Source organism: Vreelandella zhaodongensis (assembly GCF_013415115.1).
Taxonomy (GTDB): Bacteria; Pseudomonadota; Gammaproteobacteria; order Pseudomonadales; family Halomonadaceae; genus Vreelandella; species Vreelandella zhaodongensis.
Window position 1 is genome coordinate 230,687 of record NZ_JACCDD010000007.1, and the last position, 57,671, is coordinate 288,357.

The following is a 57,671-nucleotide window of genomic DNA, read 5'->3' on the forward strand; positions in this document are numbered from 1 at the left end:
GGTTGGACTATTTAAACCTTGAACGCAGCGCTGACACACTCTCAGGCGGTGAAGCCCAGCGTATTCGCCTCGCCAGCCAAATCGGCGCTGGGCTAGTGGGGGTCATGTATATTCTTGACGAGCCCTCTATCGGCCTTCACCAGCGGGATAATGACCGGCTGCTGAAAACCTTGGAGCGCCTGCGGGATTTAGGCAATACGGTCATCGTCGTCGAACATGACGAAGACGCAATTCGCGCGGCGGACCATGTTCTGGATATCGGCCCAGGTGCAGGGGTCCATGGCGGTGAAATCGTCGCTCAGGGCACGCCCCAGGACGTGATGGATAACCCCAATTCGCTGACCGGCCAATACTTATCGGGAACACGGGAAATCGCCGTCCCTCCCTATCGAATTCCAGGGAACCCTGAAAAACAGCTGGTGTTGCGAGGAGCCACCGGCAACAATCTGCAAGACGTCACACTGACGCTGCCGCTGGGGCTGTTTATCGCGGTCACAGGTGTGTCAGGTTCAGGGAAATCAACGCTGATTAACGGCACCCTGATGCCCATCGCCGCCCGTGAGTTAAATCGCGCCACCACGCTCACTCCGGCACCTTATCAACACATAGAAGGCCTTGACCTGCTCGATAAAGTGATCGATATCGACCAGAGCCCCATTGGCCGTACGCCGCGCTCCAACCCCGCCACCTATACCGGCATCTTCACACCGATTCGTGAGTTATTCGCCGGCACTCAGGAAGCGCGTTCGCGGGGCTACAAACCCGGCCGCTTCAGTTTTAACGTTAAAGGGGGACGCTGCGAAGCGTGCCAGGGCGAAGGCATGATCAAGGTAGAGATGCACTTCCTGCCGGATATTTATGTGCCCTGCGATGTGTGTAAAGGCAAGCGCTACAACCGCGAAACACTCGATATCCACTATAAAGGCAAAACGATCCACGAAGTGCTGGCCATGACCGTAGAGGACGCACTGGAATTCTTCAGCCCAGTACCCGCCATTGCCCGTCGTTTGCAAACCCTGCTGGACGTGGGCCTCTCCTATATTCGCCTGGGCCAGAGTGCCACCACGCTTTCAGGTGGAGAGGCGCAACGGGTCAAACTGGCCCGCGAGCTGGCCAAGCGTGATACCGGAAAAACGCTTTATATCCTGGATGAGCCCACCACTGGCCTACATTTTGAAGATATCCGTCAGCTACTCACAGTACTGCACCGCCTGCGTGACCACGGTAATACCATTGTGGTGATTGAGCACAACCTGGATGTCATCAAAACCGCTGACTGGATTATCGATCTCGGCCCGGAAGGTGGCTCTGGCGGCGGGCAGATTATTGCCGAAGGCACTCCTGAACACATTACCAAGCAGAGCGTGTCCCATACCGGTCACTTCCTGGCACCATTGTTAAAACGCGGTAATCGTGCCAAAAGAACCGCCTAGAGCCACTCCCAGGGTGGGGTTTACCCACCCTGGGAAATAGCTGCGATACGCCTCCCCCACCCAAGGACGGCAAGAAAGAAGAAAAGACCAAGCAACATAGGTCGGCTCTGTTTATATTGATTAACGTTTATATTAATCAACAACGCGGCCTGTTAATCGTTGCTAACCTTTTAGGAGAAGGAAGCTGTGGATCAGGATAAAAGCTGCATTATTAGCCACTTCAGTCACTACTGCTCGCTAACCGAAGAAGAAAAAGCGCTATTAAACGAGTTGGAAGAGAGCCCTACTGATATCAAAGCAGGGGCACTACTGTGGGCAGTTGACGCACCCGCGAATGAGTTTTGCACCTTGCGCAGTGGCTGGGCTTACTCCTACCGACATCTAGAAAACGGCGACCGGCAAATTCTGGAAGTGTTTTTGCCTGGCGATATTATCGGTTTGCGGGAGTTTGCATTCTCCAAGCGGTTGGAAAACGTACGCATGATTACAGACGGCGTGGTCTGCCATTTCCCCCATAAGCGCATGCTAGAGCTGTTTCGCCAGTCACTGACACTTACCTCGGTGATGTTTGCTATTGGCAGTCGCCAACAAGCCCTGTTAACCGAACGGCTGGTTAACTTAGCGCGGCGTAGCGCTAGACAAAAAATGTCCCATTTTCTTCATGAGATGTACTTACGCTTACGCCAAACCAACCATGACATCAGCGGCCAGTTCCGCCTGCCACTTTCTCAAGAACAGTTAGCCGATATTCTAGGCTTAAGCCCTGTTCATGTGAGCCGAACCTTTAGTGCATTGAGTGAAGATGGCTTAGTCTTCCGTGATCGCCATCACGTCACTATTCCCGATTTAAAGGCTTTAGCCACTGAAGGTGAATTCGACGACTGCTACCTAACCGATAACGTTAGGCCGCTGCTTATTAGCGCCTGAGCCTTAGCGTCTGAATCAACGGCAGGTTTTTTGCTCTTAAAACTTTTTGTTCTCAAAACAAGCAACGCCGCGTGGCTCTCTAGACCACGCGGCGTTGTTCGTTAGCGTTTTAGTGGGTTTATCTGGCTTAGCCGCACTTAGACCAGCCGCAGCCTGCATAGCAGGTGGGGCAGCCATCCATCATGATGAGCTCACCGCGACATTCAGGACAGTTGCCCACGGTTGCCGGGCCACTGCCTTCAGGCTTTTTTGCGGTGTTTTCTTGCTCAGTGGCTCCGCCAATCGGCTCAACAGCGCCAGCCACTGGGCTAGTGTCTGGCTCGTCGACCGGTGGTTGCCAAGCATGGCCATGCTGCATGCGGTGCGCATAGCGCTCTACCAGCATTTCTACCGGTACTTGGTTGCCATCCTGGTCCAAGAAACCACGCCGATAGAGAATTTGCTGGATCGACCAGGCTATCGCCGCCACTTCAGAATCGTGGAACATTGGCTTGTTCCAGCGATTCATACCACAGCGCACTAACCCTTTATCCCAAGCGACTTTGCGCAGGTCAGCCACCGCTTGGGTGACATAGCCCCCACGCGCTGCCAGGGAAAGGCTACGCATGGTAGCCGTAATCCACTGATGCTCGCTGGAGAGCTGTCCTGACGGAAAAAAGAACTCAACCGGTCGCTCAATAACCACACGCCGACCACCGACTACGCCTTCCACGGGCATAAAAGAGACCAGCAGATAGACTTTTTTGCGACCTTCCGCACCAACGTATGAGATCTTTTCGGATACCGCTTCTAGCGTTCCTTCTGGGCGTGAGGGAATCCTGACCGTCAGCGGGTCTTCTTCCGGAAGTTCAGGGGCAGGCGCTGCCTGCTCCTGTTGCTTGATACGGTAACCAACGATTTTTGAGGTAATTTCTACAGCCATGGTGTTCTCCACTTAGCAAAAGGTGTCGGGCGATGTTCTTAGCAAGGCGTAGCCCGCCCTTACCATTTGCCGTAGGTGCCCTCTTTTAAGGCATCAAACAGGTTGGCGGCGTTATGCTCTTCACCGTCGTAAACCACCGTTTCATCGCCGGTCAGCTCTAAGGTTTCGCCATTTTCCAGCTCAAACACGTAGGTGGTGTTTTTCAAATCATCTTCACGTACCAGTACGCCCTGGAACGCCTCTGGATTGAAGCGGAACGTGGTGCAGCCTTTCAGGCGGCTCTCATAGGCTTGTAGGTAAAGATCCTGAAATTTCTCGAACGGGAACTCCGTCGGCACGTTGACTGTTTTGGAGATTGCCGAGTCGATCCACTGCTGCGCGGCAGCCTGCACGGCCACATGCTGTTCAGGCGTCACCGAGTCTGCGGTAATAAAGTAGTCGGGCAAATCGCTTTCCACCGCATCGGCGGCAATAAAGTGACGATAAGCGGCTAACTCGAACGAGACAACCTCAACTTGCTCTTTGGTTTTCTTGCCCGATTGAATGATATTGCGGAAATAACGATGCGAGAACGATGGTTCAATGCCGTTAGACGCATTATTACCCATCGACAGCGAAATCGTACCGGTGGGCGCAATAGAGCTATGGTGGGTGAAGCGTGCGCCATGCTCTGCCAGTTGTGTGACCAGCTCAGGGTCTAACTCGGCAACTTTCGCCATGTACTGGCTGTAGCGGGCATGCAGAATACGTCCAGGCACTTTATCGCCCACTTCATAGCCATCGGCGGCTAGCTGGGGGCGCTCGCGCATCATCTTAGGCGTAATCGTGTGCTCTTGCTCAAGCACAGGCGCCATGCCTTTCTCTTTAGACAGTTCTAGCGCTTGCTTCCAGCCTTCCAGGGCGAGGTGACGGCTTACCTCCTCGGTGAAGGCCAGCGACGCTTGGGAGCCATAGGGAATTTTAAGCATGGTCAGCGTTGAACCCAGTCCCAAAAAGCCCATGCCATGGCGGCGCTTGGCTTCAATCTCACGCTGCTGCTGAGGTAGTGGCAGGCCAGCAATTTCCACGACGTTATCCAACATACGTGTGAAGATTGCCACAACCTTGCGATAGCGTTCCCAATCAAAGCGCGGCTTATCGCTGAACGGCTCGATGACAAACTGAGTCAGGTTGACCGATCCCAGCAGACAGGCACCTTCAGGCGGCAGCGGCTGCTCACCACACGGGTTGGTCGCGCGGATATCTTCGCAGAACCAGTTATTGTTCATGCGATTGACCTGATCAATCAGAATAAACCCAGGTTCGGCGTAGTCGTAAGTCGAGGACATAATAGTGTCCCACAGCTCACGGGCTTTAATCACTTCAACCACACGGCAGGCTACGCGACCTTCGTTATCTACCGTATAGCCCTCTTCCATGACAGGCCAGTCGCGGTAAATCAAATCGCCCGCTTTTACATCGTCTTTTTCACCAGGGTGCAATGGAAACGCCAGCGGCCAATCAGCGTTATGCTTCACTGCTTCCATAAATTCATCGGTAATCAACAGGCTAAGGTTGAACTGGCGAAGACGACCGGCCTCCCGCTTAGCTTGGATAAACTCGCGAACATCCGGATGGCCAACATCGAAGGTGCCCATCTGGGCGCCTCGACGGCCACCGGCAGATGCTACGGTAAAGCACATCTTGTCGTAGATATCCATAAACGCCAGCGGCCCATTGGTGCCCGCGCCAGCACCAAACACAAACGCGCCCTTATGGCGCAGCGTCGAAAAATCGTAGCCAATACCCGCACCCGATTTCAGCGTCATGCCAGCATCAACGACTGAGTCGAGAATATCGCGCATAGAGTCGCGGATAGTGCGGGACACTGTGCAGTTAATCAGACTAACCGCAGGCTTATACGCTTCAGCACCCGCGTTGGAAAGGATTCGTCCAGCGGGGATAGCGCCGTTTTCCATGGCCCAGCGGAATTTAGGCAGCCATTCCTTCGCTTTGTCGCCTTCGACCGCCGCCAGCGCTCGCGCGACACGTTCAAAGGTAGCACCCACATCCTGATCAACAGGTTGGCTATGGCGATCTTTTAACCGATATTTAGCATCCCAGATATCTTTTGAAGGAACCTGTAGTGGGACGTCATTCGAGGTCTGCATAGCCTTTGTTGCGGTGCTCATGTCGCGAAACTCCTTCACAACGGGGTGAATATAGCGCTCAAAACGCTGCGATTATACGTCCTGCGGATATGAAGTATAGACTTGACTTCACACTATATGCGGCCTTTTTATTGTTAAAGACTACTACATATAGGAAAATCAGCGCGTTACCCTTTTGCTTATCTTCAACAAGCGATAGGCTATTAATTTTCTTGCGCGGTGTCTTTTATGCCTAACGTAAAGCGTTTATCTTTAGCGGCCTTCAGTGCCGCACTGTTCAGCACTGCGTTGCCTGGCCTGGCGGCCACGTTCAATGTTGATGCGACACAGCCCCATGACCACTGGCAGTCGATGACGCTGTCGCTGGGGGATGAACGGCATTTTCGCGCCGTGGAAACCCACAGTTATTCCGATGCCACGCTAAGCCTTAACGCGACTCAGGGTGTTTGCGACTTGCCCTGGCTGGAAATGCGAGTAACGCTAAGAGAACAGCAAGGCGAAAGTCGCGCGGTTAACTTAGTCCCCACCAGGATTCGGGTAGATGACACGCCTATTATCGACACCATGGCCGAATTCATTACCGAGCGTGGCGATGACGGGTTTTATGCACACTTCTATCTGAACGACCTGCCGACGTTAATGGATCAAATGAGCCAGGGTGAGCAGCTGTTTCTCGGTTTTGACCAACAGGATAATGACCCTTGGTATATGACCTTTAGTCTTGCAGGTGCAGATGAGGCAATCGCGCGCATGCAACGCTTGTGCCTCGCAGAGTCATAAAGCGCTGTATCGCTTCACGGTGCGCTTTTCGCGGCGATTTCAACGCGATTTCGCCCGTTACGCTTAGCTTGATACATCGCCGTGTCCGCCCGCGCTATGAGGGTTTTACAGCTGTCACCGTGTTGCCATACGGCCACGCCGATGCTGACGGTCATCGGCTGATCCAGACCATTAACATAAAGTGTGGCCACTAGGCTGCGTAAGCGCTCAGCAAGCCCCTCTGCGGCTTCCATGTTGGAGTGAGTTGCCAACACCACAAACTCTTCACCGCCCCAGCGCCCTAAGTGATCACAGCCACGCAGCGAGTTCTCCACTAAGCGCGCTAGAGAGACCAATACGTCATCGCCCACACTGTGACCGAGGGTGTCATTAATTTGTTTAAAGTGGTCGACATCAAAGAGTAACAGCGCGAAAGCAGCTCCGTATCGCTGCGCTGCCACCAGCTGTGCATCGATGGCCTGCTCGATACGATAACGGTTCCACACCTGGGTAAGCGGGTCGAAATGCGCCAGCTGTTCTAACCGCTGATTGGCGTCTGCCAGCGCTTTACGCTCGCGCTCAAGGTGCATATTAAGCGTGCTGATTTCGTAAGCAGAAATCGCCAGCGTTAAATCTTCCCCTAAGTCCATCGCCGCTAAACGCTCAACTCGCTGCCATGCTTCACTCTTGCCGGTAACTTCCTCACACCACGCGGCAGAAGGCGATAACATCAAGGGGTGTAGGGGTGATGAAGACGGCTGCATCGCCCAGTAGAGCGTTTCTACTTGCTCAGGGCGAAAAAATATCAGCCAACTGCGCTGAGTCGGACTCGTCGGCAGCGGGATTGCCAGCACACCACTGTGCTCTAACATGCCCAAAGAAGAGGTTAACGGCTCTTTGGTGGTCTCCTGGGTACACCATGGTCCGCTATGGATATGTGCCTTTTCAATCCGTGTGACGAACTGGCTGATCGCCTCTGGCTTAGGCGTATTGCCTGATTGGTACACGCTTCCTTTCACCCACAGCGCAACGCCATGGGCGCGAAAGAGCGATTGCCATGTATCGGCATGTTGAGTAAACAGCTGGTAGGGGTTCTGTGGTTTTAAGCGATTATTGCTTGAAAGCACAAGACTGTCTTGCACACGTTGCAAGTAGCGTGCTTCTTGGCGGGCTCTCAGCAGCAACAGCCTCTGTGTCGCCATTTGCACCAAGGTTCGCACCGCATCACGCACGGGTGGCGTCACAGGATGAGCTGTCGCCGAGTGGCAGTATAATAGCCCCCAGAGACCGGCATCTCCCTGCATGGCTACGCTTAACGCACCACGCACACCAAGGCGCTGCAAATACAGCTGCCTTTCAGGGGCCGGCGCGCGCAAAAAGCAGGCGCTCACATCGACTGCCACATCCCTTGGCTGTAAGTCCTCACAAGTTGCCGCAACATCTTGGATAAGCCGCACCGGATGGCGTTCGTAGGCACGCCGCAGCGCAATCGGAAAGTCCTTGGCGGGAAAGCGCTGCCCTAGCAAGGCGGGTAAGCGACCTAATGGCAACTCACCGCTCGGCTTAACACTGCTAGCAGAGAGCGATTCGGCTACGATCAAGCCATGCCAATCACTATCGAAATGGCAAACAGACACGCGGTCATGGCCGGTTAACTCTTGTACTGCCATCACAAGATAATCAAGCAACTCTTCTTGATGAGTCGCTTCCGCTAAACGCATCAGGCGCTCGTTTACCGTGCCGAGCAGACGCTGCTTACCTAAGGTGTTGAGTGGCTCTATCTCAACCAGCACATGTGCGCCTGCTCGGTAGGCATGTAGCTGAAAGCGATTGGAGCGGGTTGGGCATTTAAAGGTGAGCGGGCCCGGCAGCCGCTGCTGCCCCTGCAGCTCGTAGCGTACGCGCTGGCTTAAGCGCTTCCCCAGAACGCTAGATAGCATTGGGAAGCGCCCCTCCTCGGGGGCGCTCACGCCCAGCATTACCGCGACATTGCTACTGATCGCTTGTATGCGTCGACTGTCTGCATCGAGTACCAGTAATGCACCGAACGACTGTAGTAGCGAGTGATGCTTCGACACAGAGTTAGCCTCAAGAAAGCTTTTTACCCCTCAGCCTGTTGCCTTAACAACAGTTCAACGCGCCGGTTGGCGGCTCGCCCTTCCGACGTTGCGTTACTTTCCATGGGTTGGGTATCGGCATAACCGACTGCCCGCATGCGTGAAATAGCCACTCCTTGGCGCTCAAGGTAGCGGACAACAGCAATGGCACGTCCTACCGAAAGCTCCCAATTCGACGGGAACCTTGATGTGGCAATCGGGAGACTATCCGTATGCCCTTCTACCGAAATCTGACCATCAAAGGTATCTAGCACAGCAAAAAGGCTTTCTAACACATCTTGCCCCTGGGGCGTTAGTACGGCATCACCACTGGGGAACAGCAGGCTATCATCTATACGCAGCGTAACACCATCTTGCCCTTGAGAGACGCTTACCCCGGGGATATTGAGATCAGCCATCCGTGGCTGCAGCCCGCTATGCTGGGGATGAATACCTGTCGCCAAGCTGGCCAGCGGAAGCGAGGTAATCGAACTTGCCGAGCGCATTCGGTCACTGTCAAACGCCTCCCCGCCCCCGGGAGGCGTCAATGCCAATAGCAACACAAACAGCGTGATTAACAGCGTTAACACATCCAGGTAGCTCGTCAGCCAGCTTTCATCCCCTTCTACCGACGCTGCGGGCAGCTCCAGCGCATGCCGTGAATCCCGATCGAGCATAGCGCTATCCTTTTGCCGCTGGGCTAGCCGTGGAACGCGGTTTTACAGCGGTATCGCGAATTTCATCATGATAGTTAACAATAAAGGAGTTGAGCGTTTCTTCAATAAATGAAGGCAGACGACGCTTGGTGATTAATGAGATACCTTCCAGCACCATGTTCATGGTGATGAGCCGCTCTTCTGTACGCCGCTCTAGCTTGACTGCGATAGGCTTAAACACCAGGTTGGCGAGTAGAATACCGTAGAACGTTGTCAGCAGAGCGACTGCCATCCGCGGGCCAATGACATCTAGATCACCGGCATCCATTACCTCTAGCATATTGACCAGACCTACTAGCGTGCCGATCATGCCGAACGCTGGTGCGTAGGTAGCCATGGTACGAAAGATCTGCGCCTCAGCATGCTCCCGCGCTTTTAGTCGTGCAATGCGCCAGCGCAACATGTCGAAAATTTCGTCTTCTTTCGTATTAGCAATCACCAGTTGAATCCCCGTGCGCAAAAAGGGATTACGGGTGTGCTCTAGCGCCTTTTCAACCGCCCTGACATCGCCCTTAAACCACAGCCGTGACATCGAAACAAGCTCGTTAATATCATCCCGCACATAGGTATTTTCGCGCCGAAACACCAGGCCCACCAAGCGCACCACGCGGAGTACTTCTTTAAGCGGGTAGCTAATGAAGGTGGCGGCCAAAGTACCAGTCACCACAATGGCGAGCCCTGGTAAATTGAGAAAGCTTTCTGGCGACTCTGCAGTAAAGAACAGCACGCTTACCAGCAACAGCATGCTGGCAAAAATACCGATCAACGTAGATGGGTTCATCAACGGCTCCTCGCCGGTTATGGGTGGTTAATAGTGGCGTTAGGTGGCGTCATATAGGCGGGCACGAAGCCTGCTGATCGCTTGACTGTGCAGCTGAGACACACGGGATTCCGTCACCCCAAGCACCGCCCCCACCTCTTTAAGGTTCATTTCTTCTTGGTAATACAGCGCCATCAGCAATTTTTCTCGCTCAGGCAACGCTTCGATCGCGTCAATCAGCGATTGTCGCTGCTGCTGGTCTAATAGTTGATCAAAAGGCAGGTTGTTAGCGTCTGCCTTAGCAGGCTCACCCCCATCCGCGACGAGCTCTTCAAACGGTAACAGCTGGCCGCTGTTTGTATCGTTAAGCAATTGCTGATACTCATTGAGCGGCATATCTAAATCCCGCGCAATCTCGCTCTCCTCCGGGGCCCGCCCCAACCGCTGCTCAAGGCGACGCACCGCGTCATCTACGGCTCTAGCGGAGCGGCGCACGCTGCGAGGTAACCAATCACGCGTGCGCAGTTCATCCATCATAGCGCCGCGAATACGCTGGCTTGCGAAGGTAGCAAACGTTGCGCCTTGTGACGCATCGAAACGCCCAAGCGCTTCTAGCAAGCCCACCATACCGGCCTGGATAAGGTCATCTAACTCAATACTCGCGGGCAGTCTTACCTGCAGCGTTAAGGCCTGACGCCTCACCAGTGGCATGTATTGAGTTAACAGCTCGCTCTGTTTGATCCTGCCTTGTGCTGTATACATCCTTACGCCTCGCGGCTAAATGCTCTTCACTGGTAGTTCACAATCACTTGTAGCTCCTGCACCCGCACCGGGCGCTGGCCCGATGCTAGTGCGAAACGAAAGTGCATCGGACCATCAATTTGCTTACCGGCCAATGCTGACGTGGCGCCACGCATTGTGGGTAAGGGAACACACTGTTCAGAGTGGCATAACCAGGCATTCATTGGCACACCAACTGGGACTTGGTAGCGCCAATAGATACGACCTATTGTGGCATCTCCCACATCGGCCATTGCCGGTGGAACAATAGGCTGGCTAGAGCTCGCTCGATCACTCATGGCCACTAACACACTGGGTAGCTGAGTGCTCCAGCTGCCAACGGCCGCATGAGCGGCACCCATTAAGGTACTCAACGCGAAAATCAGAACGCTTTTATTCAATGTCGTTAGGATGAAAGCACCTGCGGTTAGCCTTACTGGCTCCCCGTGGCCTTTAAGCGGACGCTCGTGCAAGCGGTGCTTGTTGACGCGATTCCACCTCGCATAAAAAGCATAAAAGAGTAGGCGCATTGTTATCCCTAGACCCTGTTAAAACGCGATTACGTTAATGCCAGGCTGGTATTAACGCGCAAGCAGCAAAAGCTCTATTTCCAGATAACGGGCTGCCGCCTCTTGCAAGTTCTCGAGCAGCCCCCGACGCGGCAAGTGCGGCTCATGCAGCGCTAGCAACTGCTGCGGACCGCCGTTCTCTCGGAGATGTCGCAACGCGCGGTACATGGGCCCAAATGCTTCAGCATCGCTATTAATCCATAGCGCCCATCGCGAATAGCGATGTTTAAGCTGAGCAAGGTTGTCTGCATTAACATTCACAATGTGAATATCCCAATCATCCGGGTCGCCAGCCCAGCGACGGCCTAATACCGACCACTGGGCTAACCGCCCTTTTACTTTAGCTACTTGCTGCTCACCGCTGTTAGGCAGACCTATCACCATCAGCGGTCTTTGAGGCACAACAGTGGAATGCTCTTCCACCGCAGCAGGCATCACCTGAGCAACGGTGTCATCCGTAAGAGCATTGTCTTCTGCTGTCGCTTGGCGCTGCTGGCGCTGCAAATCTGCCCATTTACGAAGGCCAGCGGCTTGATCCTGGGCGCTCATGTCAGCCCCTCTCGGCTCACACTGCTTAATTGGCGAATAGCGTCACGCGCCATAAACGCGTGGACAAGGGCATCTAACATGGCGGTGTCACGTCGCTTACGCGTCGTGCCCAATAACCGTAGCAAGTCGGTACGCAGCGCTACGGCTGTCTCATCATTCGCCACATCCAAGTGCCCGGCAGCCGCTGCCACACCGCTCGCCATTAATAGACGCACTTCCGTGCTTACCTCGCCACCGTCTGCTTCTTTCAACTGCTGCCACGCGCGCTTGGTTAAGCTGGATAAACCTTCGCTTTGTAGCTGAATAACCAAAAGCGAAAGCACGTCTGCGCCTAATCGAGCAGGCGTTAACCAGTAGCGGCGAGCAATGCATTTACCATTTTCAGGGTCACGGATCTCCCCAACCCATGCCAATAGAAGATTGCCAGCGGCATCTTCCACCTGCTTATGGGTGTTCCAAAGCTGCAGCGATTGGCCACGAAAACGTACGCCAACGTGTTGCGTCAGCGAGCTATCAGTGAACAGTTGGCGTAAGGCATAACGCTCGGCTTGCCAGTGTACCCGCTGACCGGCAGACACAAGTGTGACCCAGGTCAGGTGTTGGGCTTCTAACCACGCTAACGTGGCTGGGTCTGGCAATGCAGGCAATAAGTGAACCACTGCACCTAACGTGACGCCTTGGGCTGACATGCGCGATTGCCAGCCCGCGGGCTGGCGATGCTGCAAGCTTGGCAATGCAAGCCAGCCACCATCTGCATCAAGTCCAATGTCAGGCATCGGCCAATCACAGCCACGCTCGTTTCGGCGTGGCGCCCAGGCAACCCCCAGCCCTTTCCCAGCACATGACCCGCTGGCTAATACGGCATCGAGCCGCTCGTCTTGCAGTACAACGGGCAGGGAAGCGAGATCCCAGACTGACTCCAACGCGGAGAACCCGACTATCCGCTCCCGCAGCTGCCTTAGCACCGAGGTCAGGCGTCGCCCTTGGCCCAGTACGTCCCGAGACCAACGTGGCAGGCCTACTGAGGCAGGCGCAGGCGGTGTCTCGACAAAACTCCGCCCTTTAGTAGATGGCGTGTTCAGAGCCTGATTAATTAACCCAGCAGGATCTGCTACCGTCATGTCTTCGGGCACACGCTGGCCATGGGATCCAAATAGCACCCGCAAGCCGTGTCGCATGACAATATCTAGCACGGGAGCTAAGCGACCTGCCTCATCTTGCTTGGTAATAATGCAGTCATTCAGCTCTGCGCCCGCAGCACGTGCCGCTTGGCGATAACGCAGTACCACTTCTTCTAAGGTTTCAGGCTGACTGGCAGCGTTCAGCAGCAGCACCAGCCGCACGGTGGCTTGTCCGCCTTGTAAATGAGCGATTTGCTCGATAACCCGCTGGTCACGCTGACTCATACCGACGGTGTCGATAATCACCCACTGTTTACCCTGCAATCGTCCAACTAGCTCATCAATAGGCTGCTCGGCGTCCAAGGCATACATTGGGGTATCAAGCAGTCGGGCATAAATGCGTAGCTGCTCGTGGGCGCCGATACGAAAGCTATCGGTGGTGACAAGGGCCACGGGGCGTGTGCCGTGGCGCATCACGAAACGCGCCGCCAGCTTTGCTGTGGTCGTGGTTTTCCCTACCCCTGTCGGGCCAACCAGCGCCACAATGCCAGCTTGATCAAAAAAACCGGCTTCTTCTGTAAGCACGGGCAAGCGGGCCATTAACTGCTCGCGGAGCCACGTCATCACATCGTCGCTGTCAGTATCCTGCTCCGCTAGCGATGTTGGCAGTCCTGCCAGCACCTCATCGCTTAGCTCTTCACTAAAGCCAGCGCCAAGCAGCCATTGCCGCATACGTGCTGACATAACAGCGTCTGATGAGGCGGGGGCTGTGACGGGCTGCGTGGATAATAGCTGCCTCATCTCTTGCATCTCTCGCAGCAGACGCTCACTCATTGTCTGTAGTGGATCTGAGTCAGGCTGCGAAAATGCGGTAGGACTTGGAGGCGCTGGCCAGGTGGGAGAAGGCTCAAAGTGGTCTACCGCCTCATCCGCCATCGCGAGTATTTCAACACCACCTTCCGTGCGGCGATTGGCGACAATTAAAGCGTCATCGCCCAATGCTTCGCGCACTTGGCGCATGACGTCGCGACTGTTTGCACCAACAAATCTTCTAACGCTCATACGCTACTCTTGCCTCTGTTTGAGTGGTTCCCACAGGCGTTGTGTATAAACGTCACTGCCTTCCGCCCACTAGCGTCGTGACCCGTAATGTCCGGTCATCAGGAATCTCCGCCTGAGACATCACCACTAAATGGCGTACCCGGCGGCGTAAAAAGCGCGACAGTACGGGACGTAAGGAGTGCTGAACCACAAGAACAGGCGCTTCCCCACTGGCCTCGTGACGCTCTAGCGCTTGCTGTGCTTGGTTCATTAGCGTGTCTGCCAAACCAGGTTCCATGGCACCGTTACCATTCATCGCTTGCAGGAGCACTTGCTCTAGCTGTGCGTCGAGCCCCATCACTTGCAAGGTATCTTGGCCTGCAAACCACTGCTGCGTAATAGCGCGGCCCAGGGCAATACGCACCAACGCGGTTAGTTCGTTAGGATCTTGCTGCTGCCCTGCGTACTCGGCCAACGTATCCAGCACGGTGCGCATATCACGAATCGAGACATCTTCATCCAGCAGGTTTTGCAAAATACGCTGCAGCACAGTGAGTGAAATAGCCTTCGGCACCACTTCCTCGACCAGCGACTTTTGGTCGTCGCCCAGCTTATCAAGCAATTTCTGCACTTCTTGACGCCCCAGCATTTCAGGCGAATGACGGTGTAGCAGGTGGTTTAAGTGGGTAGCAATCACCGTACTCGCATCCACCACGGTATAGCCGTACACCTGAGCATGCTCGCGCTGATTGGCATCAATCCAAACAGCAGGTAAGCCGAAAGCAGGGTCTTGTGTTGGCGTACCCTGTAGCTCTCCCGATACCTGGCCTGGGTCTATCGCCAACCACTTCCCTGGCTGCGCTTCTGCACGTCCAATTTCGGCACCCTTCATAGAGAGCACGTAGGTGTTAGGAGGCAGCTCAAGGTTATCTCTGATATGCACCACTGGCGGCAGAAAGCCTACCTCTTGAGCAAACTTCTTACGTACGCTTTTAATGCGGCTCAGAAGCTCGCCTTTTTGGCGGGAGTCCACCAAGGGAATAAGCCGATGCCCAACCTCAAGGCCCAAGGTATCCACCAGTTGCACATCCTCCCAACTCGCCTCTGGCGACTCTTGTTGAGGCGGCGGTGCCGCTAACACCTCTTCTTTTAACAATGCCTGCTCTTTTTGGCGTATCAGGTACCAGGCCAAGCCTGCCAGCAGTGCGGTAAAAATCAGGAAAACCAAGTTGGGCATGCCTGGCACCATGCCTAGCAGGCCCATGACCATCGCAGCCAGTATCATGACCTGAGGGTTAACAAACAGCTGGCTGATCATTTGCTGACCAACGTCCTGCTCGGTATTTACCCGAGAAACCGTCACACCTGCGGCGGTTGAAATGACGAGGGCAGGTATCTGAGCCACCAGGCCATCACCAATGGTCAGCAATGTATAGGTGCGTGCAGCATCAGAAAAGCCCATGTTGTGCTGCATCATGCCAATCAATAACCCACCAATAATATTGACCACCATGATGACCAAGCCGGCCATGGCATCACCGCGTACAAACTTACTGGCGCCATCCATAGAGCCGTAAAAATCTGCTTCCTGAGCTACCTCTGCACGGCGTTTTTTGGCGTCTTCTTCGCCAATCAAGCCTGCGTTTAGGTCCGCATCGATCGCCATCTGCTTACCCGGCATCGCATCCAATACGAAGCGCGCGCCAACTTCCGCGATCCGCCCGGCACCTTTCGTGATTACCATGAAATTGATGATGACCAGTATCAAAAAGACCACTAAGCCAACCGCAAAATTACCGCCCACCAGGAAGGTACCAAACGCTTCGATGACCTTACCTGCGGCGTCCCCACCCTGATGCCCTTCCATCAAGACAACTCGGGTCGAGGCCACATTGAGCGATAGTCGCAGCAGGGTGGTGAACAGCAACACAGCAGGAAAAGCCGCAAAATCGAGCGGCTTCTCTGCAAACATGCTGACCAACAGGACCATAATGGCCAGCGCGATATTGAAGGTGAAGAGCAAATCAAGAACAAAGGGCGGTAAGGGCAGTATCATCATGCCCAAAATCATCAATATCAGCACCGGCCCAGCCAGCAGCTTCATGCGCACGTCGCCCATCCAGTCGCGCTGATTGATCAGTTGGCTTAAACCTTTCATGGTTGCGCCTCACTACCATCGGCATGGCGGTTGGGGCGTTCCATTTCAGGGGGAACGGATAAATTATCTGGGGTGGGGGGCACCTCGCCTCCTTGTTGTGCAACTTGCTTCAGGCGGTAGGCCCATGCCATGACTTCGGCCACGGCGGTATACAGGTCTGCGGGTACTTCAGCGTCTAAGTCTACGTGGTGGTAAAGCGCTCGCGCCAAGGGAGCAGCCTCCAACCTTGGCACACCAGCTTCCAGCCCTATTTCGCGAATACGCGCAGCGACGGCATCGGCTCCTTTGGCCACCAGTTTGGGAGCTCCCATGCTGCCCTCTTGATACATCAGAGCCACCGCATAGTGAGTCGGGTTGGTGATAATCACGTCTGCTTCGGGCACTTTGTTCATCATGCGCCCCCGTGCCATCGCCTGCTGCTGCTGACGAATACGGCCTTTTACATGGGGATCGCCTTCAGACTCTTTATGCTCTCGTTTTACCTCTTCCTTGCTCATACGTAGCTTTTTAGCGTTGCTCCAAAGCTGAAAAGGCACATCAATCAGAATAACCACAACTAACGATAAAACGATCAAGCCTGCGGCTAGCGCTGACATATTCAAGGCAGTCGCTAATGCTTGCTGGATGGGCTGGTCCATTAGCCCCAAAAACTTGCCAACGTTGGCATAGATAAACGACGCGGCAATGCCGCCGACCAGAACTGATTTCGCAATCGCTTTCGACAGTTCAATTAATGCCTGCGTCGAGAAAATGCGTTTCAGGCCTTTCACAGGGTTTAGCTTCGATAACTTAGGCTGCATCGACTTTGCTGATACCAACCAGCCGCCAAGCAGCGCTGGCGCTACAAGGGCAATGACCGACAACAGCAAAAAAAGCGGCAGCATGACAAACAGAGTGCGCTGGCCTAGGTCCAGCGCATTCACCAGCATGGGGGTACTTTCCATCACTTGGCGGCGTTCAAATAAAAACGCCTGCTCCATCACCATACCCAGCTGGTCATAGAGCATTTGCCCCATGCTCCACAGCCCAATTACACCACCCAGTAGCAACAAAAAGGTCGACAGCTCTCGGGATCGGGGAACCTGCCCTTCCTCACGGGCTTTCTCCAAGCGCCGAGGGGTGGCTTCTTCTGTCTTTTCCTGATCGCTATCGTTCTCTGCCATGCGGCCATCCGGCGGTGTCTTGCGTGGCTTACCATAAAGTCAGCCGCCCCAAAGGACGGCTGAACAAAACACCTATATTGCCAGATACGGTTTTTTACAATGGCTTAATAACAACGCATTAAAAGCCTAATTCGTCCAATAAGTCATCTACCTGATCCTGACCGGTGACAATATCTGGGGAATTACCTTTGACCTGAGGACCATTTAACAGCTCTTCATTGCGACGAGCGTTTTCGTTTTTCCACTGATCTTCCGCCTTGCGCTGCATCGACTCTCTGGCTTGCGCGCCCGGCACATTATCGATTAACACCTGCACCAACTGATGCTCGATCTCTCGAATAACATCCATCATTTTTTTGATGACTTGACCAGTAAGATCCTGAAAATCCTGGGCCATCATAATATCTAGCAGCTCTTTGTTAGTCGCTGCTGCGATAGTCGGTACGTCGCTTAAGTAGGTGCGTGTTTCTTTGACTAACGCTTTGGCATCATCCAGCTCTTTGGGAGCTTCAAACCATTCAGCCCAACGCTTATCCAATGCCTCAGCACGGTCAGAAAGCTGGTCTTGTAACGGTTGCGCGCGATCAATGGCATTTAACGCACGATCTGCAGCTTGCTCGGTCATGGTTGCCACGTAGTGCAGCCGATCACGTGCATCAGGAATCGCTTCCGCCGCTTTCTCGATCTCTTTGTCCAAGCCTAGCTCTCGCATATTGTCGCGCAACATGCGGGTCAGTTTGCCGATGCGAAAGATCAAGTCCTCAGCCGCTTCCTCGGACAGTTGAGTAGCGTTCTGCTCATGCTGACTCATAGGGGTGCCTCCTCGTTAACCGAGCATTTAAGCGCAGCCGCTTCATTTGCTCATTTTCTCGAAGATTTTGTTGAGTTTTTCTTCAAGGGTGGCGGCAGTAAACGGCTTGACAACATAACCGTTAGCCCCTGCTTGCGCAGCAGCAATAATGTTCTCTTTTTTGGCTTCTGCGGTCACCATCAATACTGGCAAGCCTTTCAATGCATCGTCTTGGCGAATCTCTTTGAGCATTTCCAGGCCGTCAAGGTTAGGCATGTTCCAATCAGACACGACGAATTCAAAGTTGCCCGCCCGCAGTTTGTTCAGAGCATCTTGACCATCTTCTGCTTCATCTACGTTGGTAAAACCCAACTCTTTTAACAAGCTGCGAACGATCCGACGCATAGTGGGAAAGTCGTCAACTACCAAAAAACTCATGTTCTTATCGGCCATTGGTCATCCTCTTATTTAATATGTTTTAAAAAAAACAGGTGCTTATAAACAGCGATTAAGGTGACTGGTCATTCAGTCAGAGGTCAAGATTAGAACGCTTCCCACTCGTCATGGTGGCTGTGTTCTGGTGTTCGGCGCGCAACCGGCATGGTAGCAGCAGGTTTCGCGGCCAGCCCAACAGCAGGCTGGCTGTGGGCTGGTAAGGCTTGGCGCTGTTGATCCTGTACGCCAAGTAACTTAAATACCGCTACCGCTTCTTCTAACCGGTTGGCTTGTTCTTCTAGCGACATCGCCGCTGCTGATGCTTGCTGAACCAGCGCCGCGTTCTGCTGCGTCACTTCATCCATTTGCCCTACCGCTTGGCTGACCTGCTCAATACCATCACTTTGCTCCTGAGAAGCCGCCGAAATTTCATCCATAATATCGGTTACTCGACGCACAGCGGTGACAACATTGGTCATGGTCGCACCCGCCTGTTCTACTAGCGTAGAACCTTGTTTGATCTGTGTAACGGACGCATCAATCAGCGTTTTAATTTCTTTAGCTGCATCAGCACTGCGACTGGCGAGGTTGCGAACTTCTCCCGCCACGACGGCAAACCCACGCCCTTGCTCGCCAGCACGTGCCGCTTCTACCGAAGCATTGAGAGCCAAAATATTGGTTTGAAAAGCGATAGAGTCAATCACACTGGTGATGTCTGCCACTTTCTGAGAGCTGGTCGAAATTCCGTGCATGGTTTGCACGACCTGCTCCACCACCTGGCCACCTTGCTCGGCAGTAGTCGAGGCGTCCGCTGCCAGCGTACTTGCCTGACGCGCATTATCGGCATTTTGTTTAACCGTTGCCGTCATCTGTTCCATGCTGGCAGCCGTTTCTTCAATGGAAGCAGCCTGCTGTTCGGTACGTGATGACAAATCCGCATTACCACTCGCAATCTCTCGCGTGCCGTGATGTATTTCACCGCTACCTTCTCGTACGCGAGCCACTGTCGCTGTCAGGTTTTGCTGCATAACGGCCATCGCCGTAAACAGCCGGCCCACTTCATTGTGACCCGATTCGGGTACTGGCTCAGTCAAGTCTGCTTGGGCAATTTTATCCAAACGCCTGACCGCATCATTTAAAGGTGCAATCACAGTGCGACGCAAGGCACCATAAATAAGTAGCGTCACGAGCAACGCAACCGCAACGGCGAGTGCATTGATCCACATAAACACATTGCCTTGAGCGTCGGCGTCGCTACGGATGCGTTCGACACGCTGAAAACCATACTGAACAAAGGCGGTGGTACTGCTTGCTAGGTGACTCAGCGGGTCAACCAGCTCCTCTCGCAAACGATTAAACGTATTGATATCCATCGTTTCAAACGTCACGTGCTGCTGCTTAACTAAGTCCATTACCTCGCGAAAGTCTGCGATCAGCGCATCACCCAATGCATCGCCCTGATCAGTGCGTGGCGTGGCAACAAACTGCTCAAAGCGCTGCTCTGCACGCTCGATACGATCCAGAGCAATGTCAACCTGTTCATTAGACTGACGGGTTTGGCCTACCATTAAGAAATTGGAAGCCGTTTCCATCGCTAGCATCGCTTGATTAAGCAGCGAGTCTGCCCGATTAATCTCGTTAAGTTGATCGTTACTAATCAAGCTGTAAGTCGATAGGTTGGCCTGCGCATTACGGTCTGACATGAAACTGATACCTGCTAACACCAAGATCAGCATGACAAAACTGGTGAGCGCGATGATAACCGCAGAGTGAATACTGATGTGCCGCAGTGAGCGTGTCATTTCTTTTGTTCCCCTTACGTTGTTATGGGGTTGTTATACCCGCTGTGCACGTCCTGAAGCGGCAATTAATGCCATCAAACGTGACGGGATGTCTTCTAACGCCACCACATCAACCGCCCCCCCCATCGCGATGGCCTCTCTGGGCATGCCAAACACCACACAGGTTTCTTCGTTTTGTGCAATGGTGGCAGCGCCTGCTTGACGCATCTCTAATAGCCCTGCTGCGCCGTCCTTACCCATCCCAGTCAAAATCACCCCAATGGCATTTTTACCAGCATGTTTTGAGGCAGAATGAAACAGCACATCAACAGAAGGCCGGTGACGGTTGACCGGCGGACCATCATTCAGGCGCGCCACATAGTTGGCACCGCTGCGGGCAAGCTCAAGGTGCTGGTCACCTGGGGCAATATAGGCGTGCCCTGGCAAAACACGCTCGCCATCGGCGGCCTCTTTTACGCTAATACGGCACAGCCGATCTAGCCGTTCGGCAAAGGAACGCGTAAAGCCACCAGGCATGTGCTGCGTAATCAAAATCGCTGGAGCATTCGCCGGCAGTGGTTCTAGCACTGACCGAATCGCCTCTGTGCCGCCAGTAGAAGCGCCAATGATAATCAGCTTTTCACTGGACACCATGGGGGCTTTCAATTGAGTGGGCGGCGGCGCATTTTTATGACGCGCCTGACGCGGGCGCGAACGCGCGGCGGCACGCAGCTTATCGGTAATTTCAGCCGCATACTCCATCATGCCGCTACGAATACCTAGGCTAGGCTTGGCCACAAAATCTAACGCGCCCAGCTCCAACGCTCGCAGGGTGATTTCTGAACCACTCTGAGTAAGCGATGACACCATAAGCACTGGCATGGGGCGTAGCCGCATTAGCCGCTCCAGGAAATCGAGGCCATCCATCCGCGGCATTTCTACGTCTAGCGTTAGCACATCAGGGTTGTGTTGTTTAATCAGATCTCTGGCTGCAATGGGGTCTGGCGCAACGGCGACGACTTCCATGTCTGGCTGTGAATTGATTATTTCAGTCAATAAGTCACGAATCAGCGCCGAATCATCGACACACAACACTTTGATTTTGGCTGCGTTCACAGCACGCCTCCTTTATACGGTAAACACCTGTGTGCCGACCCACTCCGATTGGGCGAACGCCCCCAGAAGTGCCAAACCCACGAAACCGATTTATTTTTTTGCGAGGGTATAGACCGTCTGCCCACGCAGCTTGAATGCATCACTGATGTACGAGAAATTTTCCGAGTGGCCAGCAAACAGCAGGGCATCTGGCTTCATCAACGGGGCAAACCGCTTGAGAATCTTGGCCTGAGTATCTTTATCGAAATAAATCATTATGTTGCGACAAAAAACGGCATCAAAAGGGCCTTTTACCGACCACTGGGGTGCCAACAAATTTAGCGGTACAAACTCCACCAGGGCCGATACTTCTGGACGCACCCGCGCTAGGCCTGCGTGACCACCGGTGCCTTTTTGGAAAAACCGCTTTACCCGCGAATCGTCTAATTTGCGCACTTGTTCAAGCGGATAAATACCGGCGCGCGCTTTGCTCAGCGCGTCCGTATCAATATCGGTTGCTACTACCTTGGCTTGCGCGGCTTTTGGTCCTAGCGTCTCGAGCAGCGTCATCGCAATGGAATAAGGCTCTTCACCCGTCGAGGCCGCAGAGCACCAGATAGTGACGGGCGTTTGTTTTTGCTTGATGTGCTCGGCTAACAGTGGAAAGTGGTGGGCCTCGCGAAAAAACGCCGTAAGGTTGGTGGTTAAGGCATTGGTAAATGCCTCCCACTCTTTAGCATCTGGCTGACGCTCCAGTCGCGATAGGTAGTCGGTGAAACGCGTGATACCGTGGTGGCGCAGCCGCTTCGCTAAACGGCTGTAAACCATTTCACGTTTATGTTCAGCAAGCACTATTCCGGCGCGCAGGTAAATCAGCTCTCTTATGCGTGAAAAGTCAGCGTCCGTTAGCACAAGGTCGCGCTCGATCTGCCCCCCTGATGCCCACTGGCTGGCCTCAGCTCCCCGCTCGCGTTGGTCGATCAAAATTCTTCCCACTCCTCTACAGAGGCCAGCGGCCGCTTTGTTGGCGACGTAGGCAGTTTACTCGGGCTTTCAAGGAGCTGAGTCGCACTGCCGCGATAGGTATTAAGTGCAGAGCCGGATGCATGGGGGGCGCTATGATTGCTCAAGCGGAACGCTTCAACAGACAGTGCCAATAAGCCCGCTTGCTGCTCTAATGCCACCGCGGCACGTGCTGTTTCCTGAACACGTACGGCATTTTGTTGGGTTGCTTGATCCATTTCCGCCACAGCTTGGTTGACTTCCGCAATACCATGACTCTGCTCTTCAGACGCTGACGAAATATCGTGCATAATCTGAGTGACATTTCGCGCAGCATCGGCAACCTCGCCTATCGCTTCTTCCGCTTTTTTGACCAGTCCAGCGCCAGCATTTATTTCTAGATTAGAGCCGTCTATTAGCCCGCGAATCTCTTTAGAAGCGCTTGCACTACGACCTGCTAGATTACGGACTTCTTCGGCAACCACCGCAAAACCGCGACCATGCTCACCTGCCCTAGCGGCTTCAACTGACGCATTGAGTGCCAGGATATTGGTTTGGAAAGCAATCGAGTCAATCACGTTGATGATGTCAGTCATTTTTTGCGAGCTTTGGGTAATTCGCTGCATATTCTCGACTAACTGCGACATGAGTTCCCCAGTCTGCGTCACCTGCTTAGCATTATTATCGGCAAGGCGGCGAGCTTCTTGAGCGTTATCACTGTTTTGTCGCACGGTTGTGGTCATTTCTTCCATGCTGGAGGCCGTTTGCTGTAGCGACGCCGCCTGCTGCTCGGTACGCGAGGACAACGCTTCGTTACCACTGGCAATATCTTGGGCGGCGGGCGTGACCACATTAATGCCGCCTTTTACATCACTGATAATGCTACTCAAACTTTTACGCATGGTATTCAGCGACTCCATCAGCAGACCGACTTCATCACGCTGGTGGGGGGGCACTTTGGCGGCTAGGTTTCCACCCGCTATTTGCAAGGTAAAACGTGATGCGCTCTTCAGCGGTCGAACAATCGAGCGTAACGTAATAGCTCCCAATAGGATAAGCGCCAACAAGCCACTCCCCAGTACAACAGCCTGGGCACTGAGCATACGGGCCTGACCTCGCTCAGCATCAACAGCCATGGATTCCGCGGCGGCTTGTTTCTGAGCGATCAGCTGATTCACCATGGAAGAGAGCTCACGCCCTTCGTTATTCATCACGCTCGTAATTGCATCCAAGCCGACAAACACTTCATACGTATCTTCGGCCTGTAGAACGGTTGATGCTCGCAACATGCCATTGTCTAAAAACGCCTGTAACCGCTCATTGAACGAGGTGGCAAGTGTTGAGACGTTAACCTCACGAGAGTAGTACTGCTGCCAGACGGACTCGATCGTCGCGGCACTGTCAGCAACCATTTCACCCATCTCGAAGCGCTGTTGAATCAGCTCCATACGTTCTGGCTCAATCATGGCTTGGCGGGTTTGCGCGATGGTTTGATCAATCTGTTGCAGGCGAATGACATCACCCAGCCCATCATTGTTAAGCGCCGTAAGGCGCTCGCCCGATACGTTGATGCCATACAGCCCAAGGCCACCACTTACCAACAGCAGCGCACCTGCCACCACAATCATGCCAACCAATTTAGCGCGAATGGTATCAAGCCGTATCCGCTTTAAGCGCTGGGCAAGGCCTTTCTTGCGTAGCTTCCCCTTGTCTAGATAAAGCTGCTTGTTGCGTCCTTCACGAATTTCAGCGTAGGCTTGCTCCGCTTGCGCAATCGCCTCTCTAGATGCCTGCACCCTGACAGAGGCGTACCCCACTACTTGGTCTTCCTCAACAATGGGTGTAACGCTGGCACTTACCCAGTAGTGGTCACCATTTTTACAACGGTTTTTAACCAGCCCTCGCCATGTTTCACCGCTTTTCACGGTCTGCCACAGGTTTTCAAATGCCACTGGCGGCATATCTGGGTGCCGAATCAGGTTATGCGGCGCGCCTATCAGCTCTTCATGCTGGAAACCACTTATCTGGATAAAGGCAGGGTTTGCATAGGTAATGCGCCCTTTAAGATCCGTACGCGAAACGAGGAAATCATCACTCTGGAGTTCAACTTCACGCTGAGTGACTGGCTGGTTATTACGCATCCGCATACCTTATTTTTAGTATTAAAGCCGAGGAAGTAATGAGCCTAAACCGCACGACTTAAAACGCTTCCCACTCATCGACTGCCGTGTTACGAGCAGGTGTTTTTTTGGCCGCCGTAGCTGGGACGGCAGGCACTTGCTGAAGGGCACGAGGCTGCAATGCGTGGCGAGATACGGGATTACTCGTCAGCCCATGACTAGGCCCAACATGAAAGCGCTCGACAGCCTCTCTCAAGCGCGCCGCTTCGCTCTCTAACTCATTGGCACTGCGTGCTGCCTGCTGAACCAGCTGAGCATTTTGCTGCACGACCTGATCCATTTGGGCCACCGCTTGATTCACCTGACCAATGCCATTGCTTTGTTCTTCAGAAGCGGCTGCGATCTCATCCATAATATCGTTGACCCGTTGAACGGCAGCGACAAGATCCTGCATGGTTTGTCCCGCGTGGTTCACCCGCTGGGTACCTGCGTCGACTTTGCCAAGCGATGCATCAATCAGGGTGCGAATTTCTTTGGCGGCATTGGCACTGCGGCTAGCGAGACTGCGAACTTCTTGCGCTACCACGGCAAACCCTTTGCCATGCTCGCCAGCGCGGGCGGCCTCTACCGACGCATTCAAGGCAAGAATGTTGGTTTGAAAGGCAATGTTATCGATGACCGTAATAATCTCGGCGACCTGGTGGGAGCTCGCGCTGATGTCTTGCATGGTTTCAACAATGTTGGACACTTCTTCGCCACTGCGTCTGGCGGTTAGCGTTACCTCATTGGCGAGCTGGCTGGCTTGTAGCGCATTGTCTGCATTGTGCCCCACGGTAGAGGCCAACTGCTCCATGCTGGAGGCCGTCTCTTCCAGGGAAGAGGCTTGCTGCTCGGTTCGTGAAGAGAGGTCATTATTGCCACTGGCGATATGCTGAGAACGCTCAAAAATCGACGCGCCGCTTTGACGAACCACACCGACAGTCTCAGACAGCGAAGACTGCATATGCGCCATCGCGCTATAGAGTCTGCCAATTTCATTATTGCCGGGAGAGGTAATCTGCTGGCTCAAATCGCCCTGAGCCATTTTCTCGAAGTAACCTACTAAGCGATCCAGGGGACGCAGTACATTAACGCTCACGCCCCAGATCACCACCGTCACCGTTAATCCGGTCATGATGACAACGCCAATTAACACCCAACGAATACGGGCAGCAAAATCGCCGAATGCCGCTTGCTGCACCTGTAGATCATTCGACGCCTGCACAATGGCTGCGCCATGGTGGAGTGCATAAAGCCCTATGCCACAGGCCACCACCACCAAGATTGAAAAGGTGGCCAGTACCAGCCCCCAGCTCAGACGTACGGTCATATTGCTCATCACTTGACGCATTAGCGGTGTCACACGCATTACTCCAAACACAACCGTATCGGCAGGCGCTATCCGTTGCACCAGAGGGCTGTTTTTTGGCTTACGGAAGGCACGCTCCCTGTGCCGGGCAGTAATAGGGTTAGCGGTTGCTAGTGCTGTCGACGAGTGCCATTTCTTCGCTGGTCAGCAGCTTATCGATATCCACTAACACCAGCATGCGATCTTCGAGGCTCCCTAGCCCGCTCAAGAAATCAGAGGAGAGCGTGACGCCAAATTCAGGCGCTGGCTTGATTTGATCGGGTGTCAACGTCATAACATCGGACACGCCATCCACCACGATACCAACCACGCGGTCGGCCACATTAACGACAATAACTACCGTTTGGCCGCCGTACTCCACACTGTCTAGGTGGAACTTAATGCGCAGATCAACAATAGGCACAATGACGCCGCGCAGATTGGTCACCCCTTTAATAAAGTCTGGTGCATTGGCAATCCGAGTAACATTTTCGTATCCGCGTATTTCCTGAACCTTAAGAATATCGATGGCGTACTCTTCTTCCCCCAAAGAGAACACCAAGAATTCGCGATTATCCGCTTCTGCGGCGGACAGAACCGCTCCATTGTTTGCTTGGCTCATGACGGCTCAGCCTCCTGGTAATAAGAGAGATGTGGATAATTCACCTGCTTTCCGGCTTCTTTCTTGGCACGGCTTAACCGGTGTAAACCTGTAATATCTAGAATTAGCGCAACGCTACCATCACCCAGGATAGTGGCCGCCGAAACACCCGGCACTTTGCGATAATTATCTTCTAAGTTCTTTACAACCACCTGCTGCTGGCCAATCAACTCATCGACCAACATGGCATAGCGACGGCCTTCGCCCTGAACAATCACGGCAATACTTTTGGTCGGGTCGGTAATGGCATTTTCGACATCGAGAACTTCATGGATAGCGATAACAGGAAGGTATTCATCGCGCACCTTAAGCACCACATCATCTCCCGCCATGGCATACATATCGCCTTTGGCAGGCTGTAACGACTCAAGCACCGTGGAAAGCGGCAAAATAAAGGTTTCACCACCCACTTTGATAGACATACCATCAAGAATGGCGAGGGTTAACGGCAACACAATACGCGTGTTGGTGCCCTCACCTTTCTTAGATTGAATTTCAACCCGGCCTCCCATGCCTTGAATATTCCGCTTCACGACATCCATGCCGACACCACGGCCAGAGACATCGGTGACTTCTTTTGCCGTGGAGAAACCCGGCGCAAAAATCAGCTGGAAGACATCTTCGTCGGGCATGTTGTCGGAAACGTTCAAGCCGTTTTCACGCGCTTTTGCCAACAGCCGGTCGCGGTCCATACCGGCACCGTCGTCACGAACTTCTATCAGAATGTTGCCACCCTGATGACGTGCCGATAGCACCAGCTTGCCAATCCGGGGCTTGCCTAACGCCTCTCGCTCGTCAGGCATCTCAATCCCGTGGTCTAAGCTGTTACGCACCAGGTGCGTTAGCGGGTCGGTAATACGCTCAACCAAACTTTTGTCCAGTTCAGTGGATTTACCTTCAGTGACCAGCTCAATTTCTTTGTTCAATTTACCGGCAGTATCGCGCACAACGCGGGGAAAGCGGCTAAACACAAACTCCATTGGAATCATACGGATCGACATCACCGCTTCCTGAAGATCCCGCGCGTTACGCTGAAGCAGGCTCATGCCATTTTGTAAGGAGCTGTTGCCAACAGACTGATCACCAAGATCGCTGACCGTTTGATCCAGCATCGACTGAGTGATGATCAGCTCACCGACCAAATTGATAATTTGGTCGACTTTGTCTACCGACACACGGATTGAGGAGGACTCAGGAGCCGCTTTTTTAGCCGCTGGCTTGGCTGGCTTTTGGGGCGTTGGTGCACTGCTGGCAGGTTTGGCAGACTCTGGGGGCACTACCTCATCAACGGCTTCGTCTGCTGGTGGGTCTAACGCAAGATTAGCGTTGGCAGCTTGATCAACGTCTGTCACGCTAATTTCGATCTGCTCAGGCTCAATAATGAAGCACATCACCGCTTCGATATCATCACCACTGACGTCACCCGTCACGATGACTTCATAACGCTTTTCATCCCCCGAATGCGACTGGACATTGCCCAGTTGCTCCAGCTCTTCAACCAGCAACGTGCGATCTTTTTCACTCACGTTCAGCAGCGCCACCATGAGTTGGCGCTCGCTTTGCGGGGCAGCTTCCGTGGCCTCAGAGCTAGCTGACGATGTTTGTTCAATCAACGGCGCCGGTGCCACCGGCGCATCCAACGTCTGCCCAATTTCTTCCAGCGCTATCTTTTGCAGTGTTTGGCAAATGCGTTCGTAAGCTTCCTGGTTCGGCTCTTCCTCGTTGCGATAGGCATCGAGTTGCTCATGCATGATGTCTTTTGCCTCTAAAAAGGTATCAACGAGGTCGGCTCGCAGGGTCAATTCACCTTTGCGGGCATGGTCCAATAGGTTTTCAAAGATATGCGTGGTTTTTTGCAGCACGCTAAAGCCGAAGGTGCCCGCCCCTCCCTTAATAGAATGGGCTGCGCGGAAAATAGCGTTTAGCTGCTCGCTATCCGGATCATCGACATCCAGTTCCAGCAGGTGCTGCTCCATATCGGCCAGCAGCTCTTCAGCCTCTTCAAAAAAGGTGTCAAAAAAATCCGCTATATCCATGCACCGCTCCACGTCATAGTGTTGTTATCAGCCCAGCTCATTCGTTGTCATCGCCCTGTTCCATGCGTTGGGGCAATGCCTCTTCAGACGCATCGTCATCGGGCAGTGGGCTATCAGGCTCCATCACCCCTGGGTTACGAATCGCCTCGGCAATTTCTGGCAATAAAACAACGAGTTCAATGCGGCGATTAATAGGATCTGTCGGCATAGTGTCAGGCAGCATGGCACGGTCAGCAAAGCCCGATACGCGCAGCAGTTGATCCGGATCAAGCCCACCCGCCACTAATTCACGCCGAGAGGCATTAGCCCGATCATTGGAAAGCTCCCAGTTGCTATAGCCACGATACCCACCTGCAAAAGGCACGCCGTCAGTATGGCCACTAATGCTTAAATCATTAGGTAACTCATTGAGCAGCGGTGCCATCGTGCGAAGCAGATTGCGCATATAAGGAGCGACCTGGTCGCTACCCAGCTCAAACATTGGACGCTGGGCGGTATCCAATAGCTGAATGCGTAGCCCTTCGCGGGTTAGATCAAAGCGCATTTGGCTACGCAGCTGACGTAACTCAGGGTCTTGCTCGATGGCGCGCTCAATACGCTCCTGCAGGTCATTGAAAAAGCGGCGCTCTTGAGCACTGGGGCGGCTATGCTGCAGCACATCAACACGGGCGCGCTCGCCGTCGATATGGGCAGGGTCTGGCCCCCCTCCAGGAATCACTCGGGTACTGCCTGACCGTTCTCCTCCCGTGACCGCGGTGATTAAGGGGGTGCTGAAATACTCAGCAACACTGCGGCGCGTTTCCTCATCGGAAACACTTAAAATCCACATCACCAAAAACAGTGCCATCAGGGCGGTCATAAAGTCAGCAAGAGCTATTTTCCAAGCGCCCCCATGGTGGGCATGCACCACTTTTTTGCGCCGAATAACAATCGGACGCTTATCGCCCCCCTTACTCATGCAGTACCGCCCTTTTTAGCGTCGCGAACATACTCTTCAAGCTCTGAAAAACTGGGACGCTCGGTGCTGTGTAATGCTTTACGACCAAACTCAACGGCTAACTGGGGCGCATAGCCATGTAGGCTAGCCAGCAGCGTGACTCGGATACACTGCAGCATTTTTTCTGCTTCTTTCGCTTGCCGATCCGCATAGCTTGCGATGGGGCTAATAAATCCATAGCCCATCAAAATCCCCAGAAAAGTACCCACTAACGCCATCGCGATCATTTGTCCCATTTGATCAGGGCTGGCATCTGCATACGTCAGTGCTTTAATAACCCCCATTACTGCGGCCACGATACCGAACGCAGGCATGGCATCACCGACTTTGGCAATCGCATCAATGGGAATATGGGCTTCTTGCTCAAAGACTTCGATTTCGTGAAGCATTAACTCATCGATTTCCATCGGCTCCATGCCACCGCTCACCATCAATCGAAGATAATCGGTTAAGAAATCCATAATATGAGGGTCTGCAAGCACCGTGGGATGCTCTTGAAACAGCGGGCTTTCCTGGGGATTATCAATGTCGCGCTCAATTCCCAACATACCCTCACGGCGCACTTTGGAGAGAATCTTGTACTGCAGCGCCATTAACTCCATATACAGGGCTTTATTGTATTTTTTGGTGCGTTTGAGCCTGGGCAATATTTTAAACGTGGCTTTAATCGCTTTACCGTTGTTCGCGGCGATGAAAGCGCCAACGCCTGCACCGCCAATAATTAGCAGCTCCAGGGGTTGGTACAGAGGGCCTAAACTGCCACCTGCCAGCACATAGCCGCCAAACACGCACAGTAATACGACGACATAACCTAGGAGAATCAGCACAAACAGTATCCTTGCGATATCAGTTTTTAAATCAACGGAACGTCTTCCATCACTTCATCAGAAGACACAGGAAAGCCTCGCCCCACGCGTTTCTAAGCCATAGCATACTCAGAAGAAGGCTGTTTTTAATGAAAAAGTACCGGCGACTTTTAGTGCTATCTATGCGCTAAAGACACATTTCATTAGGTATATGCCTACCCACAACGTGCGTGATTGTTTATCTATCAACACTGCGCCTTGCGCGTTTTTCCTGCCCTGGAAGGGGGTTGGCAAATACCGCAAACATAATCACGGGTTGGGCTATGAGCGTGGGCGACAAAGTGTCCTTCGCAACGGTTACACGTATTGAGTTGCAGCAGGTCACTTTCAAAAAACCTCACTAATGTCCACGCACGGGTTAACCCCAGCACCGGCTCAACGCCTTCTAGATTTATCTGCTCTTCATAAAGCCGATAGGCTTTTACAAAAGCATCAATACGCTCGCAGCGAGTGTTTTGTTGTATGCTGTTGTAAATGTTATAAAACAGCGATGAATGTACGTTCGGCAGCCATGTCACGAACCAGTCCGCTGAAAAGGGCAACATCCCCTTGGGAGGCGACATCCCTCTCACTTCCTTGTACAACTTTATTAGTCGCGTGCGACTGAGCTCCGTCTCGGTCTCCAGCACCTGTAAACGTGCACCTAGCTCTATCAGCTCTATGGCCAGCTGTACTTGGTGCATTTCATCAACCAAGCTCTTCTGGCTCACTCCGTCTCTCCTAAAGCTAGTGTTTCAAACTCCTCGCACGCCGATAGCAGCGATGCATGCAGCCCCGACAACCCTTGGTCTCTTGGGTTTTCGGTTAATTTGCGTAGCTGCTGGGCGCTCGTTTGGCTCAGTCGGCATATCAACTGATTGTTGCGAGCCAACTTCGTCAGCTGCCTAGCGTTAAGAGACACAATCAGGTCGGCAAGCTCGCTGTCTACTTTTAAGCGAAACATGGCCGCCTCACGGTCTTCTGCCAGCAGGCGCTGTGCCAGGAGTAAATACGCTAAGTTAATTTCCTGAATTTCATCGAGAAAGCTTGTTTGACTCATAGTGTTCCATCGAACGACATGGGCGTTTAATTATGGCTTTATACGGACGCCTTAAAGTTTTTTAACAATTTGCTCGACACATGGTTGCATACAACATTTGTATTGGCTACCGACGCTCTTGACGCGGAGTTAACCTTTCTTCGGATAACTCAAATACCCATACAAGCAGCTCTGCAACAACCTGATATAAACTCGTGGGAATCTCATCATCGAGATCTAGCTGCATTAGCAGTGCCACAAGTTCAGGCGCATCGTGCACATAAATTCCTTGGCGCTGAGCCTCTGCCATAATACGTTCCGCCAACTCACCGTAACCCTTTGCCACCACACGCGGTGCTTGCGCTTTATCCTGATAAGCAAGCGCAACTGCTTGGCGGCGATGCTCATCCGAGGTAGCCATCATGACTCTCCAAGGTGGCATAGTGCGCTTTCACCTGAACACTGCGAAAATCTAACGCCTGCAGGCGATTTTCTAAACGCCCAAGCCCCTGTTCCAGAGACTGGTACGTCGATGCAGTATTCGTTGTAAAATCAATGCTTAATACCGAATGGTGAAGCCTGAGTGATGCACTAAATGCCCCTAGATTAGGCACATCGAGCTGCATGTCCGAACGCCAGTCACCCTCGGCACCCGCCTCCTTCTGAGCGTCTTCTCGCTCCTCTTCTCGGGGCGGCATATGAATCACTAATGCCATGAAAATCCCCGCCCAAACATCACCTTCCCAGCGAATAACAGGCATTACTAGCATGTCGAGTTGCTGACGCACTAGGCTCTGCAAGCTTTCATGGACGATTTCACGACCGCCACGAACTATCGAGCTATCCTCCAACACACGTGCACTTGCCATATCACTCTGCGCACTGACTGGCAGAGTGCTCTCTGGCGTGAGTGCAGAAGGGCGCGCAAATACTGTTTGATCACTTGCAACCGGCACAAGCAGCGAGTTTGGCAATATGGCGACGTTTGTATTAGCGGCACTCAACACAGCACTAGGTGCAAGCGGCGGCGTTACAAACGTCGCGATACTGGCCGGCAGCAAAGGCCTTGGGCCTGCCTGCATTTGTGGTTCTCGCAATAGCTGTTGGCGAGAGGCCTCTCCGTGGAACCAGCGTTTTAAATGCGCTTCGTAAAACAAACCGCTATCACGAACACTGCTTTCCAGCCGACTTCCCAATGTTGAAGCAGAAGGCGCTTCATGCATTCCCATCAACGGCGCTTGGGGACGTATCACCGCAGGGGGAGCAGGAAACCGTAGCAGTACATCGGCAATGGAGCGGGCAGCCGGGCTAAAGTGAATCTGGGTCGACCCCGTTGCTGTATTGGTGTTTTCTCCCAAAAAAGGGGGGCGCTGACCACCCAGCGACGACGGCAGCCGCCTAAGATCGCCTAACGGCGAAGGAAGTGGGCGACCATCAAGGCTTGAATCCCCATGCAGTGCGCGGGGTCCCTCGCCAGGAGGAACAGGTTGCACGGGAGCATTCAGCGGGCGCTGAGACAACTCACCCTGACGCCCAAGCACTTGGTGCATGAGCGTATCAATCAGTGGCGTGATACCACTCACGTCACTCCCTTCCCTTGATTGGCATCAGTGTCGGTGTCGCTTCTCGCATCGAAAAACGCTGTTTCACCTTGCTGGGGAGCGTAGGCACGATGCAGGTCACGCTGGCGTTGGGAAACGCCGATCAGCTTACCTAACTCATCCCGTCTGGCGACCAAACGGCGGCGAATTTCAACATCGTGCTCTAGAATACTTTCAAGCAGCTCTGCTTTACGCTTCTCGGCAGCAGCATCAAGCACCACTTCGATATCGTGCTTACGCAGGGCTTCAACCGACATGACGTAGTGAGTACGTTGCTCGATAAGCTCTGCCCACTGCTCTGCATTCGCGAGCTCGTGCATTTGAGCAACACAGGCGAGTAACTTAGCGTACGCATCAATAAGCGCCTGCTGAGCATTTTCACGAGCCATTTCAGAAGCCGACATGCTTTGCCTCACGCACTTTGCTGTTGACCGATTTCACGCCATGCAGAGGCGATATCTTCAAGCAATTGCTCTGCTTGATTAAGACTATCTTCATCATTACGAAGATTAGCGGCCAACAATAAGCGGGTAATATAGTCGTAAAGTGATGCAAGGCGTTCTGCAATATCTCCGCCTTTCTCTTGGTCTAACGCTGCAACCAAACCGTTATTGATAATATCCAACGCTTTAGATATCGACTTTCCCTTTTCGGCCGTATGGCCAGCCTGCATATGAATACGTGCTGCGCGAATGGCCGCTTGGGCACCATCAAACAGCATCACAATAAGCTGGTGGGGGTCAGCTGACATGACGCCGCTTTCCACGCCAACGCGGGCATAAGCCTTGGCACCACGTCCATAAGCGGCGCCACCGCGAGAGTATGTCATAAGCGGGCACTCCTTTTATTAATGCGAACAACACGGCCGGTATACATCGTTTACTACCGAGCCATTGATTATTCAGAAACGAGCGTATTAGCTCAGCTATAAAGTTATATCGGCGTCTCACAAATAGACTTTAACGTTTGGCTTACTTTTCGATGAGAAAAATGCACCCACCTGCCATACCGCTAATGAGCTATGTTGAGACCGCCACTTCACGGGTTGGCTTACCTAGTTTTTCAAGGATATCGCCGCTTAATGTCGTCCCCAACGTCTCACGTACCAGCGGCTCAGCCTGATGAGCAAGCGTTACTTCTGCAGGCGCCCCATGCTCATCAAGCCGCACAATCCAGGCCATCTGATTGCTGGAAAAGTATGCCAACGAGCCCACCGGAAGAGACTTAAAATGCTCGACGTAGCGTTTGATCCACCGCGCATCAAACTGATGCGGGTGACTAAACAAGTGGCGATAAATTTGCTGAGCCGTTTTCGCAGGCCGATCCACCCGATCGCGCCGCATCGCTTCCACAACATCAACCACTGCGCTCGCCTTGGCCAGCTCGTTAATATCTTCACCCGTTAAGCCTTCTGGGTAACCGCTGCCATCCAGCCGCTCATTAATGCCACCAATAACCGCCTGAGCAACCGTCGCTGATAGCCAGTGACAGTGCTGAAGGCGATCTAGCAGCAACGATACATGCTCACTCATTGCCTGCCGGTGAGTTGCTTCGAAATGCGGCGCTTTGAACAGTATTTGTGGTACCAGCGCTTTACCAAGATCATGCACTAACCCACTCGCAACGATCGCCTTTCGAACGTCACGGGGCATATTGGCACCCACCAGATCAAGCAAGTGAACCGCCACGCCAATCCCATGACGCACCAAGAGCGGCTCAGGTGATAGGCAGCGCGTTGCGAACAATAGCGCTTCGCGATCCTCCTCGTGCAACAGCAAAAGACGATCCGCATTGCGTGACAGCTGACGGGAGTCAATGTCGCTACCCTGTTGCAGTAGCAGCAACTGCGCATCTAGGTAAGCCGCTATTTTCACTAGACGCCTAGCCATTGGCGTTGCGTATCTTCTGATATCTCGCCGCCCCACATGCTCACTTCCTGTCGCACGTTTACCCGGCTGTTCAAACAGCGGTGACGGTTGACGATCATCCTGCTCTTCTTTGTTATAGCGAGCGGCTTCGCGCTCTATTTCACAGACAAAGTACCAAATTTGCCGTTCTTGCTCGGACGTGCAGCTCGTAAAACGGAAGCCCACACGTAGCAAGTGCCGTTCAGGATCGGTTTTTTGGTGGCGTGGCATCCCCTGCACTTCAAAATAGGTGCCATCTGGAAACGTAAAGGCAAGCAGAAGCGGCATGTGAGCGTCAGCCAGCACACCACTGGCGGTCGGCGGCAACTCTATTTGGCAGCCATCTTGCGACAGGTCTCGCAGCTCACCCAAAACACCCTTGCCACTCTCACCTGATATTGATGCTGGCACGGCCATTCCCAAACGCAGCTCCGCACGAAACGATTCGCGGCGCTGAAGAACGTCAAGCGTTGCAGGGTAGTCACTGCAGCATAAAAACCGTCCTCCAGCGCGACGCGTTTCCGTCAGAGAGAGTAGTGGCGTGCGTACAACCTTACCCTGGGACTGACCACGCAAAAAAAACCGCTCACCTTGCTGTAAGCGGCTTAGCAGGTGGTCGACCGAGGATAAGTCCATCACCAAGGCCTTCCCAGCGTGCTGCTCCATTAACACAATGGGTTCTGGGCGCGCTTGACCGGATGCCAAACAAAGCGAAACCCCGCCCCCCTCAATCATTGTGTCCAAAAAAGCGCTCACCGCCGTAGGACTGGTAACACTCTCGTACTCGTCTTGTTGGACTGACATTCTCGTCTCGCTCACTACCATGTTGTTATTACGCCGCGCTATACGCACCCACCACAAAGCGGCTGAGCATACCAGAAGCCTCTCAGCCGCCGTACGCCTATTAAAGGCCTTACCACCTATTTCATCGACGACAGCAAATGAGGCGGCACTGAACCCGATGGACGAGCCATGCGGAAAGTAAAGTTTTGGCCACGCCTGCCGATAGTCTTTAGAAGAGGCCCATAGCGACTCACTTGATGGCCTCTCTACCTTTTTGCTGCAAAGCCTCGGCTTACTTTTAAAGGATCACTTTCTATGGGCCCGTTGTTCACTGACGAAATTACTTCGATAGCGCTAGCCATCTCACAACCAGCCACTTCTCCGCGTCAGCAGCTTGAAGGTAAGCTCGATGCATTAAACGTAAGAGGAAGCCAAACAGCGGAGTCTCCCGTGGTGACCAAGGAGTCACTGATAGAGCCGGTGCAGCGTATCAACGAGACACTAAGACCACGCGGACTGGAGTTTGCAATAAGCGAGCAATCTTCGCGCATCATTACCAAGGTGATCGACCGCGAAACCGGTGATGTCATTCGCCAAATACCCGGTGAAGAAGTGCTGCTAATTGCAGAGCGGCTGGAGGAGCTACAAGGGCGGATCATTTCTTTAGAAGCATAAAAAAACGTTAGGAGAGATCGCCTCGACACGGTTTGCGATCACTCCTTCTTTGCGCTCCCTCGGTATCACCTATACCTGCATGTTCATCACATCGCGATACGCCGTTACCAACCGATTACGAACCTGCAGCCCCATCTGAAAAGCAACGCTGGCTTTCTGCATATCGACCATCACGTCATTTAGCTCAATGTTAGGGTCGCCAGCCTGGAAGGCCATTGATTTTGTGTTGGCTGCCTGCTGCAGGCGATTGATACGCTGAATAGAGGCCTGTAGCTCACTGCCAAAACCACCCTGACCAGCCGCTGTCGCAATATGCTCACCTTTTATAGGTTGTACTGCACTGGACTGTGCTGCCTGAGCAGCTAACCCCTGCATTTGCTGCAGTGCTGACTGTATGGCAGGTGAACTCATAAGCACGCCTCATCCGAAGGAAGGTGAAGTAATACTAAAAGCCTACCACTGGTTGCAAAGAGCTCATACGAACAAATACGCACCAAAAGCCAACCTGTTCGTTCATTTATGCTCGACTCGCCCCAGGATAATGGCGTCCATCACAATTCCGCTTCATCTTTTTAGCGGATAACCGCGATTGACGGATATTAGCCTATGCCTTCTTTGGTGATGCGCCTTAGCCGTCATCAGTTTTGCCTGCCCTTATGGAGGCACGCATGAGCGAAACTGGTGCTACGGCAGGCCGTCAGAACAACACGACACAAAATGCACCCCGCAGCGGAACAGCAGAAAATGATCCCAAAAGCACATCACCGGTGGAACGCACGTTAAAACAGCTACGCAGTAACCCGTTAGTGGTGCTGCTGATCGCAGCAGCCGCTTCTGTTGCGATCATTGCAGCACTCTTTATGTGGGCGAGCAGCCCTGATTATCGGGTTCTCTACAGCAATTTGAACGAAGCTGATGGTGGGCGCATCATCGCTGAGCTGGACAGCCGCGGCGTGCCTTACCAGTTTGGCGCGGGTGGCCAAGCGCTATTAGTCCCTAGCGATCAAGTCCACACATTAAGGTTACAACTTGCTGAGCAAGGGCTGCCGCGTGGCGGCAATCTGGGCTTTGAATTGATGGAGAATCAAGCCTTCGGTATCAGCCAGTTTGCCGAGCAGGTTAACTTTCAGCGGGGCCTTGAGGGTGAACTAGCCCGTTCGATCGAATCGCTTGGTCCCGTCGAAAGAGTGCGCGTACACCTTTCCATGGCTAAGCCCTCGGTCTTTATTCGTGACCGCGAGCCAGCCAAGGCATCGGTGATACTGACCATGCTGCCAGGACGTGTTCTGGGTGATGGCCAGGTCAGCGCTATCGTGCACATGGTCTCCAGCAGCGTGCCTGAACTGTCACCGGAAGACGTCACCATTGTAGATCAAAACGGTCGCCTGCTTTCAGCAAAAGCATCCCAAGGCAACGACCTGGATGGTTCACAGCTAGCTTACATTGCCGAAGTAGAGCGCTCCTATCAGCGCCGGATTGAAAATATCCTCTCGCCTATTCTGGGGAGCGACAACGTGCGCGCCCAGGTAGCCGCACAGATTGATTTTTCACGCCGCGAACAAACCTCAGAGCGTTATGCACCGAACCAGGCACCTAACGAATCTGCCGTGCGTAGTCGCCAACTGAGTCTGTCATACGATGGTGAAGATCCGCTGGCAACCGGCATTCCTGGCGCTTTAAGCAACACCCCACCAGGAGCAGCGCCTTCACCTATCAACCAGGCTGACGCTGACAATGGCGCCGACCTACCGGATAACGCCCTGCAGAATCTTCGCCAAGAAGACGTGGTTAACTATGAAGTTGATCGCAGCATAGAGCACATTCAACACCGCCTTGGCCAGGTAGAGCGCTTGTCAGCAGCGGTCGTTGTGAACTTTCGCCGTGTCATTAATGAAGAAGGCGAAGCCGAGCAAGTTGCTCTGAGTCCGGAAGAAGTTGCCCAGCTTGAGCGCCTGGTGCAACAGGCCATGGGCTTTTCTCAAGTACGTGGCGACGAAGTAGAAGTCGTGAACACACCCTTCGCCAGCGTCGATGAAAGTATTTCGGAAATCGCCTGGTGGCGACAGCCTGAAACATTGTCTATGGCATCTTCGCTCGGGCGCTACTTACTCGTGGCTATCGCTACATTGCTGCTTTACCTGCTGATTTTACGACCGCTGATCAAGCGTTACACCCAACCACCGGTTGTAGCAGCGGCCATGCCCAGCAGTACGTTTAGCGCCAGCGTAGGGGGCGAGGGCGAGGAAGATGAGCAAGAGAGCGCTCAGCCTACTGAAGGTGAGGACACGTACAGCAATAAGCCCAAACGTCGGCGTAAAACCTCGCTCTATGAACACAATCTGAACGACCTGCGTGAAATGGCACAGGAAGACCCCCGCATGGTCGCGATGATTATCCGCAGCTGGATGAACACCAATGAGTAGCCCAATTGCCGAGATGAGTGGTGCACGCAAAAGCGCCATTCTCCTGCTTGCACTGGACGAAGATAGCGCCGCAGAGGTGTTCAAGTACCTCAGCGCCAGTGAAGTACAGGACATCAGTATGGAAATGGCCCGCTTACATCAAGTCTCGCATGAAGACATGAAAGCGGTGCTGGAAGCGTTTCATCAGGAAACCGAGGAGTTTGTGGCGCTTAACCTCAACTCCAGTGAGCATATTCGTTCGGTACTCACCAAAGCACTGGGAAGCGAACGTGCGACGAGCCTCATTGAAGATATTCTTGAAACCACGGGTGGCAACTCGGGCATTGATGCACTGAATCTCATGGAAGCATCCATGGTGTCTGAGCTGATCCGCGATGAGCATCCGCAGATTATCGCCACCATTTTGGTTCACCTGGATCGGCACCAGGCGGCCGATATTCTTGAGCTGTTTGAAGAGAAGCTACGTAACGATGTGGTGTTGCGGATAGCAACCTTCAGCGGCGTTCAGCCCGCCGCCTTGCAAGAACTAACCGAAGTACTGACCAGTATGCTGGATGGTCAAAACCTCAAGCGCAGCAAGATGGGCGGCGTGAGAACGGCGGCCGAGATTCTCAACCTGATGAACTCCTCTCAGGAAGAAGTGGCCATCGAAACGGTTCGCTCCCACAGCGAAGATTTGGCTCAAAAAATTATCGACGAAATGTTCCTGTTCGAGAACCTACTCGACCTCGACAATCGTGCGATTCAGATGGTGCTTCAAGAAGTCGAAACCAACTCTCTGGTGGTGGCCCTCAAAGGCGCTCAAGAGGCATTAGTCGACAAATTTTTGCGCAATATGTCGCAGCGGGCAGCGGATCTGGTTCGCGAAGACATGGAGGCCCGCGGCCCCATTCGCGTTTCACAAGTAGAAACCGAACAGAAAGCTATTTTGCAGGTGGTGCGCCGGCTGGCTGACTCTGGCGAAATTGTCTTAGCTGGCGGGGATGATGAGTATGTCTAAGCCCCACACACCGGAGTTTGACCGGCATGGCAGCTGGCGGCGCTGGCAGATGGATGAGCTAAGCGAACAGCCGAGCAATCCACCGCAAAATGGAATGCCTGCCCTCTCCGCTCAGCAGCGCAAAGTAGCAGCGGCGAAAAAAGCTGCTGAGCAAGCACACCAGCGTGAAGAGCAGGAGCGCCAAGCGCTTTATGAGCGAATCCGTCAAGAAGCAGAGGAAGCTGGCTATCAGGCTGGCTTAACTCGCGGTCATCAAGAAGGGCTTGAACAGGGCCTTAGCGAAGGACGCGCCCAGGCAGATGAAGAGCTCGAAAAGCGTGTACGCCAAACCCTAGAGCCTCTTCACTCCCTTGCAAAGCAGTTTTCGGATTCGCTAGAGCGTATTGATGAAACGGTGGCGCATGATCTTGCCGAACTCGCACTGGCTACTGGCAAACAGTTAGCCGCCGATGCACTACAAGAACGGCCTGAGCAAATTCTTGAGATCGTCCGTGAGCTTCTCCACACCGAGCCACCGCTGGTAGGCCAGCAACGCCTTTGGCTTAACCCTCAAGATCATGCGCTGGTAAAAGAGCATCTCGGCAGCGAGCTAAAAGCAGCCAGCTGGTCCCTTCAACCGGATGATCAGCTGGCTCGTGGCGGATGTCGTGTTACCAGCGCTCAAGGCGAGCTAGACGCTACCTTTGAAAGCCGCTGGCAGTCTGTGGTTGCCCAATTACGTAAACGCCATCACGGCAGTGATACCCAACCCACTTTTTAGCCAATGCCAACGCCAACGTTAATGCCCACGTTGCTGAGACAGGTAATCCAATGAGCGACGCGACTTGCCCTCACCTCCACCACTGGCGTAAAGCACTGCATCGTACAACGCAGCGCGTCAGTCGGTTACCTCATTACCGCACCAGTGGTCGCGTCATTCGCGCTACCGGTATGGTCATTGAGGTCGTTGGGTTACGTGTGGCGGTGGGTAGCGCGTGTCGTATCGAACTGCCAGGCGCGGATGGACGTTTAAACGACAGCGATAAACATGCAGAGGCTGAAGTCGTCGGCTTTTCTGGCGACAAGCTGTTTCTGATGCCGTTAGAAGAGGTTTCAGGTTTGATGCCCGGCGCCAGAGTGTCGCCCCTTAGTGATGGCAATGGCCATAGTGCGCGGCGCTTTCCCATTGGCGATGATTTACTCGGGCGTGTGCTGGATGGTAACGGCAATCCGCTGGATGATCGCGAAAGCATTGAAGACGCCCCCAGAGCGACCCTCAATGCAACGCTGCTTAATCCATTATCTCGCGCCCCTATCGATGAACAAATTGATGTCGGCATTCGTGCGATCAACGCCCTGCTGAGCGTTGGGCGCGGCCAGCGTATGGGGCTTTTTGCAGGCTCAGGGGTAGGTAAGTCAGTACTGCTGGGCATGATGGCCCGCTATACCCAGGCGGATGTCATCGTAGTGGGTCTCATCGGCGAGCGTGGCCGAGAAGTACAGGATTTCATTGATAACATTTTAGGGCCGGAAGGCCGCCGACGTGCGGTGGTGGTGGCAGCCCCCGCGGACACATCACCGCTGCAACGTCTTCAAGGCGCAGCCTACGCCACGCGGCTTGCTGAAGGGTTTCGGGATGCGGGGCGTAATGTGTTGCTGATTATGGATTCGCTCACCCGCTACGCCATGGCACAACGAGAGATTGCACTCGCCATTGGTGAGCCCCCAGCCACCAAAGGCTATCCACCTTCCGTGTTCGCCAAACTGCCAGGGCTTGTTGAGCGCGCTGGAAATGCTGAGCGCGGCGGCGGCTCAATCACCGCTTTTTATACTGTGCTAACCGAGGGTGATGACCAGCAAGACCCGATTGCCGATTCAGCACGGGCCATTCTTGATGGTCATATTGTGCTCTCTCGCTCACTTGCTGAAGCGGGTCACTATCCCGCCATTGATATTGAAGCCTCGATCAGCCGTGCGATGACCGCCATTAGCTCTCCTGAGCAGCTTCAAGAAGCCCGCACCTTTAAACAACTTTTTTCACGCTATCAGCGCAATCGTGACCTTATCAGCGTAGGGGCTTACAGCCCAGGGCACGACCCAAGACTGGACGAAGCGGTGAACCGCTTTCCGACGTTGGAACGGTTTCTTCAGCAAAACATTGATGAGTGTGCAACGCTCGAAACATCGTGCCAGGCACTGCACGCAGTCGTGGGAGGCTAATAATGAGTCATTCGCAGCTCGATACGTTGACAGGCTTAGCCCGAGAGGCTCGGGATAAAGCAGGGAAATTACTGGCCGAGGATCGCCAAACACAGCAGCAAACCGAAGCGCAGCTACAGTCACTCAATCGCTATCGCGCAGAATATGCTGAACGTTTACAACAGGCGATGCGCGATGGCATCGACCCTGCCACGATGTACAACTATCAACAATTTCTGGCGTCACTGGATGCAGCGCTCAGCCGAGCGCGACAAGCACTGCTGGCTCAGCAAAAACGCGTCCAGCAAAGCCAACAGCACTGGCAACAAGAACAGCGCAAGCTCTCCTCTTACGATACGCTGACATCTCGGCGCTTATCCGAAGAGCATCGCCGCCAAGAACGTCACGAGCAGAAAACAAATGATGACTTTGTGACCAACCGTTTGGCCCGCCAATCGCCTGATAAAGCGCATTAGCGCCGTGCCGAGGAGCCGCATCTATGACTATTGAGCTATTGCTATCAATGCATCAGGGACAAGGGACTTCATCGTCAACCCACTCCCCTGCCTCTGGCTCTCCACGCGCGGCGCCAGGCGTTTTTTTTGAGGCGCTTACACAAGCAGTCACCCAACAGTCACGTTTGCCAACTAGCGTGCAGGCAGATGGCGTACCAACGGATGTGCTCAGTGCTGTTACTGAGCAGTTGGCATCTCTCGATATTGAGCTAGATGCGGAAGCACTAGAGAGCATTCGTGAGAACATGCACGAGAACGGACGTGAGAGAGCTCCGGAGAACGTACGCGATAGCGTAAAAGCTCCGCGGCAGGCGGTTGAGCAAGCCCCGACAGCGGGCATGCAAGACAACCATGCTTGGCATGAAGCCTCGGGCACGTCACGTCCGGTCAGCGCAGGGACTTTCACCTCCAGCCAAACACGAGACATGGGGCTGGAAAGGTCAAGCCAACCGCTCCCCCCCCCTGAGCAAACTGCTTCGTCAGATACCAGCAAGGGGGCCGAGACAACGCCACTCAATGCCGCTATTGCAGAAGTCGCTTCACGTTTAGCCTTGATCGCCTCTTATTCTGTGGCGCCAGCCGCTCAGGGTAACGAGACTGCCAGCGCAGCGCCTGTTTCAGCTCCCAGCCAAGGTGCTACCACCACCGGCCAAACATCTCTCGATAGCAGACTGTCTGCAGATAATGTCTCTTCTTCTCCAGCCTCTTTCCTTGCGCGAACAACACTACCGATGTCAGCAAGGTTGTTGGATAGCGCTGGAAATAGTACTGAAAATAGTACTGAAAACAGCAATGAAACCACTGCCTCTACACCCGTCTCGCGTCAGCCAGTGAAGGCACAGGATCCCTCAGTGCAGCCTCAGTCGTTCTCTATTTCCCAGACACCGACTCCCGCACCAAACAGCAGCTCTACATCCGCCGCGTTACCGTTAGCTACCAATAACCCCAGCGTCACGCTGCAAGAAAACGCTGTTAACACCACCCCGCGTGACGTACAGCCAGCACTCACTGGTGAACGAGTCGCTGAAGCATCACAGCTGACAACACAGGCACCGGCCAACACGCCAAGCCGTGACTCTGCGCCCGTAGCGCCGCCGCTACCTACCGATAGTTCAGCCGTTGCTCGGCAAGAAATCCCGGCAAGCGCTGCCCCTCGGGATGGGCAGCCAACACTCACCAGCGAACGGGTAACAGCAGCCTCACAGCCAGCAGCCCAGACACCGCCGCTGAACACACCAGCGCCTCAGCCAACTCCACAGGCACCAACTGCGCCAAGCCGTGACTCAGCGCCCATAGCACCGCCGTTGCCTGCCGATGGAACAACCGTTGCGCGGCAAGAAACCCTGGCGAGCGCTGCCCCTCGGGATGGGCAGCCAACACTCACCAGCGAACGGGTAACAGCAGCCTCACAGCCGACAGCCCAGACACTGCCGCTGAACACACAAGCGCCTCAGCCAACTCCACAGGCACCGGCTGCGCCAAACCGTGACTCAGCGCTCGTAGCGCCGTCGCTACCTGCCGATGGCGCAACCGTTGCGCGGCAAGAAACCCTGGCGAGCGCTGCTCCCCGGGATGGGCAGCCAACACTCACCGGCGAACGGGTAACAGCAGCCTCACAGCCGACAGCCCAGACACCGCCGCTGAATACACCAGCGCTTCAGCCAACTCCACAGGCACCGGCTGCGCCAAACCGTGACTCAGCGCTCGTAGCGCCGTCGCTACCTGCCGATGGCGCAACCGTTGCGCGGCAAGAAACCCTGGCGAGCGCTGCTCCCCGGGACGGGCAGCCAACACTCACCGGCGAGCGGGTAACAGCAACCTCACAGCCGACAGCCCAGACACCGCCGCTGAACACGCAAGCGTCTCAGCCAACTCCACAGGCACCGACTGCGCCAAGCCGTGATTCTGCCCCCATAGCGCCGCCACTACCTGCCGATGGCGCTCCCGTTGCGCGGCAAGAAACCCTGGCGAGCGCTGCTTCCCGGGATGGGCAGCCAACACTCACCGGCGAGCGGGTAACAGCAGCCTCACAGCCGACAGCCCAGACACCGCCGCTGAACACGCAAGCGCCTCAGCCAACTCCACAGGCACCGACTGCGCCAAGCCGTGATTCTGCCCCCATAGCGCCGCCGCTACCTGCCGATGGCGCAACCGTTGCGCGGCAAGAAACCCTGGCGAGCGCTGCTCCCCGGGATGGGCAGCCAACACTCACCGGCGAACGGGTAGCTGAAGCATCACAGCTGGCAGCACAAGCACAGCAAGCGACTCAGACGCGCCCAACACCGTCGGCCATTAACGCGTTGCCGGTAGAGTCATCAGCCGCTAACGTCTCGGCATCAGCAACGGCAACGGCAACGTCTCAGGAAACTATGGTGGCCCAACCGTTAGCTCACCAACCAGGCATGCATGCACTTTCTCCGCTGAATACGGCACTCGCGCCAACGCCTACCCCAGGCACTGAAGCGATGGCTGGCTTACTCGCGGAAGTCGATGCCAATAGCAGTGCGAACAAAGGTAGTGAGCAGCCCATACCTGTATCGTTAGCCTCCCAGCAGCCCGCAGCCCCCAATAGCTTAACGGCAACGACCTTAAATACACCGGTCACTAGTCCTGCCTGGCCTTCTCAGCTTGGACAACAGCTTATTCAGTTTGCCCAGCGTGGCGGTGAGCATCAGGTAAAAATGCAGTTACACCCTGCCGAGCTAGGGCCGCTATCGATCACCCTAAAAGTGACAGAGCAAGGCGCCCAGGCTCACTTCCTATCGTCTCATGCCGCTGTTCGCCAAGTGATTGAACAAGCGATTCCTCAGCTACGGGAAGCGCTGGCTGAACAAGGTATTTCGTTAGATGACACCTCTGTCGGTGAGCAACAAAACCCTAACGAGCAATCCTTTGCCCAGCAGATGCCTGGCAAGAATGCTGGCAATCAAAAGGGTGAGCAGGGCAACGACAGCGCCCCTTCACCTGTAGAGGAAAATAGCCAAGAGACGCCAGATGGACGTGTGGATATCTATGCATAAACCGGGTGCTAACACCGCGCAAAGCAACATTGGCAGCCTCAGCATTGTGTAACTAAACCAAAAGATAAGCTCATCCAGTGAGCTTGTTCATTTCATCACCTGTAACAGCGTTAGGCATAATGCTTGGCAAGTGTTATGGGTGAAAATCATGGGAACAACAAATGGCAGAAGCAAGCGGCGGATCTAAAAAACTGCTTTGGATAATGATTGTGTTGGTGCTCCTGTCGTCAGCAGGTGCAGCAGCAGCGATCTACTTAGTACTTGACCAGCGAGACGCAAGCGCTGTGGATGGCGAAGCACGGCAAACTGTTGAGCGCGTGTCGCCTGTTTTCACACGCATTGACCCGTTTACTGTCAACTTGGCGGATGATCGCTATGGCTCCCGCTTACTCTATACCGGGATTACGTTGCGAGTAGGTAACGAGCAGAGTAAGGCGATTATTGAAGAGCATATGCCCCAAGTGCGTAGCCGTTTACTGATTCTACTATCGGGTAAACAAGCCAACGAGCTAACGTCTGTAGAAGGTAAAGAAGAGCTGGCCCAGGCGATTATTAATCGTTTAAGCGTTCCTCTGACAGAAAATCAGCCTCCCCTGGATTTAAGGGAAGTGCTGTTTACCGAATTCATTGTGCAATAACCCCGGGAACTGGAGCCGTTCATGTCGCAGGACGATCTACTGTCCCAGGAAGAAATTGATGCCTTACTAAAAGGCGTTAGTGGAGATGATGAGCCAACTGACACACCATCTCCCTCTAAGGATGAATCGCGCATTCGCCCCTATGACCCCTCGACGCAACATCGGGTAATACGCGAGCGCTTACATGCCCTGGACTTTATCAACGAGCGTTTTGCACGTTACTTCCGCAATGGCTTGTTCAATTTAATTCGACGCAGTGCAGACATCACCGTTGAGTCGGTGCGGTACCAAAGCTTTAGCGAATTTTCGCGTAATGTTCCGGTTCCCACCAACCTGAATATCGTGTCAATGAAACCGCTACGCGGATCAGCATTGGTGGTATTTCCACCCAACCTTGTTTTTATGGTGGTCGATAACCTGTTTGGTGGCGACGGTCGCTTTGTGACGAAATCAGATGGTCGCGAATTCACCAACACAGAGCAGCGCATCATCCAGCGTTTGCTCAACTTAGCCATTGATGCCTATCAAGAGGCATGGAAAGTTGTTCATCCTTTAGAGGTTCATTTTTTACGCTCTGAAGTGCAGTCCAAGTTTGCCAACATCACCAATTCGCCCAACGAGATCGTGGTGAATACCAAGTTCAATATTGAAGTGGGTAACCTGTCGAGCAATTTTCAAATCTGTATGCCCTACGCCATGATTGAGCCGCTAAGGGATTTGCTGGCGAACCCCATCAACGACAGCAACCATGACTACGACGGTACTTGGTCGCGGCGCATGGCCACGGAGTTGCGTCAGTCTGAAGTTGAGCTCGTTGCAGAATTTGCCCAAATACCCAGTCGCATTGCCCACGTGATGGGGCTTAAAAAAGGCGATGTGCTACCCATGGATATTCCGAAAACGATTACCACTCGCGTGGACGGCGTGCCGGTGATGGAGTGTGAGTACGGCAGCCAACGGCAGCAACGCGCCCTACGTGTTATCCGTATGATCGACCATGCCGCTATGAATAACCTATCGTCAAAGGACTTTATTAAAGGTTCAACGCGACAGAAAGCCAAGGAACCCAAAGCATGACTGATCCAAATAAACCCGATCAAAACATCTCTGATGACGATTGGGCGGACGCCATGTCTGAACAAGAAGAACCCAACGCTAGCGCCGATGCCACCGACGAGGAAGATCCTTGGGCCGCGGCCATGGCAGAGCAAGAAGCCTCGGAGCAGCCAGATGCGGACAGTGAGCCCGAGCCTGAAGCACCTGTCGCAAAACCTGCAAGCGACGAAGTTTTTCGCCCGTTAAGCCCTGACAGCAGCAACGCTGAATCTCGTGATCTTGAAATGATTATGGATATCCCGGTCAAACTGACCGTGGAATTAGGGCGTACAAAGCTGACGATCAAGCAGCTGCTTGAGCTTGCCCAGGGCTCCGTGATTGAGCTTGAAGGCCTCGCTGGCGAGCCTATGGACATCTTGATCAATGGCTATTTAATCGCCCAGGGGGAAGTTGTGGTGGTTGAAGATAAATATGGCATTCGAATCACCGAGATTATTACGCCCTCTGAGCGTATTCATAAACTGAACCGATGAGCGTCGCAACGTCTTCTACATCGGGCACGTCCTTTGATGCCCTGAGCGGCAGCGGAGACGCGTTGATTGGCATGGCGGCACTGGGTAAAACTGCAGCAGCGCTCGCGCTTGTTATTGCGATTATTTTGCTATGCACCGCCGTGCTAAAACGCTGGCAGACCGCTCGTCATCATCATGGCGCTCACTTGCGCATTGTTGGCAATACGGCCGTGGGCAGCCGTGAGCGAATCGTGGTGGTTGAAATTGAAGATACCTGGTTAGTGGTTGGCGTTAGCGGTGGGCGAATCACAAAGCTGCATGAACGGCCAGCCCCTGCTAACCGCCCTTCTCCGCCCCCAGCGCCTGAAACGTCTTCACGGTTTTCTCAGCGGTTGGCTAATGCACTTGCCAGCAGCCGTAAACGCGATGGCCAAGGCTCTGGCGCCTCTGATTCAAACCACACACCATGAGATTCGAGATGTATTTTGCTTGGCCTGATGGGCGGCGTTGGTGGCTGATGCTTGCCGTCATTGCCTGCTGTTTCGTCGCTCTACCCGCGCATGCTCAGCAGTTGCCTGGGCTAATTTCCCAACCGCTTGAAGATGGTGGCCAGCAGTGGTCAGTCTCTTTACAAACGCTGTTGTTCTTAAGCTCACTGGCCTTCCTGCCAGCGATGCTGCTGATGATGACCAGCTTTACGCGCATTATCATCGTGTTGAGCTTGCTCAGAACGGCCATGGGCACACAGGCCACACCGCCCAACCAGGTATTACTGGGTATCGCCTTATTTCTGACATTTTTTATTATGTCGCCTGTGTTAAGCCAGGTGTATGACTCTGCGTGGGTGCCACTAACCAATGACGCCATCAATTTCGAAGAGTTTTTACTGCTTGCTCAGGAGCCGTTTCGGGAATTCATGCTGGCACAAACCCGCGAACCCGATTTAGCGCTGTTTGTTCGCCTAGCAGACGTTGGACCCATGCAAGGACCTGAAGATCTACCTATGCGGGTCTTACTGCCTGCGTTTGTCACCAGTGAGCTAAAAACAGCGTTCCAAATTGGCTTTACTATTTTTATTCCCTTTTTGATTATCGACTTAGTGGTCGCCAGCACGCTCATGGCATTGGGGATGATGATGGTTCCCCCCATCACCATTTCACTGCCCTTTAAGCTCATGCTGTTTATCTTGGTAGACGGCTGGCAGTTGATTATTGGCTCGTTAGCAGAAAGCTTTTACATGATTTAAGCGTCACAACCGACGACCAGGAGTAACCATGACCCCGGAAATGGTGATGAGCATTGCTTATCAAGGCATGCGTGTAACGCTTTTTCTTGCCGGCCCAATGTTGCTGGCGGCTCTGTTTACCGGCCTTCTCATTAGCTTGTTCCAGGCCGCAACCCAGATAAACGAAATGACGCTGACGTTTATCCCCAAAATATTGGCTGTGTTTGCTGTACTGGTACTCGCTGGCCCATGGTTACTGAGTTTGATCACAGACTTCACCCATCGCCTTTTTACCAACATCCCTAACATGGTGATGTAACCCGATGATAGAAGTGACGTTTGCCCAGCTACAAGGGTGGTTAATCGCCTTCCTGTGGCCATTTGCTCGCATTACCGCCTTCATGGCGGCATCCCCGCTGTGGGGACACGCCAGCATACCTAACCAGGCGAAAGTTGGGTTGGCAGCGTTAGTTACCGTTGTTATTGCCCCTATTTTGCCTGCCATGCCTAACGTGCCCATTATGTCGTGGGCAGGCCTGGGCATTATGGTGGAGCAGCTGCTAATTGGCGTGGCTATCGGCCTGGTCATGCATATCATGTTCGCAGTAGTACAGGCCGCAGGGGAGTTTATTGGCTTACAGATGGGGCTGGCATTTGCCAGTTTTTTCGATACGTCGAGCGGTACCAACATTATGGTGCTATCACGCATACTTTATATGATTACGCTGTTGATGTTTCTCGCTCTGAACGGCCACCTAATGGTGCTTGAAGCACTGGTAATGAGTTTTGAAACACTACCCATTGGCATAGGTGCCTTAAACCCTAATGCGTTTGAGCTACTGGCACGCTATGCGGGAACGATCTTCGCGTCAGGAATGCTGCTTGCACTGCCGGTGGTGGGTGCATTGCTAATCATCAACTTATCGCTGGGCATCCTTAACCGTTCGGCACCGCAGCTTACGGTATTTAATATCGGCTTTCCTACGTCGTTAACCGTCGGCCTCACGCTACTCATGGTATTAATGACCGATATTGGGCGCTTTTTGCAGCAACTCTTTAGTCAGAGCCTGGCCTTCATACAAAGCTTGATCGAGACCATGGCTCCCTTGAACTAAAACGTTTACCGCCGTGCTTACATATAGTCAAACAGCGACATACTCTTGATATCCACAAAGGCTTTCTGAGCCGCCTGTAAGCCTACTTGGCGCAAGCTATATTCCGAGATCGCAGACGCGTAGTCTAAATCGACCAAGTCAGAGAGCGTCTGTTCATAGTTGAGCATTCGGTTATTACCGACCGCATCAACCACATCTAGCTCATTGAGTCGCGCGCCCGCCGAAGCACGCACTGTCAGTACGTTATCGAGAGCATTATCAAGTTCACGCATCGATGTGTTGAGCGTGTTACGTAACGCGGCCTTTTCTGTTGCATTCTGGGCGGGCATTTCTAATGCGCTGATAGCTACTTCCATCGTACGAAACAGATCAGCGTCACGCTGCTCACTGCCCGGCCGGGCGAGCAAAATTTGGTCATCTGGCTCAGCGTTACCAGTTAGTGTGACATTAACCCCACCAAAATTGAGCTGCTGGCCTTCGCCGACATATTCGCCACTAGCCACTAAATCATCGGCGTTTTCCTGCCACGCACCTTCACTAAAACGCTGCACTTGATAGCTGACACCGCTATCGAGTGTTGCATCCTCCTGGAACACGACACGGTAACTGTCGCCATAGCCTGGGTCATTCACATCCGTCAGCTGCGGACCGCTGAAGGTAACGTTCCCCTGGTTCTCTGCATTGGCACTAGCGATATATCCTGCACCGCTGGGAACGCCCTGAAAAACAGTGGCGCCATTTTCAGCAACAGGCATCAGGCGGGAAGCATCGACACGCTGCTGGCGAACACTGTTATCACCGTTATATTCCACATTGCCGTCTGCTGATTTAACAAACGGCGGGGCGTTATCTTTATAACCACCGAATAAATGGCGTCCATTGCCATCGGTGGCATTCGCCTGACCCAGCATCGTTTCATAGATACCTTTTAGCTCGCTGGCAATGGACTCACGGTCAACATCACTCAACGTGTCGCTAGAGGCTTGGACCAGTAGCGTTTTTGCACTGGTCACCGCATCGCTGACACTATTAAGGATGCTCTCTGTTTGCGACAGTGAATTTCGCGCCGAGACCCGTGCATCTGCAAACTGTTGGTTCATCGCCTTGGATTGATCGACGCCCACGGCACGTGATGCTGCCTGCGGATCATCGGAAGGATTAACCACGCGACGGCCGCTAGCAATTTGTTGGCTAACTTTTAAGAAATCGCTTTGCTGACGGTTAATAGAAGCCGTGCTCTGCTCAAACATGGTGACCGTACTGATACGCATCGCCTAAGCTCCTTATTAATTCCGTAGATTTAAGATGGTGTCCATAATCGCACCCGCGGCATCAATCACACGCGCATTCGCTTGGTAATACTGCTGATAACGAATCAGGTTAGCCGCTTCTTCATCAAGATTGACGCCCGACTCAGACTGCTGCACCGCTTTCAATTGATCGGTTAATCCTTGGCGGGCATCTAAATTCACCTGGGTAATATTGGTACGGTTACCTACATCGCTGACAATCACACCATACGCGCCACTCACCGATGCGCTACCACCTACGACGGTTTTTTGCTGTAGATCCTGTAAGGCCAGTGCATTGCGGTTGTCGCCAGCGCCTGTCGCTACCCAGTCTGCCGGGGCGTCTTCAGGATTCATTGGCTTACCCGCCGCGATACGATCCAGCTCATTGATCGTGACATCCATATCGCTAGCACCACGACGTACGGGCTGCACTTCAAAACGGTCACCATCATCAGGCGTGCCACTAATGGTGAGTGCCACGCCGCCAAACGTCAGGGCGCCAGTTCCTGCGTCCCAGTCAGCACCTTCTACCACCGCACCGTTATCATTGCGCGTGACGGTTGGCATACCGCCCTCAAAGCGAACGGTGTAATCCGTCGCACGAAGCTGGTTGATTGTGTCGGTATCAAACTCGGCAGACTCAATGACCGCCGTACCGCTGTTATTCTCATGACCAAACGTCTGGGGAGAACGCACGGTAAAAAAGTCGCCACCTTGCTCGCCATTCAGATCGACGCCCTGCTTGTGTTGCTCGTTAAACGCCACTGAGAGCGAAACCGCCAGCTGGCCAATTTGGTTCTGCGTTTTATCCAGGGTTTCTGAACGGAACGTCATCAAACCGCCCAACGCACCGCCTTTAATCGTTGACTCTTTCAGTTGAGTCACGCTGCCTTGACCATCTCGGTAGCCCACCACGGTACGCTGGGGGTCGGCCTCCGACTTCATGGCTTCCAACTTAAACGCACTGGTACCCGTCACTAACGGCTGGCCGTTCGGCAAACTAAGGTTATAGGTTTTCCCATCCTGGATATTTAACCGCATATCCATGCGCTCATTTAGCTCAGAAACCAAATGGTCTCGCTGGTTTAACAGGCTATTGGGCGCCTCGCCACTACGCGCACGAGCAAGCGCAATTTCGCGATTTAGACCGGCAATTTGTTCCGTCGTGTTATTTATCTGGGTAACTTCGTCGTTGATCTGGCTATTAATATTGCTCTGCATATCTTGCAGATAACCGTCGAAGGAACGGAATTGGGCGCTAAGCGTATTGGCTGTGCCGACAACCCCTTGGCGAGCGGCAGGATCCGCTGGCGTACTAGCCAAGTCTTCCAGCGATGAGAAAAACGACTGCATTAACGGCGCCAAGCCCGCTTCTCGATCCGCGAGCAAGTTATCAATTTGGCTGACTTGATTGTTGTATGTGGCCAGCGCGCTGGATTGAGTCTTGGCGTTGTTAAGCTGGCTCGAGACATACGTATTGAACTGGCGCTCGATACTATTAACTTTAACGCCGCCCCCAACAGCTCCTTGGCCAAGCTGAGTCAGCTCACGATTATACCCAGGCGTATAAACGTTACTGATATTATTGCTGGTGGTACTAAGGGCATTCTGCGCCGCATTAAGGCCGCTTAAGCCGATTGAAAACATGCTCATGGTCAATTCCTTAGGCCGATAGAATATCTATCGGCAGTGCGCAGAAAAACTTGAGTCACGCCTTAGCGTGAATCTGCTAGAAAATCGCGGCCGAGATTAAGCGGCCCCATGGTGTTCATCACGGCCACCAACTTATCGGCATACTGTGGGTCCGTCGCATAACCACCCCGCTGTAGCTCACGAGCAGCCTGCTCCGCATTGCCTGCTTGTACCACACCGGCATAGCGAGGATTGTTGCCAATTAAATTAGCGTAGTCGGTAAATGCGTGCTCGAACGAATCATAGACACGGAAAGCGTCCACGACCTGTGTGCGACGCCCATTAATGTATTCATGGGTGACAACATCGGTGGTTTTACCCTGCCAATGGCTGCCTGCTTTAATGCCAAACAGGTTATGGCTATTACCACCGTTCTGGGTGGTAATTTCATGCCGCCCCCAGCCTGTTTCCAGCGCTGCCTGGGCCAAAATAAGCTCTGCCGGTACACCGGTGGCGTTGCTAGCCGCCTGAGCAGGCGCTGCTAAGGTGGTCAAAAAGCGCTGTACATGATCCGGCGCGCGGCTGTTAAAGGTCGGCGATGCAGTAGCGACATCAGTGTTAGTGTCATTCGGTTCAGCAACAGCCGGTTGTTGCCTGATCGTCTCTAGCTCAGACAAGAACCGCGCATCACCGTGGGCTGGGGAGCGTCCAGCATCATCTGACGGTAAAGCGTCATCCAGCACCCGTGGTGTTCCACGGGGAATACCAGCTATCAGCGCCTGTAGTTCTTGGTCGGCGTTATTAGCTTGGTTACCAACAGCCCCCTGGCGCTGCAGCTGCTCCACCAGCATATCCGCCAACCCGATGCCTTTAGATGAGATCACTTGCGACCACTGCTGATCCAGCATTTGTTGGTAGGTATCCGTAGTGGAGCTACTCATCAAGTCTGAAGTAGGAATGGCATCGCGCATACTTTTCATCATCATCTGCACAAAGAGCGCTTCAAACTGCTGTGCAGCCCCATGTACTCCAGCCTCTGGATCAATACGAGCGTTATGCTGCAACCGCTGAAATCCACCCATATCCAGCGCAAACTGGCTTGTCATATCCCCGATGCTCATCAGATAACCTCAAGCTCTGCACGAAGCGAACCAGATGCCTTCAGCGCTTCAAGAATGGACATTAGGTCTTGGGGGGTAGCTCCCAAGGCATTAAGTGCATTGACCACTTCGTTGAGTTGAGCCCCTTCTACTATTTGCAGGAAGGCTTCTTGCTGCTCAATTTCAATATCTGTATCGGGCACTACCACCGTTTCGCCTTCGCCAAAAGGTGCCGGCTGGCTTACCCCAAATTGGGTATCGATCATAATAGAAAGGTTACCGTGGGCGACGGCTGCCTGGCGTAGCGTAACCGCACTGTTCATCACCACCGAGCCCGTGCGTGCATTCAAGACAACCCGCGCAGGAGCATCCATTGGTGTCACGCGAACGCTTTCCACTCGCGCCATAAAGTTCACACGGGCGTTTTCGTCCATGGGGCCATCCAGCGCGATCACACGGCCGTTACGCGCATAAGCTACCGATTGACCAAACTCATTATTAATCGCCGTTACCATGCGCTGAACCGTGCCAAAATCTGACTCGTTAAGCTGTAGCTCTAATCGTCCGCCGTTTCCGCCAAGGTTTAATGGCACTTCCCGTTCCACCAGCGCGCCGTTAGGAATGCGCCCAGAGGCTTGCTGGTTGATCTGGACACTGCTCCCCCCCGCTTGTGCACCTGCGCCACCCACCAACATATTGCCCTGGGCGATGGCATAGGTATCTCCATCGGCTCCCTTTAATGGCGTCATTAGTAGGGTTCCGCCGCGTAGGCTTCGGGCGTTGGCAATAGAGGAGACAACAATATCCAAGCGCTGACCGGGGCGCGAAAACGGCGGTAAATCAGCCGTGACCATAACAGCGGCGACGTTACGAAGCTGTAAATTGGTGCCCGCCGGAACGGTTACGCCTAACTGCGAGAGCATGTTAGTCAAACTTTGGCTGGTAAACGGCGCCTGAGTGGTTTGGTCACCGGTACTGTCTAACCCGACCACCAAGCCGTAGCCGACCAATTGGTTGTCGCGAACCCCTGCAAAACTTGCCAGTTCACGCACTCGCTCTGCAGCAGCAGCAGGCTGAGCAAGTAAGCAGCCGACCACTAATATGGCTACATAACGTAGCCAACGCTTGGCGCTCCGATAACCGTTTAACTGCATAGCCATGGTAACTCTCTATTGACGAGCCGTGTCGCACGCCTAAAACGGCGATACATTTAGGAAAAAGCGCTGTAGCCAGCCCATATGCTGCGCTTCGTTGATGTAACCATCACCAACGTACTCAATGCGGGCATCTGCCACTTGGGTAGAAGGCACGGAGTTTTGCGCCGTAATCGTGCGAGGGTTAACGACGCCAGAAAAGCGGATAAACTCCGTTCCTTGGTTAATGGCTATTTGTTTCTCGCCGCGTACCCGCAAGTTGCCGTTATTCATTACCTCTAACACCGATACCGTAATCGTGCCCGTAAAGCTGTTATTGGCCTGAGAGCCGCCACCACCGGCAAAATCACTCGCACCGGATACATCAAATCCATAATCTGCCAGCGCATCCAATACGTCTGGCAATTGTGCAAGCTCTAGACTGGCACTGCCTGAGCGGTTGGCGTTGGACTGGGAGTTTTTACTGGCACTGACCTCCTCATCAAGCACAATGGTCAAAATATCACCAATGGCCCGGGGGCGCCGGTCTTCAAACAGCGGCTGATAGCCACGGCGAGCTTGATAAATAGAGCCATTCGCAATGGGGGGTGGGCGGTCAACAATATTTATTTGCTCTTGCTCACCCACCACTGAAGCGCGGGGAATTTGTGCGCACCCTGCCGCCAGCAACATAAATAGTGCGAGGCCAACTAACGTAAGGCGACGTGAAATAGCGTTTAGATCCTGCATAAGACGACCTGTTAGTAAGCCCTTTTCATTAATAACGTTAGAGCTGGCTCAAACGCGCTAGCATTTCGTCGCTGGTAGACACCGCACGGCTGTTAATTTCATAAGCGCGCTGGGTTTGGATCATATTGACCATTTCCTCAACAACATTAACGTTGGAGGTTTCCACAAAGCCTTGAAACAGCCTGCCTGCCCCGTTGTTACCAGGCACATCTTGGTTCGGCGCACCGGAGGCACCGGTTTCCAGGTACAGGTTACCGCCAACACTTTCTAACCCTGCCGGATTGATAAACGATGCAACGTTAATCTGGCCAATGTCAGCATCCTGGGCGATACCAGGCTGGCGCACGCTGACCGTGCCATCTTCGCCAATGGCGACAGAAAGCGCGTTAGCAGGTACAAAAATGGCGGGCTCTAATGGATAGCCATTGGCCGTTACCATTTGACCGTTTTCATTGAGCTGAAAACTACCGTCACGGGTGTAGCCAACGGTGCCATCAGGCAATAACACCTGGAAAAAACCTTCGCCATTAATCGCCAGATCGCGGGAGTTGCCTGTTTCTTCAAGGCCACCCTGGGTATGCAGGCGCTCAGTGGCAACCGCACGTACACCGGTACCTATTTGCATACCGGAAGGCAGACGATCCTGAATATTGTTTTGCGCACCTGGTTGGCGCATATTCTGATAAAGCAGGTCTTCAAATACAGGACGTGAGCGCTTAAAACCATTCGTACTCACGTTCGCCAAGTTATTTGACAGCACGTCCAGCTTGGTTTGCTGTGCCTCCAGCCCCGTCTTGGCGGTCCACAAGGATTTAATCATTGTCGTGTTCCCTCAACTGACAGACTGCTATCAGCCTTGAATAGATAAAATACTGTTTGCCCGTTGAGCATTTTCATCAGCGGTACTGAGCATTTTCATTTGCATATCGTAACGGCGGGCAACATCAATCATAGATACCATGGCATCCACTGCACTGACGTTGCTGCCTTCCAGCGCCCCGCTGACAATACGGGCATCATCATCAGCCGGTAGGGCTCCAGCCACGCCATCATCATTTAGCGGCCCGCGAAATAGACCGTCGTCCCCACGTATTAGTGCTTGCTGATCCGGCGTCACTAGCTTAATGCGACCGACATCCACCAGCGCGGCTGGTCCCTCACCTTGAGGAATAGCGCTGATAGTGCCATCTGCACCAATCGATATCTGTGCGCCTTGGGGCAAGGCAATAGGCCCACCTTCGCCCATCACCGGACGCCCAACACTGAGCAGCACGCCATCACTGTCCAGCTGCAGATCACCTCGCCGGGTGTACGCCTCAGTGCCGTCCTCGCCTAGCACCGCCATCCAGGCATCATCCTGCATCGCGATATCGAGGGTTCGGCCAGTGCGTTCAATAGGGCCCTGCGAGAAATCAGTGCCCGGGGTGGTCGCCACCGCTGATACCCGCGTGTCGAGCAAGCCATCCCCCTGCACTGGCACCGCACGCGCAGCTTGCAGCTGAGCACGAAAGCCCGCCGTGGACACATTTGACAGGTTGTTGCTCACCACAGCCTGCTGATCCATGGTGTGTTTAGCGCCGCTCATGGCGGTGTATAACATGCGATCCACAACTGACTCCTTAGCCCATCACGCCACGATCACTACAAACGATAACCACTACAGATTAATAATGGTTTGCAGTAGCTCATCCTGGGTGCTGATGGTGTTAGAGTTAGCCTGGTAAGCGCGCTGCGCCACGATGGTATCTACCAGCTCACGAGCCAAATCGACGTTAGACGCTTCC

At 53.6% G+C, this 57,671-nt stretch carries 55 protein-coding genes (2 of these 55 running past the window's edge); 17 read left to right on the top strand and 38 right to left on the bottom strand.

The window, feature by feature from the left end; translation table 11 throughout:
* A protein-coding gene (gene uvrA / locus HZS79_RS13795; protein WP_179928145.1) for an excinuclease ABC subunit UvrA crosses the window boundary here: on the top strand, positions 1-1,433 show its 3' portion. Its footprint begins 1,417 nt before the window's first position; the window shows 1,433 of its 2,850 coding nt (coding positions 1,418-2,850); the start codon falls outside the window, past its left edge; it ends in the stop codon at positions 1,431-1,433.
* A 186-nt stretch (positions 1,434-1,619) separates the two neighbouring features.
* Positions 1,620-2,360, top strand: a complete 741-nt coding sequence (locus tag HZS79_RS13800; RefSeq protein ID WP_179928146.1) for a helix-turn-helix domain-containing protein — start codon at positions 1,620-1,622, stop codon at positions 2,358-2,360.
* A gap of 127 nt (positions 2,361-2,487) precedes the next feature.
* Here the strand turns inward: HZS79_RS13800 and HZS79_RS13805 are convergent, their stop codons facing one another.
* Both HZS79_RS13805 and HZS79_RS13810 read right to left on the bottom strand, forming a co-directional pair.
* On the bottom strand, positions 2,488-3,282 hold the full coding sequence (locus HZS79_RS13805; protein WP_179928147.1) for a ribonucleoside-diphosphate reductase: 795 nt from the start codon (positions 3,280-3,282) through the stop codon (positions 2,488-2,490).
* Positions 3,283-3,341: 59 nt separating this feature from the next.
* Positions 3,342-5,453, bottom strand: coding sequence for an adenosylcobalamin-dependent ribonucleoside-diphosphate reductase (locus HZS79_RS13810; RefSeq protein ID WP_162217931.1), 2,112 nt, complete (start codon positions 5,451-5,453; stop codon positions 3,342-3,344).
* A gap of 207 nt (positions 5,454-5,660) precedes the next feature.
* Here HZS79_RS13810 and HZS79_RS13815 point away from each other — a divergent pair, with 207 nt between their 5' ends.
* Positions 5,661-6,212 carry an invasion associated locus B family protein gene (locus tag HZS79_RS13815; RefSeq protein WP_179928148.1) on the top strand — a complete coding sequence of 184 codons (552 nt, stop codon included), beginning with the start codon at positions 5,661-5,663 and terminating at the stop codon, positions 6,210-6,212.
* A 14-nt stretch (positions 6,213-6,226) separates the two neighbouring features.
* On the opposite strand, the gene HZS79_RS13820 is transcribed toward HZS79_RS13815, so the two are convergent.
* The 27 genes from HZS79_RS13820 to HZS79_RS13950 all read right to left on the bottom strand — a co-directional run bounded on the left by HZS79_RS13820 (position 6,227) and on the right by HZS79_RS13950 (position 35,644).
* Positions 6,227-8,269, bottom strand: a complete 2,043-nt coding sequence (locus HZS79_RS13820; protein WP_179928149.1) for a diguanylate cyclase — start codon at positions 8,267-8,269, stop codon at positions 6,227-6,229.
* 23 nt (positions 8,270-8,292) lie between these two features.
* Entirely contained in the window at positions 8,293-8,964 is a 672-nt protein-coding gene (locus HZS79_RS13825; protein ID WP_162217934.1) for an OmpA/MotB family protein, read from the bottom strand.
* A gap of 4 nt (positions 8,965-8,968) precedes the next feature.
* Positions 8,969-9,784, bottom strand: a complete 816-nt coding sequence (locus HZS79_RS13830; protein WP_162217935.1) for a motility protein A — start codon at positions 9,782-9,784, stop codon at positions 8,969-8,971.
* Between the two features lie 39 nt (positions 9,785-9,823).
* The gene (locus HZS79_RS13835; protein ID WP_162217936.1) at positions 9,824-10,525 is read right to left on the bottom strand and encodes an RNA polymerase sigma factor FliA; all 702 of its coding nucleotides are present in this window, start codon (positions 10,523-10,525) and stop codon (positions 9,824-9,826) included.
* Between the two features lie 26 nt (positions 10,526-10,551).
* Positions 10,552-11,073, bottom strand: a complete 522-nt coding sequence (locus HZS79_RS13840) for a flagellar protein FlhE (RefSeq protein ID WP_179928150.1) — start codon at positions 11,071-11,073, stop codon at positions 10,552-10,554.
* Between the two features lie 51 nt (positions 11,074-11,124).
* Entirely contained in the window at positions 11,125-11,661 is a 537-nt protein-coding gene (locus HZS79_RS13845; RefSeq protein WP_179928151.1) for a hypothetical protein, read from the bottom strand.
* Positions 11,658-13,844: a flagellar biosynthesis GTPase FlhF gene (gene flhF, locus HZS79_RS13850; RefSeq protein WP_179928152.1), complete on the bottom strand. Its 2,187-nt coding sequence runs from the start codon at positions 13,842-13,844 to the stop codon at positions 11,658-11,660. Before flhF ends, HZS79_RS13845 begins: the two co-directional genes overlap by 4 nt.
* Positions 13,845-13,896: 52 nt before the next feature.
* Positions 13,897-15,981, bottom strand: a complete 2,085-nt coding sequence (flhA, locus tag HZS79_RS13855) for a flagellar biosynthesis protein FlhA (protein ID WP_179928153.1) — start codon at positions 15,979-15,981, stop codon at positions 13,897-13,899.
* On the bottom strand, positions 15,978-17,144 hold the full coding sequence (flhB, locus tag HZS79_RS13860; RefSeq protein ID WP_162217941.1) for a flagellar biosynthesis protein FlhB: 1,167 nt from the start codon (positions 17,142-17,144) through the stop codon (positions 15,978-15,980). Before flhB ends, flhA begins: the two co-directional genes overlap by 4 nt.
* Positions 17,145-17,262: 118 nt before the next feature.
* Positions 17,263-17,955 carry a protein phosphatase CheZ gene (gene cheZ, locus HZS79_RS13865; RefSeq protein WP_179928154.1) on the bottom strand — a complete coding sequence of 231 codons (693 nt, stop codon included), beginning with the start codon at positions 17,953-17,955 and terminating at the stop codon, positions 17,263-17,265.
* A gap of 42 nt (positions 17,956-17,997) precedes the next feature.
* Positions 17,998-18,387 carry a chemotaxis response regulator CheY gene (gene cheY, locus HZS79_RS13870; protein ID WP_162217943.1) on the bottom strand — a complete coding sequence of 130 codons (390 nt, stop codon included), beginning with the start codon at positions 18,385-18,387 and terminating at the stop codon, positions 17,998-18,000.
* 89 nt (positions 18,388-18,476) lie between these two features.
* Positions 18,477-20,171 (bottom strand): methyl-accepting chemotaxis protein, encoded by a 1,695-nt coding sequence (locus tag HZS79_RS13875; RefSeq protein WP_179928155.1) that lies wholly within the window; start codon positions 20,169-20,171, stop codon positions 18,477-18,479.
* Between the two features lie 33 nt (positions 20,172-20,204).
* Positions 20,205-21,266: a chemotaxis-specific protein-glutamate methyltransferase CheB gene (locus tag HZS79_RS13880; protein WP_179928156.1), complete on the bottom strand. Its 1,062-nt coding sequence runs from the start codon at positions 21,264-21,266 to the stop codon at positions 20,205-20,207.
* Between the two features lie 90 nt (positions 21,267-21,356).
* Complete coding sequence (locus HZS79_RS13885; RefSeq protein ID WP_162217946.1) at positions 21,357-22,229, bottom strand: CheR family methyltransferase; 873 nt, start codon at positions 22,227-22,229, stop codon at positions 21,357-21,359.
* Positions 22,226-24,388 (bottom strand): methyl-accepting chemotaxis protein, encoded by a 2,163-nt coding sequence (locus HZS79_RS13890; RefSeq protein WP_179928157.1) that lies wholly within the window; start codon positions 24,386-24,388, stop codon positions 22,226-22,228. Before HZS79_RS13890 ends, HZS79_RS13885 begins: the two co-directional genes overlap by 4 nt.
* Before the next feature lie 58 nt (positions 24,389-24,446).
* On the bottom strand, positions 24,447-25,775 hold the full coding sequence (locus tag HZS79_RS13895; RefSeq protein WP_162217974.1) for a methyl-accepting chemotaxis protein: 1,329 nt from the start codon (positions 25,773-25,775) through the stop codon (positions 24,447-24,449).
* A 100-nt stretch (positions 25,776-25,875) separates the two neighbouring features.
* Complete coding sequence (gene cheW / locus HZS79_RS13900; RefSeq protein ID WP_162217948.1) at positions 25,876-26,376, bottom strand: chemotaxis protein CheW; 501 nt, start codon at positions 26,374-26,376, stop codon at positions 25,876-25,878.
* Entirely contained in the window at positions 26,373-28,451 is a 2,079-nt protein-coding gene (gene cheA, locus HZS79_RS13905) for a chemotaxis protein CheA (protein ID WP_179928158.1), read from the bottom strand. Before cheA ends, cheW begins: the two co-directional genes overlap by 4 nt.
* Positions 28,452-28,488: 37 nt before the next feature.
* Positions 28,489-29,409, bottom strand: coding sequence for a flagellar motor protein MotB (gene motB / locus HZS79_RS13910; RefSeq protein WP_179928159.1), 921 nt, complete (start codon positions 29,407-29,409; stop codon positions 28,489-28,491).
* The gene (gene motA, locus HZS79_RS13915; RefSeq protein WP_162217951.1) at positions 29,406-30,275 is read right to left on the bottom strand and encodes a flagellar motor stator protein MotA; all 870 of its coding nucleotides are present in this window, start codon (positions 30,273-30,275) and stop codon (positions 29,406-29,408) included. The genes motB and motA overlap by 4 nt, the downstream gene beginning before the upstream one ends.
* A gap of 224 nt (positions 30,276-30,499) precedes the next feature.
* The gene (gene flhC / locus HZS79_RS13920; protein WP_162217952.1) at positions 30,500-31,024 is read right to left on the bottom strand and encodes a flagellar transcriptional regulator FlhC; all 525 of its coding nucleotides are present in this window, start codon (positions 31,022-31,024) and stop codon (positions 30,500-30,502) included.
* Positions 31,021-31,353: a flagellar transcriptional regulator FlhD gene (flhD, locus tag HZS79_RS13925; protein WP_162217953.1), complete on the bottom strand. Its 333-nt coding sequence runs from the start codon at positions 31,351-31,353 to the stop codon at positions 31,021-31,023. Before flhD ends, flhC begins: the two co-directional genes overlap by 4 nt.
* 106 nt (positions 31,354-31,459) lie before the next feature.
* Complete coding sequence (locus HZS79_RS13930) at positions 31,460-31,753, bottom strand: EscU/YscU/HrcU family type III secretion system export apparatus switch protein (RefSeq protein ID WP_162217975.1); 294 nt, start codon at positions 31,751-31,753, stop codon at positions 31,460-31,462.
* Positions 31,737-32,915, bottom strand: a complete 1,179-nt coding sequence (fliK, locus tag HZS79_RS13935) for a flagellar hook-length control protein FliK (protein WP_179928160.1) — start codon at positions 32,913-32,915, stop codon at positions 31,737-31,739. Before fliK ends, HZS79_RS13930 begins: the two co-directional genes overlap by 17 nt.
* Positions 32,912-33,337 carry a flagellar protein FliT gene (gene fliT / locus HZS79_RS13940; protein ID WP_162217955.1) on the bottom strand — a complete coding sequence of 142 codons (426 nt, stop codon included), beginning with the start codon at positions 33,335-33,337 and terminating at the stop codon, positions 32,912-32,914. Before fliT ends, fliK begins: the two co-directional genes overlap by 4 nt.
* 8 nt (positions 33,338-33,345) lie before the next feature.
* Positions 33,346-33,762: a flagellar export chaperone FliS gene (gene fliS, locus HZS79_RS13945; protein WP_162217956.1), complete on the bottom strand. Its 417-nt coding sequence runs from the start codon at positions 33,760-33,762 to the stop codon at positions 33,346-33,348.
* A gap of 190 nt (positions 33,763-33,952) precedes the next feature.
* Positions 33,953-35,644 (bottom strand): HD domain-containing phosphohydrolase, encoded by a 1,692-nt coding sequence (locus HZS79_RS13950; RefSeq protein WP_179928161.1) that lies wholly within the window; start codon positions 35,642-35,644, stop codon positions 33,953-33,955.
* Positions 35,645-35,938: 294 nt separating this feature from the next.
* Here HZS79_RS13950 and HZS79_RS13955 point away from each other — a divergent pair, with 294 nt between their 5' ends.
* The gene (locus HZS79_RS13955; protein ID WP_162217958.1) at positions 35,939-36,298 is read left to right on the top strand and encodes a flagellar protein FlaG; all 360 of its coding nucleotides are present in this window, start codon (positions 35,939-35,941) and stop codon (positions 36,296-36,298) included.
* 69 nt (positions 36,299-36,367) lie between these two features.
* On the opposite strand, the gene fliE is transcribed toward HZS79_RS13955, so the two are convergent.
* Entirely contained in the window at positions 36,368-36,709 is a 342-nt protein-coding gene (fliE, locus tag HZS79_RS13960) for a flagellar hook-basal body complex protein FliE (protein ID WP_179928162.1), read from the bottom strand.
* Between the two features lie 257 nt (positions 36,710-36,966).
* On the opposite strand from fliE, the gene fliF reads away from it, so the two are divergent.
* From fliF to fliR, 13 genes are all read left to right on the top strand, one after another.
* Positions 36,967-38,721 (top strand): flagellar basal-body MS-ring/collar protein FliF, encoded by a 1,755-nt coding sequence (fliF, locus tag HZS79_RS13965; protein WP_162217960.1) that lies wholly within the window; start codon positions 36,967-36,969, stop codon positions 38,719-38,721.
* Positions 38,714-39,721, top strand: coding sequence for a flagellar motor switch protein FliG (fliG, locus tag HZS79_RS13970; protein WP_162217961.1), 1,008 nt, complete (start codon positions 38,714-38,716; stop codon positions 39,719-39,721). Before fliF ends, fliG begins: the two co-directional genes overlap by 8 nt.
* The gene (gene fliH / locus HZS79_RS13975) at positions 39,714-40,481 is read left to right on the top strand and encodes a flagellar assembly protein FliH (RefSeq protein WP_179928163.1); all 768 of its coding nucleotides are present in this window, start codon (positions 39,714-39,716) and stop codon (positions 40,479-40,481) included. The genes fliG and fliH overlap by 8 nt, the downstream gene beginning before the upstream one ends.
* A 50-nt stretch (positions 40,482-40,531) precedes the next feature.
* Entirely contained in the window at positions 40,532-41,920 is a 1,389-nt protein-coding gene (fliI, locus tag HZS79_RS13980) for a flagellar protein export ATPase FliI (RefSeq protein ID WP_162217963.1), read from the top strand.
* 2 nt (positions 41,921-41,922) lie between these two features.
* A complete protein-coding gene (gene fliJ, locus HZS79_RS13985) occupies positions 41,923-42,375 on the top strand; it encodes a flagellar export protein FliJ (protein WP_162217964.1) in 453 nt (150 codons plus the stop codon).
* A 23-nt stretch (positions 42,376-42,398) separates the two neighbouring features.
* A complete protein-coding gene (locus tag HZS79_RS13990; protein ID WP_179928164.1) occupies positions 42,399-45,434 on the top strand; it encodes a flagellar hook-length control protein FliK in 3,036 nt (1,011 codons plus the stop codon).
* A gap of 161 nt (positions 45,435-45,595) precedes the next feature.
* A complete protein-coding gene (gene fliL, locus HZS79_RS13995) occupies positions 45,596-46,072 on the top strand; it encodes a flagellar basal body-associated protein FliL (RefSeq protein ID WP_162219990.1) in 477 nt (158 codons plus the stop codon).
* Positions 46,073-46,093: 21 nt separating this feature from the next.
* The gene (gene fliM / locus HZS79_RS14000) at positions 46,094-47,149 is read left to right on the top strand and encodes a flagellar motor switch protein FliM (protein ID WP_162219989.1); all 1,056 of its coding nucleotides are present in this window, start codon (positions 46,094-46,096) and stop codon (positions 47,147-47,149) included.
* Positions 47,146-47,661, top strand: a complete 516-nt coding sequence (gene fliN / locus HZS79_RS14005; protein WP_162219988.1) for a flagellar motor switch protein FliN — start codon at positions 47,146-47,148, stop codon at positions 47,659-47,661. The genes fliM and fliN overlap by 4 nt, the downstream gene beginning before the upstream one ends.
* A complete protein-coding gene (fliO, locus tag HZS79_RS14010; RefSeq protein WP_162219987.1) occupies positions 47,658-48,110 on the top strand; it encodes a flagellar biosynthetic protein FliO in 453 nt (150 codons plus the stop codon). The genes fliN and fliO overlap by 4 nt, the downstream gene beginning before the upstream one ends.
* Positions 48,111-48,118: 8 nt before the next feature.
* A complete protein-coding gene (gene fliP, locus HZS79_RS14015) occupies positions 48,119-48,886 on the top strand; it encodes a flagellar type III secretion system pore protein FliP (RefSeq protein ID WP_162219986.1) in 768 nt (255 codons plus the stop codon).
* A 28-nt stretch (positions 48,887-48,914) separates the two neighbouring features.
* Entirely contained in the window at positions 48,915-49,184 is a 270-nt protein-coding gene (gene fliQ, locus HZS79_RS14020) for a flagellar biosynthesis protein FliQ (RefSeq protein WP_162219985.1), read from the top strand.
* A gap of 4 nt (positions 49,185-49,188) precedes the next feature.
* Entirely contained in the window at positions 49,189-49,980 is a 792-nt protein-coding gene (fliR, locus tag HZS79_RS14025) for a flagellar biosynthetic protein FliR (protein WP_179928165.1), read from the top strand.
* 17 nt (positions 49,981-49,997) lie between these two features.
* Here the strand turns inward: fliR and flgL are convergent, their stop codons facing one another.
* From flgL to HZS79_RS14065, 8 genes are all read right to left on the bottom strand, one after another.
* Entirely contained in the window at positions 49,998-51,251 is a 1,254-nt protein-coding gene (flgL, locus tag HZS79_RS14030) for a flagellar hook-associated protein FlgL (RefSeq protein WP_179928166.1), read from the bottom strand.
* Between the two features lie 15 nt (positions 51,252-51,266).
* Positions 51,267-52,925 carry a flagellar hook-associated protein FlgK gene (flgK, locus tag HZS79_RS14035; protein WP_162219982.1) on the bottom strand — a complete coding sequence of 553 codons (1,659 nt, stop codon included), beginning with the start codon at positions 52,923-52,925 and terminating at the stop codon, positions 51,267-51,269.
* Between the two features lie 62 nt (positions 52,926-52,987).
* Positions 52,988-54,025, bottom strand: a complete 1,038-nt coding sequence (gene flgJ, locus HZS79_RS14040) for a flagellar assembly peptidoglycan hydrolase FlgJ (protein ID WP_179928167.1) — start codon at positions 54,023-54,025, stop codon at positions 52,988-52,990.
* On the bottom strand, positions 54,025-55,158 hold the full coding sequence (locus tag HZS79_RS14045) for a flagellar basal body P-ring protein FlgI (protein ID WP_179928182.1): 1,134 nt from the start codon (positions 55,156-55,158) through the stop codon (positions 54,025-54,027). Before HZS79_RS14045 ends, flgJ begins: the two co-directional genes overlap by 1 nt.
* Positions 55,159-55,197: 39 nt before the next feature.
* Complete coding sequence (locus HZS79_RS14050) at positions 55,198-55,887, bottom strand: flagellar basal body L-ring protein FlgH (RefSeq protein ID WP_162219980.1); 690 nt, start codon at positions 55,885-55,887, stop codon at positions 55,198-55,200.
* Between the two features lie 37 nt (positions 55,888-55,924).
* Entirely contained in the window at positions 55,925-56,707 is a 783-nt protein-coding gene (gene flgG / locus HZS79_RS14055; RefSeq protein WP_162219979.1) for a flagellar basal-body rod protein FlgG, read from the bottom strand.
* Positions 56,708-56,737: 30 nt separating this feature from the next.
* Positions 56,738-57,496 (bottom strand): flagellar basal-body rod protein FlgF, encoded by a 759-nt coding sequence (flgF, locus tag HZS79_RS14060; RefSeq protein ID WP_162219978.1) that lies wholly within the window; start codon positions 57,494-57,496, stop codon positions 56,738-56,740.
* A 48-nt stretch (positions 57,497-57,544) separates the two neighbouring features.
* On the bottom strand, positions 57,545-57,671 hold the final stretch of the coding sequence (locus HZS79_RS14065) for a flagellar hook protein FlgE (RefSeq protein WP_179928168.1). Its footprint extends 1,142 nt past the window's final position; only the last 127 of its 1,269 coding nucleotides appear in the window; its start codon lies beyond the right edge, outside the window; it ends in the stop codon at positions 57,545-57,547.

Bases quoted from the DNA above. Each gene is read 5' to 3' on its own strand.
- HZS79_RS13805 (WP_179928147.1), bottom strand. From the start codon at position 3,282: ATGGCTGTAGAAATTACCTCAAAAATCGTTGGTTACCGTATCAAGCAA.
- HZS79_RS13810 (WP_162217931.1), bottom strand. From the start codon at position 5,453: ATGAGCACCGCAACAAAGGCTATGCAGACCTCGAATGACGTCCCACTA.
- HZS79_RS13815 (WP_179928148.1), top strand. From the start codon at position 5,661: ATGCCTAACGTAAAGCGTTTATCTTTAGCGGCCTTCAGTGCCGCACTG.
- HZS79_RS13825 (WP_162217934.1), bottom strand. From the start codon at position 8,964: ATGCTCGATCGGGATTCACGGCATGCGCTGGAGCTGCCCGCAGCGTCG.
- HZS79_RS13830 (WP_162217935.1), bottom strand. From the start codon at position 9,784: ATGAACCCATCTACGTTGATCGGTATTTTTGCCAGCATGCTGTTGCTG.
- HZS79_RS13835 (WP_162217936.1), bottom strand. From the start codon at position 10,525: ATGTATACAGCACAAGGCAGGATCAAACAGAGCGAGCTGTTAACTCAA.
- HZS79_RS13840 (WP_179928150.1), bottom strand. From the start codon at position 11,073: ATGCGCCTACTCTTTTATGCTTTTTATGCGAGGTGGAATCGCGTCAAC.
- HZS79_RS13845 (WP_179928151.1), bottom strand. From the start codon at position 11,661: ATGAGCGCCCAGGATCAAGCCGCTGGCCTTCGTAAATGGGCAGATTTG.
- flhF (WP_179928152.1), bottom strand. From the start codon at position 13,844: ATGAGCGTTAGAAGATTTGTTGGTGCAAACAGTCGCGACGTCATGCGC.
- flhA (WP_179928153.1), bottom strand. From the start codon at position 15,981: ATGAAAGGTTTAAGCCAACTGATCAATCAGCGCGACTGGATGGGCGAC.
- flhB (WP_162217941.1), bottom strand. From the start codon at position 17,144: ATGGCAGAGAACGATAGCGATCAGGAAAAGACAGAAGAAGCCACCCCT.
- cheZ (WP_179928154.1), bottom strand. From the start codon at position 17,955: ATGAGTCAGCATGAGCAGAACGCTACTCAACTGTCCGAGGAAGCGGCT.
- cheY (WP_162217943.1), bottom strand. From the start codon at position 18,387: ATGGCCGATAAGAACATGAGTTTTTTGGTAGTTGACGACTTTCCCACT.
- HZS79_RS13875 (WP_179928155.1), bottom strand. From the start codon at position 20,171: ATGACACGCTCACTGCGGCACATCAGTATTCACTCTGCGGTTATCATC.
- HZS79_RS13890 (WP_179928157.1), bottom strand. From the start codon at position 24,388: ATGCGTAATAACCAGCCAGTCACTCAGCGTGAAGTTGAACTCCAGAGT.
- HZS79_RS13895 (WP_162217974.1), bottom strand. From the start codon at position 25,775: ATGCGTGTGACACCGCTAATGCGTCAAGTGATGAGCAATATGACCGTA.
- cheW (WP_162217948.1), bottom strand. From the start codon at position 26,376: ATGAGCCAAGCAAACAATGGAGCGGTTCTGTCCGCCGCAGAAGCGGAT.
- cheA (WP_179928158.1), bottom strand. From the start codon at position 28,451: ATGGATATAGCGGATTTTTTTGACACCTTTTTTGAAGAGGCTGAAGAG.
- motB (WP_179928159.1), bottom strand. From the start codon at position 29,409: ATGAGTAAGGGGGGCGATAAGCGTCCGATTGTTATTCGGCGCAAAAAA.
- flhD (WP_162217953.1), bottom strand. From the start codon at position 31,353: ATGAGTCAAACAAGCTTTCTCGATGAAATTCAGGAAATTAACTTAGCG.
- HZS79_RS13930 (WP_162217975.1), bottom strand. From the start codon at position 31,753: ATGGCTACCTCGGATGAGCATCGCCGCCAAGCAGTTGCGCTTGCTTAT.
- fliT (WP_162217955.1), bottom strand. From the start codon at position 33,337: ATGTCGGCTTCTGAAATGGCTCGTGAAAATGCTCAGCAGGCGCTTATT.
- fliS (WP_162217956.1), bottom strand. From the start codon at position 33,762: ATGACATACTCTCGCGGTGGCGCCGCTTATGGACGTGGTGCCAAGGCT.
- HZS79_RS13950 (WP_179928161.1), bottom strand. From the start codon at position 35,644: ATGTCAGTCCAACAAGACGAGTACGAGAGTGTTACCAGTCCTACGGCG.
- HZS79_RS13955 (WP_162217958.1), top strand. From the start codon at position 35,939: ATGGGCCCGTTGTTCACTGACGAAATTACTTCGATAGCGCTAGCCATC.
- fliE (WP_179928162.1), bottom strand. From the start codon at position 36,709: ATGAGTTCACCTGCCATACAGTCAGCACTGCAGCAAATGCAGGGGTTA.
- fliF (WP_162217960.1), top strand. From the start codon at position 36,967: ATGAGCGAAACTGGTGCTACGGCAGGCCGTCAGAACAACACGACACAA.
- fliG (WP_162217961.1), top strand. From the start codon at position 38,714: ATGAGTAGCCCAATTGCCGAGATGAGTGGTGCACGCAAAAGCGCCATT.
- fliH (WP_179928163.1), top strand. From the start codon at position 39,714: ATGTCTAAGCCCCACACACCGGAGTTTGACCGGCATGGCAGCTGGCGG.
- fliI (WP_162217963.1), top strand. From the start codon at position 40,532: ATGAGCGACGCGACTTGCCCTCACCTCCACCACTGGCGTAAAGCACTG.
- fliJ (WP_162217964.1), top strand. From the start codon at position 41,923: ATGAGTCATTCGCAGCTCGATACGTTGACAGGCTTAGCCCGAGAGGCT.
- HZS79_RS13990 (WP_179928164.1), top strand. From the start codon at position 42,399: ATGACTATTGAGCTATTGCTATCAATGCATCAGGGACAAGGGACTTCA.
- fliL (WP_162219990.1), top strand. From the start codon at position 45,596: ATGGCAGAAGCAAGCGGCGGATCTAAAAAACTGCTTTGGATAATGATT.
- fliM (WP_162219989.1), top strand. From the start codon at position 46,094: ATGTCGCAGGACGATCTACTGTCCCAGGAAGAAATTGATGCCTTACTA.
- fliN (WP_162219988.1), top strand. From the start codon at position 47,146: ATGACTGATCCAAATAAACCCGATCAAAACATCTCTGATGACGATTGG.
- fliO (WP_162219987.1), top strand. From the start codon at position 47,658: ATGAGCGTCGCAACGTCTTCTACATCGGGCACGTCCTTTGATGCCCTG.
- fliP (WP_162219986.1), top strand. From the start codon at position 48,119: ATGTATTTTGCTTGGCCTGATGGGCGGCGTTGGTGGCTGATGCTTGCC.
- fliQ (WP_162219985.1), top strand. From the start codon at position 48,915: ATGACCCCGGAAATGGTGATGAGCATTGCTTATCAAGGCATGCGTGTA.
- fliR (WP_179928165.1), top strand. From the start codon at position 49,189: ATGATAGAAGTGACGTTTGCCCAGCTACAAGGGTGGTTAATCGCCTTC.
- flgL (WP_179928166.1), bottom strand. From the start codon at position 51,251: ATGCGTATCAGTACGGTCACCATGTTTGAGCAGAGCACGGCTTCTATT.
- flgK (WP_162219982.1), bottom strand. From the start codon at position 52,925: ATGAGCATGTTTTCAATCGGCTTAAGCGGCCTTAATGCGGCGCAGAAT.
- flgJ (WP_179928167.1), bottom strand. From the start codon at position 54,025: ATGAGCATCGGGGATATGACAAGCCAGTTTGCGCTGGATATGGGTGGA.
- HZS79_RS14045 (WP_179928182.1), bottom strand. From the start codon at position 55,158: ATGCAGTTAAACGGTTATCGGAGCGCCAAGCGTTGGCTACGTTATGTA.
- HZS79_RS14050 (WP_162219980.1), bottom strand. From the start codon at position 55,887: ATGCAGGATCTAAACGCTATTTCACGTCGCCTTACGTTAGTTGGCCTC.
- flgG (WP_162219979.1), bottom strand. From the start codon at position 56,707: ATGATTAAATCCTTGTGGACCGCCAAGACGGGGCTGGAGGCACAGCAA.